Annotated in this window: 60 protein-coding genes (2 of these 60 only partly in view); 32 read left to right on the forward strand and 28 right to left on the reverse strand. The window is 63.0% G+C overall.

The window, feature by feature from the left end; translation table 11 throughout:
• The 4 genes from HU825_RS18375 to HU825_RS18390 form a co-directional block, all read left to right on the forward strand.
• Positions 1-65, forward strand: the 3' end of a protein-coding gene (locus HU825_RS18375) for a response regulator (protein WP_077683849.1). 2,722 nt of this gene lie to the left of the window's left edge; the window shows 65 of its 2,787 coding nt (coding positions 2,723-2,787); the start codon falls outside the window, past its left edge; it ends in the stop codon at positions 63-65.
• Positions 66-93: 28 nt separating this feature from the next.
• On the forward strand, positions 94-2,073 hold the full coding sequence (gene mnmC, locus HU825_RS18380; protein WP_234302633.1) for a bifunctional tRNA (5-methylaminomethyl-2-thiouridine)(34)-methyltransferase MnmC2/FAD-dependent 5-carboxymethylaminomethyl-2-thiouridine(34) oxidoreductase MnmC1: 1,980 nt from the start codon (positions 94-96) through the stop codon (positions 2,071-2,073).
• Between the two features lie 135 nt (positions 2,074-2,208).
• Positions 2,209-2,766: a Tll0287-like domain-containing protein gene (locus HU825_RS18385; protein ID WP_234302634.1), complete on the forward strand. Its 558-nt coding sequence runs from the start codon at positions 2,209-2,211 to the stop codon at positions 2,764-2,766.
• Between the two features lie 95 nt (positions 2,767-2,861).
• A complete protein-coding gene (locus HU825_RS18390) occupies positions 2,862-3,617 on the forward strand; it encodes a sulfite exporter TauE/SafE family protein (protein WP_234302635.1) in 756 nt (251 codons plus the stop codon).
• A 1-nt stretch (position 3,618) separates the two neighbouring features.
• Here HU825_RS18390 and HU825_RS18395 read toward each other — a convergent pair whose 3' ends face one another.
• On the reverse strand, positions 3,619-3,855 hold the full coding sequence (locus tag HU825_RS18395; protein ID WP_043299305.1) for a DUF1127 domain-containing protein: 237 nt from the start codon (positions 3,853-3,855) through the stop codon (positions 3,619-3,621).
• Positions 3,856-3,951: 96 nt separating this feature from the next.
• Here HU825_RS18395 and HU825_RS18400 point away from each other — a divergent pair, with 96 nt between their 5' ends.
• The 6 genes from HU825_RS18400 to HU825_RS18425 all read left to right on the forward strand — a co-directional run bounded on the left by HU825_RS18400 (position 3,952) and on the right by HU825_RS18425 (position 12,950).
• Positions 3,952-4,806 (forward strand): LysR substrate-binding domain-containing protein, encoded by an 855-nt coding sequence (locus tag HU825_RS18400; RefSeq protein ID WP_043299303.1) that lies wholly within the window; start codon positions 3,952-3,954, stop codon positions 4,804-4,806.
• Between the two features lie 85 nt (positions 4,807-4,891).
• Entirely contained in the window at positions 4,892-6,664 is a 1,773-nt protein-coding gene (locus HU825_RS18405; protein WP_234302636.1) for an N-acetylglutaminylglutamine amidotransferase, read from the forward strand.
• A 63-nt stretch (positions 6,665-6,727) separates the two neighbouring features.
• Positions 6,728-8,470 carry an N-acetylglutaminylglutamine synthetase gene (gene ngg / locus HU825_RS18410; protein WP_234302637.1) on the forward strand — a complete coding sequence of 581 codons (1,743 nt, stop codon included), beginning with the start codon at positions 6,728-6,730 and terminating at the stop codon, positions 8,468-8,470.
• A gap of 78 nt (positions 8,471-8,548) precedes the next feature.
• Positions 8,549-9,748: an osmoprotectant NAGGN system M42 family peptidase gene (locus tag HU825_RS18415; RefSeq protein ID WP_138300244.1), complete on the forward strand. Its 1,200-nt coding sequence runs from the start codon at positions 8,549-8,551 to the stop codon at positions 9,746-9,748.
• Between the two features lie 194 nt (positions 9,749-9,942).
• Positions 9,943-12,711, forward strand: coding sequence for a hybrid sensor histidine kinase/response regulator (locus HU825_RS18420; protein WP_156715102.1), 2,769 nt, complete (start codon positions 9,943-9,945; stop codon positions 12,709-12,711).
• Positions 12,712-12,722: 11 nt separating this feature from the next.
• Positions 12,723-12,950 carry a YheU family protein gene (locus HU825_RS18425; protein ID WP_043299293.1) on the forward strand — a complete coding sequence of 76 codons (228 nt, stop codon included), beginning with the start codon at positions 12,723-12,725 and terminating at the stop codon, positions 12,948-12,950.
• A gap of 5 nt (positions 12,951-12,955) precedes the next feature.
• On the opposite strand, the gene HU825_RS18430 is transcribed toward HU825_RS18425, so the two are convergent.
• The 5 genes from HU825_RS18430 to HU825_RS18450 all read right to left on the reverse strand — a co-directional run bounded on the left by HU825_RS18430 (position 12,956) and on the right by HU825_RS18450 (position 17,750).
• Entirely contained in the window at positions 12,956-13,384 is a 429-nt protein-coding gene (locus HU825_RS18430; protein ID WP_043299291.1) for a hypothetical protein, read from the reverse strand.
• A gap of 136 nt (positions 13,385-13,520) precedes the next feature.
• The gene (locus HU825_RS18435; RefSeq protein ID WP_234303426.1) at positions 13,521-14,645 is read right to left on the reverse strand and encodes an MFS transporter; all 1,125 of its coding nucleotides are present in this window, start codon (positions 14,643-14,645) and stop codon (positions 13,521-13,523) included.
• A 111-nt stretch (positions 14,646-14,756) separates the two neighbouring features.
• Positions 14,757-15,566, reverse strand: a complete 810-nt coding sequence (locus HU825_RS18440; RefSeq protein WP_043299289.1) for an SDR family oxidoreductase — start codon at positions 15,564-15,566, stop codon at positions 14,757-14,759.
• A 208-nt stretch (positions 15,567-15,774) separates the two neighbouring features.
• The gene (locus HU825_RS18445; RefSeq protein ID WP_234302638.1) at positions 15,775-17,433 is read right to left on the reverse strand and encodes a cation acetate symporter; all 1,659 of its coding nucleotides are present in this window, start codon (positions 17,431-17,433) and stop codon (positions 15,775-15,777) included.
• On the reverse strand, positions 17,433-17,750 hold the full coding sequence (locus tag HU825_RS18450) for a DUF485 domain-containing protein (RefSeq protein WP_054095117.1): 318 nt from the start codon (positions 17,748-17,750) through the stop codon (positions 17,433-17,435). Before HU825_RS18450 ends, HU825_RS18445 begins: the two co-directional genes overlap by 1 nt.
• Positions 17,751-18,218: 468 nt before the next feature.
• On the opposite strand from HU825_RS18450, the gene HU825_RS18455 reads away from it, so the two are divergent.
• Positions 18,219-19,508: an alpha/beta fold hydrolase gene (locus HU825_RS18455; protein WP_234302639.1), complete on the forward strand. Its 1,290-nt coding sequence runs from the start codon at positions 18,219-18,221 to the stop codon at positions 19,506-19,508.
• Between the two features lie 7 nt (positions 19,509-19,515).
• The gene (locus HU825_RS18460) at positions 19,516-20,271 is read left to right on the forward strand and encodes an MlaA family lipoprotein (RefSeq protein ID WP_138301124.1); all 756 of its coding nucleotides are present in this window, start codon (positions 19,516-19,518) and stop codon (positions 20,269-20,271) included.
• A gap of 9 nt (positions 20,272-20,280) precedes the next feature.
• Here HU825_RS18460 and HU825_RS18465 read toward each other — a convergent pair whose 3' ends face one another.
• Positions 20,281-21,225, reverse strand: a complete 945-nt coding sequence (locus HU825_RS18465) for a lipid A biosynthesis lauroyl acyltransferase (RefSeq protein ID WP_043299282.1) — start codon at positions 21,223-21,225, stop codon at positions 20,281-20,283.
• Positions 21,226-21,374: 149 nt separating this feature from the next.
• Between HU825_RS18465 and minC the strand changes: the two genes are divergently transcribed.
• The 5 genes from minC to HU825_RS18490 all read left to right on the forward strand — a co-directional run bounded on the left by minC (position 21,375) and on the right by HU825_RS18490 (position 25,334).
• On the forward strand, positions 21,375-22,100 hold the full coding sequence (minC, locus tag HU825_RS18470) for a septum site-determining protein MinC (RefSeq protein WP_054095120.1): 726 nt from the start codon (positions 21,375-21,377) through the stop codon (positions 22,098-22,100).
• A gap of 91 nt (positions 22,101-22,191) precedes the next feature.
• A complete protein-coding gene (gene minD / locus HU825_RS18475) occupies positions 22,192-23,007 on the forward strand; it encodes a septum site-determining protein MinD (RefSeq protein ID WP_008570733.1) in 816 nt (271 codons plus the stop codon).
• Positions 23,004-23,261 (forward strand): cell division topological specificity factor MinE, encoded by a 258-nt coding sequence (gene minE / locus HU825_RS18480; protein ID WP_003287467.1) that lies wholly within the window; start codon positions 23,004-23,006, stop codon positions 23,259-23,261. The genes minD and minE overlap by 4 nt, the downstream gene beginning before the upstream one ends.
• Before the next feature lie 61 nt (positions 23,262-23,322).
• Complete coding sequence (locus HU825_RS18485) at positions 23,323-23,958, forward strand: RluA family pseudouridine synthase (RefSeq protein ID WP_008570735.1); 636 nt, start codon at positions 23,323-23,325, stop codon at positions 23,956-23,958.
• Between the two features lie 86 nt (positions 23,959-24,044).
• Positions 24,045-25,334 (forward strand): M18 family aminopeptidase, encoded by a 1,290-nt coding sequence (locus HU825_RS18490; protein ID WP_043299275.1) that lies wholly within the window; start codon positions 24,045-24,047, stop codon positions 25,332-25,334.
• 40 nt (positions 25,335-25,374) lie between these two features.
• Here the strand turns inward: HU825_RS18490 and HU825_RS18495 are convergent, their stop codons facing one another.
• The gene (locus HU825_RS18495; protein ID WP_234302640.1) at positions 25,375-26,337 is read right to left on the reverse strand and encodes an NAD(P)H-quinone oxidoreductase; all 963 of its coding nucleotides are present in this window, start codon (positions 26,335-26,337) and stop codon (positions 25,375-25,377) included.
• Between the two features lie 165 nt (positions 26,338-26,502).
• On the opposite strand from HU825_RS18495, the gene HU825_RS18500 reads away from it, so the two are divergent.
• Positions 26,503-28,584, forward strand: coding sequence for a carboxy terminal-processing peptidase (locus tag HU825_RS18500; protein WP_043299272.1), 2,082 nt, complete (start codon positions 26,503-26,505; stop codon positions 28,582-28,584).
• Positions 28,585-28,654: 70 nt separating this feature from the next.
• Here the strand turns inward: HU825_RS18500 and HU825_RS18505 are convergent, their stop codons facing one another.
• The 18 genes from HU825_RS18505 to HU825_RS18590 form a co-directional block, all read right to left on the reverse strand.
• Complete coding sequence (locus HU825_RS18505; RefSeq protein ID WP_138300250.1) at positions 28,655-29,122, reverse strand: SEL1-like repeat protein; 468 nt, start codon at positions 29,120-29,122, stop codon at positions 28,655-28,657.
• Positions 29,122-29,502 (reverse strand): hypothetical protein, encoded by a 381-nt coding sequence (locus HU825_RS18510; protein ID WP_003287457.1) that lies wholly within the window; start codon positions 29,500-29,502, stop codon positions 29,122-29,124. Before HU825_RS18510 ends, HU825_RS18505 begins: the two co-directional genes overlap by 1 nt.
• On the reverse strand, positions 29,499-29,822 hold the full coding sequence (locus HU825_RS18515) for a helix-turn-helix domain-containing protein (protein ID WP_077683838.1): 324 nt from the start codon (positions 29,820-29,822) through the stop codon (positions 29,499-29,501). The genes HU825_RS18510 and HU825_RS18515 overlap by 4 nt, the downstream gene beginning before the upstream one ends.
• Before the next feature lie 112 nt (positions 29,823-29,934).
• Complete coding sequence (locus HU825_RS18520; protein WP_043299267.1) at positions 29,935-30,372, reverse strand: YkvA family protein; 438 nt, start codon at positions 30,370-30,372, stop codon at positions 29,935-29,937.
• Between the two features lie 358 nt (positions 30,373-30,730).
• Positions 30,731-31,051 carry a ComEA family DNA-binding protein gene (locus HU825_RS18525; protein WP_043299265.1) on the reverse strand — a complete coding sequence of 107 codons (321 nt, stop codon included), beginning with the start codon at positions 31,049-31,051 and terminating at the stop codon, positions 30,731-30,733.
• A gap of 122 nt (positions 31,052-31,173) precedes the next feature.
• Positions 31,174-32,439: a flagellar hook-associated protein FlgL gene (gene flgL, locus HU825_RS18530; protein ID WP_043299263.1), complete on the reverse strand. Its 1,266-nt coding sequence runs from the start codon at positions 32,437-32,439 to the stop codon at positions 31,174-31,176.
• Positions 32,440-32,450: 11 nt separating this feature from the next.
• A complete protein-coding gene (gene flgK / locus HU825_RS18535; protein ID WP_054095126.1) occupies positions 32,451-34,490 on the reverse strand; it encodes a flagellar hook-associated protein FlgK in 2,040 nt (679 codons plus the stop codon).
• Positions 34,491-34,493: 3 nt separating this feature from the next.
• Entirely contained in the window at positions 34,494-35,675 is a 1,182-nt protein-coding gene (flgJ, locus tag HU825_RS18540) for a flagellar assembly peptidoglycan hydrolase FlgJ (RefSeq protein ID WP_155550281.1), read from the reverse strand.
• 13 nt (positions 35,676-35,688) lie between these two features.
• Positions 35,689-36,786, reverse strand: a complete 1,098-nt coding sequence (locus HU825_RS18545; protein WP_284692211.1) for a flagellar basal body P-ring protein FlgI — start codon at positions 36,784-36,786, stop codon at positions 35,689-35,691.
• 17 nt (positions 36,787-36,803) lie between these two features.
• A complete protein-coding gene (flgH, locus tag HU825_RS18550; RefSeq protein ID WP_043299257.1) occupies positions 36,804-37,502 on the reverse strand; it encodes a flagellar basal body L-ring protein FlgH in 699 nt (232 codons plus the stop codon).
• Between the two features lie 83 nt (positions 37,503-37,585).
• Positions 37,586-38,371, reverse strand: coding sequence for a flagellar basal-body rod protein FlgG (gene flgG / locus HU825_RS18555; protein WP_008570745.1), 786 nt, complete (start codon positions 38,369-38,371; stop codon positions 37,586-37,588).
• 42 nt (positions 38,372-38,413) lie between these two features.
• Positions 38,414-39,154, reverse strand: a complete 741-nt coding sequence (gene flgF, locus HU825_RS18560) for a flagellar basal-body rod protein FlgF (RefSeq protein ID WP_008570746.1) — start codon at positions 39,152-39,154, stop codon at positions 38,414-38,416.
• A gap of 197 nt (positions 39,155-39,351) precedes the next feature.
• The gene (locus HU825_RS18565; protein WP_138300254.1) at positions 39,352-40,938 is read right to left on the reverse strand and encodes a flagellar hook protein FlgE; all 1,587 of its coding nucleotides are present in this window, start codon (positions 40,936-40,938) and stop codon (positions 39,352-39,354) included.
• A gap of 30 nt (positions 40,939-40,968) precedes the next feature.
• Positions 40,969-41,652 carry a flagellar hook assembly protein FlgD gene (flgD, locus tag HU825_RS18570; protein ID WP_054095128.1) on the reverse strand — a complete coding sequence of 228 codons (684 nt, stop codon included), beginning with the start codon at positions 41,650-41,652 and terminating at the stop codon, positions 40,969-40,971.
• Positions 41,653-41,664: 12 nt separating this feature from the next.
• Positions 41,665-42,108, reverse strand: coding sequence for a flagellar basal body rod protein FlgC (gene flgC, locus HU825_RS18575; RefSeq protein WP_008570749.1), 444 nt, complete (start codon positions 42,106-42,108; stop codon positions 41,665-41,667).
• Positions 42,109-42,119: 11 nt separating this feature from the next.
• Complete coding sequence (gene flgB, locus HU825_RS18580; protein WP_008570750.1) at positions 42,120-42,524, reverse strand: flagellar basal body rod protein FlgB; 405 nt, start codon at positions 42,522-42,524, stop codon at positions 42,120-42,122.
• A 192-nt stretch (positions 42,525-42,716) separates the two neighbouring features.
• Positions 42,717-43,541, reverse strand: coding sequence for a protein-glutamate O-methyltransferase CheR (gene cheR / locus HU825_RS18585; protein ID WP_043299247.1), 825 nt, complete (start codon positions 43,539-43,541; stop codon positions 42,717-42,719).
• Positions 43,542-43,577: 36 nt separating this feature from the next.
• Complete coding sequence (locus HU825_RS18590) at positions 43,578-44,510, reverse strand: chemotaxis protein CheV (RefSeq protein ID WP_043299245.1); 933 nt, start codon at positions 44,508-44,510, stop codon at positions 43,578-43,580.
• A gap of 81 nt (positions 44,511-44,591) precedes the next feature.
• Between HU825_RS18590 and flgA the strand changes: the two genes are divergently transcribed.
• The 5 genes from flgA (at position 44,592) to HU825_RS18615 (ending at position 48,601) form a co-directional block, all read left to right on the forward strand.
• Positions 44,592-45,356, forward strand: a complete 765-nt coding sequence (gene flgA, locus HU825_RS18595; protein ID WP_234302642.1) for a flagellar basal body P-ring formation chaperone FlgA — start codon at positions 44,592-44,594, stop codon at positions 45,354-45,356.
• A gap of 119 nt (positions 45,357-45,475) precedes the next feature.
• On the forward strand, positions 45,476-45,805 hold the full coding sequence (gene flgM, locus HU825_RS18600) for a flagellar biosynthesis anti-sigma factor FlgM (protein ID WP_077683833.1): 330 nt from the start codon (positions 45,476-45,478) through the stop codon (positions 45,803-45,805).
• A gap of 30 nt (positions 45,806-45,835) precedes the next feature.
• Positions 45,836-46,306: a flagellar protein FlgN gene (locus tag HU825_RS18605; protein WP_234302643.1), complete on the forward strand. Its 471-nt coding sequence runs from the start codon at positions 45,836-45,838 to the stop codon at positions 46,304-46,306.
• Between the two features lie 63 nt (positions 46,307-46,369).
• Positions 46,370-47,119, forward strand: coding sequence for a flagellar brake protein (locus tag HU825_RS18610; protein ID WP_043299240.1), 750 nt, complete (start codon positions 46,370-46,372; stop codon positions 47,117-47,119).
• Between the two features lie 267 nt (positions 47,120-47,386).
• Entirely contained in the window at positions 47,387-48,601 is a 1,215-nt protein-coding gene (locus tag HU825_RS18615; protein ID WP_234302644.1) for a site-specific integrase, read from the forward strand.
• On the opposite strand, the gene HU825_RS18620 is transcribed toward HU825_RS18615, so the two are convergent.
• On the reverse strand, positions 48,594-49,160 hold the full coding sequence (locus tag HU825_RS18620; protein WP_234302645.1) for a hypothetical protein: 567 nt from the start codon (positions 49,158-49,160) through the stop codon (positions 48,594-48,596). The genes HU825_RS18615 and HU825_RS18620 overlap by 8 nt on opposite strands.
• A gap of 87 nt (positions 49,161-49,247) precedes the next feature.
• Here HU825_RS18620 and HU825_RS18625 point away from each other — a divergent pair, with 87 nt between their 5' ends.
• The 7 genes from HU825_RS18625 (at position 49,248) to HU825_RS18655 (ending at position 51,902) form a co-directional block, all read left to right on the forward strand.
• Complete coding sequence (locus HU825_RS18625) at positions 49,248-49,448, forward strand: helix-turn-helix domain-containing protein (protein ID WP_234302646.1); 201 nt, start codon at positions 49,248-49,250, stop codon at positions 49,446-49,448.
• A gap of 148 nt (positions 49,449-49,596) precedes the next feature.
• On the forward strand, positions 49,597-49,836 hold the full coding sequence (locus tag HU825_RS18630) for a hypothetical protein (protein ID WP_151320109.1): 240 nt from the start codon (positions 49,597-49,599) through the stop codon (positions 49,834-49,836).
• Entirely contained in the window at positions 49,833-50,078 is a 246-nt protein-coding gene (locus HU825_RS18635; RefSeq protein WP_234302647.1) for a hypothetical protein, read from the forward strand. The genes HU825_RS18630 and HU825_RS18635 overlap by 4 nt, the downstream gene beginning before the upstream one ends.
• Before the next feature lie 86 nt (positions 50,079-50,164).
• A complete protein-coding gene (locus tag HU825_RS18640; RefSeq protein ID WP_234302648.1) occupies positions 50,165-50,404 on the forward strand; it encodes a helix-turn-helix domain-containing protein in 240 nt (79 codons plus the stop codon).
• 673 nt (positions 50,405-51,077) lie between these two features.
• Positions 51,078-51,284, forward strand: a complete 207-nt coding sequence (locus HU825_RS18645; protein ID WP_234302649.1) for a hypothetical protein — start codon at positions 51,078-51,080, stop codon at positions 51,282-51,284.
• A complete protein-coding gene (locus tag HU825_RS18650; protein ID WP_234302650.1) occupies positions 51,281-51,493 on the forward strand; it encodes a hypothetical protein in 213 nt (70 codons plus the stop codon). Before HU825_RS18645 ends, HU825_RS18650 begins: the two co-directional genes overlap by 4 nt.
• A gap of 145 nt (positions 51,494-51,638) precedes the next feature.
• Positions 51,639-51,902: a pyocin activator PrtN family protein gene (locus HU825_RS18655; RefSeq protein WP_234302651.1), complete on the forward strand. Its 264-nt coding sequence runs from the start codon at positions 51,639-51,641 to the stop codon at positions 51,900-51,902.
• 237 nt (positions 51,903-52,139) lie between these two features.
• Here the strand turns inward: HU825_RS18655 and HU825_RS18660 are convergent, their stop codons facing one another.
• Positions 52,140-53,015 carry an NYN domain-containing protein gene (locus HU825_RS18660; RefSeq protein ID WP_234302652.1) on the reverse strand — a complete coding sequence of 292 codons (876 nt, stop codon included), beginning with the start codon at positions 53,013-53,015 and terminating at the stop codon, positions 52,140-52,142.
• Between the two features lie 712 nt (positions 53,016-53,727).
• Here HU825_RS18660 and HU825_RS18665 point away from each other — a divergent pair.
• Both HU825_RS18665 and HU825_RS18670 read left to right on the forward strand, forming a co-directional pair.
• A complete protein-coding gene (locus HU825_RS18665; RefSeq protein ID WP_234302653.1) occupies positions 53,728-54,822 on the forward strand; it encodes a type I restriction endonuclease in 1,095 nt (364 codons plus the stop codon).
• Positions 54,823-54,907: 85 nt separating this feature from the next.
• Positions 54,908-55,813 carry the 5' portion of an SDH family Clp fold serine proteinase gene (locus HU825_RS18670; RefSeq protein ID WP_234302654.1) on the forward strand. Its footprint extends 27 nt past the window's final position, so 906 of the gene's 933 nt are visible here — the first part of the coding sequence; its start codon is at positions 54,908-54,910; the stop codon falls past the right edge of the window.

Consider the following 55,813-nt stretch of genomic DNA (forward strand, 5'->3'; position numbering starts at 1 on the left):
CGGCCCTCGACGAGCTGGACGCCGCCATCGAACGACTGGGGCACGCCGCCCGCGTCGCCAGCTAACCCTCCCTCATCCGAGCCGGATTTCCCCATGCCAGAGCGCTCCGCAACGCCCACCTTCCAACCCGCCGAACTCGAATGGGACGCGAGCGGCCAACCCCAATCGCGCCACTATGGCGACGTGTACTTCTCACGCGCCTCGGGGCTGGAAGAAACCCGCCATGTATTTCTCGCCCAGAACGATCTCGCCCGGCGCTTCGCCGCCCTCACCGCCGGGCAGCATCTGGTGATCGGCGAAACCGGCTTCGGCACCGGGCTCAACTTTCTCTGTGCCTGGCAGCTGTTCGACGAGGTCGCGCCAACCGGGGCGCGCCTGCACTTCGTCAGCGTCGAGAAGCATCCGCTGACTCACACCGATCTCACGAGGGCGCTGGCACTCTGGCCGCAACTGCAGACGCAGGCGCAGCCGCTGCTGGAGCAATACCTGGCGATTCATCCGGGCTTCCAGCAACTGGTGTTCGGCGGCGGCCGGGTGGTGCTGACGCTGCTGATCGGTGATGTGCTCGAAGCGCTGCCGAGTCTGGATGCGCGGGTCGATGCCTGGTTCCTCGACGGCTTCGCGCCGGCGAAGAATCCGGAAATGTGGCAGCCGGCGCTGTTCGCCGAGCTGGCGCGGCTGTCAGCGCCCGGGGCGACGCTGGGCACCTTCACCAGCGCCGGCTTCGTCCGCCGCGGTCTCGGCGAAGCCGGCTTTGACATGCAGCGCGTACCCGGTTTCGGCCACAAGCGCGAAATCCTCCGCGGACACTTCATCGGCAGCGCCACGGCGACGGCCAAGCCCTGGTACGCGCGCCCCGACTTCCAGCCGCGCCAGCGTCATGCGCTGGTGATCGGCGCGGGTCTTGCCGGCTGCGCCAGCGCCGCCAGCCTCGCCGCGCGCGGCTGGCACGTCAGCGTGCTGGAGCGCCACGCCAGCCCCGCCGAGGAGGGCTCCGGCAATCCGCAGGGCGTGCTCTATCTCAAGCTGTCGGCGCATGGCACCGCGCTGTCGCGGCTGGTGGTCGCCGGCTTCGGCTACACCCGCCGGCTGCTGCGCCAGTTGCAGCAGGGCCAGGACTGGGACGCCTGTGGCGTGTTGCAGATCGCCTATGACGACGAGGAACGCGCACGTCAGGCGGAGCTGGCGTCGGCATTCCCCGCCGATCTGGTGCATTCGCTGCCGCGGGCGGAGGCCGAACGGTTGGCCGGCGTGACCCTGCCGAACGGCGGGCTGTTCTATCCGCAGGCCGGCTGGGCGCATCCGCCGGCGGTCTGTCGCTGGCTGCTGGCGCAGCCGAACATCGAACTGCTGCGCCACCGCGAGGTGCTCGAACTGCGCCGCGACGGCGAGCAGTGGCAGGCGGTCTGCAACGGCGAGGTGCTGATCGAGGCGCCGCTGGTGGTGCTCGCCGGTGCCGCCGAGGCGGCGCGCTTCAGCCAAAGCGCCTGGCTGCCGCTCAAGCGCATCCGCGGGCAGATCACCTGCCTGCCGGCCACGGCCGACAGCGTTGCGCTGCGCACCGTGCTCTGCGCCAAGGGCTACGTCGCCCCGGCACGCGACGGCGTGCACACGCTGGGGGCGAGCTTCAACTTCCAGCAGTCCGATCCGGCGCCGAGCGAGGCCGAGCACCTGTCCAATCTGGAACAGCTAGCCGGAGTGTCCGAGGATCTCTACCGTCGTCTGCACGCTGACCCGGCGCAGGTCGGTCGCCTCGAAGGACGGGTGGCGATGCGCTGCACCAGCCCCGACTACCTGCCGCTGATCGGCCCGCTGGCCGACGCCGAAGGCTTCGCCGAAGCCTTCGCTGCGCTGAGCAAGAACGCCCGACAAACGCCAGACGCGCCCTGCCCCTGGCTCGACGGCCTGTACGTGAACACCGCGCACGGCTCGCGCGGGATGATCACCACGCTGCTCTCGGGCGAGCTGCTGGCTGCGTGGATCGAAGGCGAGCCGTTGCCGCTGCCGCGCGAAGTCGCCGAAGCCTGCCACCCCAACCGCTTCCTGCTGCGCAAGCTGATTCGCGGCAGCTGACCGATGCGCCGCCGCGGCTTCGGTCGCGGCGCATCAGTGCCGCCGCGCCGCCTGCGACAATGCCGCGCATCTTGCGCTCGTATGGCCCCCGCATGATACTCCCCCCCCTATCCAAACGATTGGTCGGAGACGCCGATGAAACGCCGCTACCTGATGCTCCTGAGCCTGCTTCCGCTCGGCCTGCACGCCGCTCCGGCGGTCGACACCACCCAGTTGCAAAGCGAGGCGCAGGCGCTGATTCCGCCGTTCCAGCAGCAGCTGCTCGCCACCGTCAAGCAGGCCGTTGCCGAAGGCGGGCCGGCCAAGGCCGTCGAAGCCTGCAACCTGCTCGCGCCGGGTATCGCCGCGCAGCACAGCAAGGCGCCCTGGCAGGTCGGCCGTACCGCGCTGAAGGTGCGCAACCCGGACAACGCGCCGGACGCCTGGGAACGCCAGGTGCTCGAGCAGTTCGCCCAGCGTGCCGCCGCCGGTGAACCGCTGGAGCAGCTGCGCCACGGCGAAGTGGTCAACGGTGAGTACCGCTACCTGCAGGCCATCGGCACCGCCGAAGCCTGCCTGGGCTGCCACGGCAGCAACATCAAGCCGCAACTGCTGACCCTGCTCGACCAGCACTATCCGCAGGATCAGGCGCGCGGTTTCAAGGAAGGCGATCTGCGCGGCGCCTTCAGCCTGCGCCGCCCGCTGGACCGCTGAGCGACGGGATCAGCTAGCATCGCCCTTTGTCTGCGACCCGAGGACTACTCGATGTGTGACCCACGCATACCGGCACGCGCAGCGGACGCTCGCTGATGGAGACGCTGCTGCTCGAAGCCCTCGGCATCGGCCTGCTGCTCGGCCTGCTGCTGGGGCTGACCGGCGCCGGCGGTTCGCTGGTCGCGCTGCCGCTGCTGCTCAGCCTGCATCTGCCGCTGCGCGATGCCATCGGTGTCAGCCTCGGCGCGGTCGCCATGTCGGCGCTGATTGGCGCGATTCCCCGCGCCTGGCAAGGCCAGGTGGCCTGGAAGCCGGTGGCGTTGCTGGCGCTGTGCGGCCTGCCAGGCAACGCCGCCGGGCAGTGGCTCGGCCAGTTCATCGCCGAGAAGGCGCTGATCATCGCCTTCTGCCTGCTGGTGATGTGGTCGGCCTGGCGCATGTGGCGCGGAGCGAGCCTGCCGGCGCGGGAAAACGGCTCGATACGTCACGCTGCGCTGATCGCCATCGGCCTGGGCGTCGGTCTGTTGTCCGGGCTGATGGGCGTTGGCGGCGGCTTCCTGGTCGTGCCGGCGCTGCTCTGGTTCACGCCACTGACACTGCTCAGCGCGATGGCCACCTCGATGGCGGTGATCGCGCTGGTCAGCGGCGGCGGTTTCCTCCTCTACCTCAGCGATGCCCAGCCACCGCTGGCCCTGCTCGGCGGGCTGGCAGCCGGCGGCGCGTGCGGCGTGCTGGCCGGCAATCGGCTGGCGAACTATCTCAACAGCAGCGTGCTGCAGCGCATCTTCGCGCTGATGCTGGTGGCCGTCAGCCTGTCGTTGGGCGTGCAGAAGCTGCTGCTCGGACACTGACTCAGCGCCGCAGCGGGTCATCCCAGAACGGCCGGCTGGCTTCCTGCTCGATATCGGCCCGGCTGTAACCGATGTCCTTGAGCATCGCGTCGCTCATCGACGCCAGCTGCCGGCGCTGGCGCGCCAGTTCCTGCCAGCGACGCAGTTGCCGCCAGCCGTCGCGTAGCAACATGCCCCAGGCGAGACGGCGCGGCGCCGGCAGGTGCCGCAGGATCGATGCGTTGTCATGGGTTTTCATGCTCTGGCCCTCCAATCGGGATGGCGCCAGTTTCTTGCCGTGACTACGATCAATCCAACGAATACTCTTGATGCGACCCATCTTGGAGATTGATGAGTGGCCAACTATCCGGGCATCGATACCGAGCTGCTGCGCAGCTTCGTCGCCATCGCCGACCATGGCGGATTCACCCGCGCGGCGGAGGCGGTGCACCGCACGCAGTCGGCGATCAGCATGCAGATGAAGCGCCTGGAGGAGGACGTGCTGCAGCGTCCGCTGTTCGAGCGCAGCGGCCGGCAGGTCAGCCTCACCGCCGAGGGCCAGGTGCTGCTCGGTTATGCGCGGCGCATCCTCAAGCTGCATGGCGAGGTAATGACCACGCTGCGCGAGCCGCACATGGTCGGCGCGGTGCGCATCGGCACGCCGGACGACTACGTGATGCGCTTTCTGCCCGGCATCCTCGCGCAGTTCGCCCAGGCCTACCCGCTGGTGCAGGTCGAGCTGCACTGCGAGCCTTCCTACCAGTTGCTGCAGCGCCAGGACATGGACCTGACCATCGTCACCCGCGAGCCGGGCACCGAGATCGGCCAGCTGCTGCGCCAGGAGCGTTTCGTCTGGGCCGAAGCCGCCGGCTACGACTTGCACGAACAACGGCCGATCCCGCTGGCGATGTTCAACAGCGGCTGCTTCTGCCGCGCCTGGGTGTGCAATGCGCTGGATGCGGCCGAGATCGACTACCGTATCGCCTACACCAGCCCGAGCCTGGCGGCGCTGATGGCACTGGTCGGCGCCGGGCTGGGGGTGACCGCGCAACTGCGCAGCCTGATCCCCCCGCAGTTGCGCATTCTTGGCGAAGCCGAAGGGCTGCCGCCCTTGCCGCAATGCAGCATCGTGCTGCTGCGCAATCCGCGCAGCCAGTCACCGGTGAGCGAGGCGCTGGCCGAGTACATCGTCGAGGGCTTCCGCCTGTAGCGAGCCAGGCGCGCGGGCAGAAAAGCTGAACTTCGACGGAAACCCGTCAGTCACACTCCCCAACGGCACCAACCGGAAAGGAACTATGTGTGGCATAGCTGGAGAACTTCGTTTCGACAATCGACCGGCCGATCTGGCCGCGGTTGAACGCATCACCCAACACCTCACCGCGCGCGGCCCCGATGCGTGCGGCTTCCATAGCCAGGGCCCGCTGGCCCTCGGCCATCGCCGGCTGAAGATCATGGATCTGTGCGAGGCCTCCGGCCAGCCGATGATCGATCCGCAGCTCGGCCTGGCGATGGTCTTCAACGGCGCCATCTACAACTACCCGGAGCTGCGTGCCGAGCTGGAAGCGCTGGGCTACCGCTTCTTTTCCGAAGGCGACACCGAGGTCCTGCTCAAGGGTTTCCACGCCTGGGGCGAAGCGCTGCTGCCGCGCCTGAACGGCATGTTCGCCTTCGCCATCTGGGAGCGTGACAGCGGACAGCTGTTCATCGCCCGCGACCGCCTCGGCGTCAAACCGCTGTACCTGTCGCGCACCGGGCAACGCCTGCGCTTCGCCTCGACGCTGCCGGCCCTGCTCAAGGGCGGCGACATCGCCGGCGACCTCAATCCGGTGGCGCTCAATCACTACATGAGCTTCCACGCGGTGGTGCCGGCGCCGGACACGCTGATCGCCGGCATCGAGAAACTGCCGCCGGCCAGCTGGATGCGCGTCGGCGTCGACGGCACGACCTCCACCCACCGCTGGTGGACGCTGGAGTACGGCGCCCGCGACGACGAGCAGCACTACAGTTTCGAGGACTGGCAGCGCCGCACCCTCGACACCCTGCGCGAAGCAGTGGCGATCCGCCAGCGCGCCGCAGTGGATGTCGGCGTGCTGCTGTCCGGCGGCGTCGATTCCAGCCTGCTGGTCGGCCTGCTGCGCGAGGCAGGCGTCGCCGACAACCTGCTGACCTTCTCCATCGGCTTCGAGGATGCCGGCGGCGAGCGCGGCGACGAGTTCAAGTACTCCAACCTGATCGCCGAGCACTACGGCACGCGTCACCATCAGCTGCGCATCCAGGAGCGGGAGATTCTCGAGCAGCTGCCGGCGGCTTTCCAGGCCATGAGCGAGCCGATGGTCAGCCATGATTGCATCGCCTTCTATCTGCTTTCGCGCGAGGTCGCCAGGCACTGCAAGGTGGTGCAGAGCGGCCAGGGCGCGGACGAGCTGTTCGCCGGCTACCACTGGTATCCGCAGGTGGACGGCGCCAGCGATCCCGTGGCGGCCTACCTGGGCGCCTTCCGCGATCGCGACTACGACGAATACCGCGCGCTGATGCAGGAGCAGTGGCATCAGGGCGACTTTTCCGGCGAGTTCGTCCGCCGCCATTTCGCCGAACCCGGCGCCGAGGCCGCGGTGGACAAGGCGCTGCGCATCGACAGCACCGTCATGCTGGTCGACGACCCGGTCAAGCGGGTGGACAACATGACCATGGCCTGGGGCCTGGAAGCGCGCACGCCGTTCCTCGACTACCGCGTGGCCGAGCTGTCGGCGCGCATTCCGGCGCGCTTCAAGCTGCCGGACGGCGGCAAGCACGTACTCAAGGAGGCCGCGCGCCAGGTGATACCGGCCGCGGTGATCGACCGCCCCAAAGGCTACTTCCCGGTGCCCGGACTCAAGCATCTGCAGGGCGAAACTCTCGACTGGGTCCGCCAGCTGCTGCTCGATCCCAGCCAGGACCGCGGGCTGTACCGCCCTGAAGCCATCGAGCGGCTGCTCGCCGATCCGCATGGCCAGCTGACGCCGCTGCGCGGCTCAAAACTCTGGCAGCTCGCGGCGGTCAACCTTTGGTTGAGTGAGCAAGGCCTCTAAGAATGCGCACGCCCGGCGGCAACGCCAGCTGCCGACGTGGGCCACGCCTCAAGGGAAAGCACCATGCAGAAGTCTCAAGCCTATGGTCAGCGCCTGTTGCGCGGGCAAGCACCTACCTACCAGCGCCTGCAGGCGCGATTTGCCGAAGACGGCCAGGCCGAGCCCTGCGGCCCGGTGACCCTGAACTGCGGCTGGGGCCGCATCCTGATCGGCCACACCTACGCCGATCCGGCGGAACTCGCCACCGATCTGCTCAACGAACAGGCCGGCGAGCGTGACATCGCGCTGTACGTCGCCGCACCGCATCAGGTGCTGGCGCACGCACCGCAACAGCTGTTCCTCGACCCCTCCGATACGCTGCGCATCTGGTTCACCGATTACCGCCCGGCACGCAAGGGCGTGCGCGGCTTCGGCGTACGTCGCGCACAGAGCGCCGCGGATTGGCAGGCGATCAATGGCCTTTACCAGTCGCGCGGCATGATGCCGGTCGACCCGGAACGCTGCACGCCGCGCGAGGAAGGCGGCCCGGTGTACTGGATCGCCGAGGACGAGAGTTCCGGGCAGGTCATCGGCAGCGTAATGGGCATCGATCATCACAAGGCGTTCAACGATCCCGAGCACGGTTCGAGCCTCTGGTGCCTGGCGGTTTCCCCCAGCTGCCCGCGACCGGGCGTCGGCGAGGTGCTGGTGCGTCACCTGATCGAACACTTCATGGGCCGTGGGCTGGCCTATCTCGACCTGTCGGTGCTGCACGACAACCAGCAGGCCAAGGCGCTGTACGCCAAGCTCGGCTTTCGCGACCTGCAGACCTTCACCGTCAAGCGCAAGAACAGCTTCAACCAGCCTCTGTTCCTCGGCCCGGGGCCGGAAGCCACGCTCAATCCGTACGCGCGCATCATCGTCGACGAAGCGCGCCGACGCGGCATCGAGATCGCCATCGACGACGCCGAGGCCGGGCTGTTCACCCTCACCCAGGGCGGCCGGCGGGTGCGCTGTCGCGAATCGCTGTCGGACCTGACCTCGGCGGTGAGCATGACGCTCTGCCAGGACAAGACGCTGACCCACCGCACGCTCGCACGTGCCGGCATCCAGCTACCCGCACAGCAGCTGGCCGGCAGCGCGGCCGACAATGCGGCGTTTCTCGCCGAGCATGGCAGCGTGGTGGTCAAGCCAGTGGACGGTGAGCAGGGCCAGGGCGTCGCCGTCGATCTGCGCAGCGTCGAGGAGATGCAGGAAGCCATCGAACTGGCGCGCCAATTCGACAGCCGCGTGCTGCTGGAAAGCTTCCACCCCGGCCAGGACCTGCGCATCGTCGTCATCGGCTACGAGGTGGTCGCGGCGGCGATTCGCCGGCCCGCCGAAGTCATTGGCGACGGGCGCAACAGCATCGGCGCACTGATCGAAGCCCAGAGCCGCCGGCGCCAGGCCGCCACCGGCGGCGAAAGCCGTATCCCGCTGGACGAGGAAACCCGCCGCTGCCTGCGCGACGCCGGGTTCGACCTGGACAGCGTGCTCGAGCAGGGTCAGCGCCTGGCCGTGCGCCGCACCGCCAACCTGCATACTGGCGGCACGCTGGAAGACGTCACCGCCCAGCTGCATCCCGAGCTGGTCGAGGCGGCCGTGCGCGCCGCGCGGGCGCTGGACATTCCGGTGGTCGGGCTCGACCTGCTGGTGCCTGCCGTGGACCAGCCCGACTATGTGTTCATCGAAGCCAACGAGCGCGTCGGCCTGGCCAACCATCAGCCGCAACCGACCGCCGAGCGTTTCATCGACCTGCTCTTCCCGCTCAGCCAGAACAACGCCTGAGTCCCGCGCCGGCCCGCACGTCTGACGCGTGCGGGCCGGCATTCATCCGGCCGCCTGCGGCCCCGACGGGAGCCTTCAATGACCGCAAGAACCCCCGAACCCGATCTCAACTATCTGCAGCGCGTGCTGCTGGAAATGCTCGCCATCCCCAGCCCCACCGGCTTCACCGACACCATCGTGCGCTATGTCGCCGAACGCCTGCAGGAGCTCGGCGTTCCCTTCGAGCTGACGCGTCGCGGCACCATCCGCGCGACGCTCAAGGGCCGCCGCGACAGCCCGGACCGCGCGGTGGCGGCGCACCTGGACACCATCGGCGCGATCGTCCGCGAGATCCAGCCCAGCGGACGCCTCGGTCTGGCCCCGGTGGGCTGCTGGTCGAGCCGCTTCGCCGAAGGCAGCCGCGTCAGCGTGTTCACCGACACCGGCGTGATCCGCGGCAGCGTGCTGCCATTGCTGGCGTCCGGGCATGCCTTCAACACGGCGGTGGATGAGGCACCGGTGAGCTGGGACCACGTCGAGCTGCGCCTGGATGCCTACACCTACAGCCGCGCCGAAACCTGCGCGCTGGGGGTCAACATCGGCGATTTCGTCGCCTTTGACCCGATGCCCGAATTCACCGAGAGCGGCTATATCAGTGCCCGTCACCTGGACGACAAGGCCGGCGTCGCCGCCCTGCTCGCCGCGCTCAAGGCCATCGTCGAAAGCGGCCAGGAGCCCCCGATCGACTGCCATCCGCTGTTCACCATCACCGAGGAAACCGGCTCCGGCGCCGCCGGCGCACTGCCCTGGGATGTCAGCGAATTCGTTGGCATCGACATCGCGCCGGCGGCCAAGGGCCAGGAGTCCAGCGAGCATGCGGTCACCGTGGCCATGCAGGATTCCGGCGGCCCCTACGACTTCCATCTGTCGCGTCACCTGCTCCGCCTGGCCGGCGAGCAGGACATTCCGGTCCGCCGTGACCTGTTCCGCTACTACCACAGCGACGCGCAGTCGGCGATCGAGGCCGGCCACGATATTCGCACCGCCCTGCTGGCATTCGGTTGCGATGCCACCCACGGCTACGAACGCACCCATATCGACAGCCTCAGCGCGCTGAGCCGACTGCTGTGCAGCTACATGCTCAGTCCACCGGTGTTCGCCAGCGACGCCCAGCACGCGCAGGATTCGCTGGAGCGTTTCAGCCACCAGCTGGAGCACGACGCACAGATGGAGAACGACACCCGCGTGCCGGCGGTGGACTCGCTGGTCGGCCGCGACGCCGACGATCACCGGCAATAAAGAACGGCGGTGCGTGACCGGCTACCGGCTTCCGTGCCGCCGGGGTTGCCGCAGCGCGGCGCCTAGGCAAAGATAGCGCCGCAATCGCGCGGCATGATGGAAGGCCCGAGCCAGGGTCTGGGGCAGTTCGGCAGTCCCCCATTTCGTTGGCCGCCTTCCAGCACTTTCCTGCTGCCCGTTCCCGGAATCCGACCATGTTGCCGCGTCTCTGCCTGGCGATCCTGCTTTACTGTCTTTCGCCGCTGGCGTGGGCTTTCGCGCCCGCCTTGCTGGATTCCGCCGACGCGCGCCAGGCACTCGGCGAGCACACCTATTTCCTTGAGGACCCGCACGGCGAGCTGAGCGTGGAGCAGGTGCTCGCCCTGCCTACGGAGAGCTTCCAGCAGCTGACCGGCCGCCACGTCAACCAGGGCAAGAACGATTCGACCTGGTGGCTGCGGGTGCAGCTGGACAATCGTCTGGCCGGCGCGCTCGGCGGCTTCATCGAGATCAATTACCCGCTGCTGGACCATATCGAGCTGTACTTGCAGTACCCGGACGGCAGCCTCAGCCGGCAGTTGTCCGGCGACCATTACCCGTTCACCCAGCGTCCGGTGAAGATCGCCGACTTCTGGTTTCCGGTCGAACTGCCCACCGGTAACACCACCCTGCTGTTGCGTCTGAAGACCAGCAGCACCCTGTACGTGCCGCTGTATTTCAGCAGCTATACCGCCAGCGCCGCGGCCCAGGAAGAGCTGCTCGGCATGAGCGGTGCGTTCTACGGCGTGCTGTTCGCCATGTTCTGCTACAACCTGTTCCTGTTCGTCTCGCTGCGCGAGCCGGCGTACTTCTGGTACCTGATCTACAACCTCAACGTCGGCCTTTTCGCCCTGGCGTTCGATGGCCTGCTGATCAAATGGCTGCCGGACAACAGCACCATCTCGACCTTCGGCATCTATCTGCTGATGTACAGCCACTGCCTGGTGGCGATCCAGTTCAGCCGGCATTTCCTGCATACCCGCGAGCACTTCCCGCACCTGGACCGCGGCTTGCGCGTGGCGCTGCTGGCAGCATTCGCCAGTCTGGCCTCCGGCGTGCTGCTGAGCCTGCATGTCTGGAGCATCCTGGCTAGCGTGGTGGTGATCGTCACCTCCATCGGCCTGCTCGCCACCGGCGCCTTCGTCTGGCGCAACGGCGTGCGCTACGGGCTGTACTACACGATCGCCTGGGGCGTGCTGCTCGCCTCGTTCATCATCGTGACCACCGGATCGCTGGGTTTCGAGGTGCTCGGGCTGTACGGCGCCTCGGTGGTCAAGGCGGCGGTGACCTTCGAGCTGATCACCCTCTCGCTGGGCCTGGCCGACCGCATCAACCGCCTCAAGGAAGAGGGATTCCGTTCGCGCCAGGCCGCCGAACAGGCCCACAGCGAGAACGAAGCCAAGAGCCGCTTCCTCGCCAAGATGAGCCACGAGATCCGCACCCCGCTCAACGGGGTGCTGGGCATGCTGCAGCTGCTGCGCGAAACCCCGCTGGACCGCAGCCAGCGCTTCTACCTGGACACCATCACCAGCTCCGGCCATTCGCTGATGACGGTGATCAACGACATCCTCGACTATGCCCGCATCGGTTCGGGCAAGCTCAGCCTGGAAGACATCGAGTTCGACCTGGAAACGCTGATTTCCGAATCCATCAGCCTGCTCACGGCGCAGGCGCTGGACAAGCAGCTGAGTCTGCACGTTGGCCTGCAGCCGCATGTACCGCGCCGGGTCCGCGGCGATCCGACCCGCCTCAAGCAGATCCTCATGAACCTGCTGAGCAACGCGCTGAAGTTCACCGAGCAGGGCTACGTGCGCCTGGAAGTATCCTGCACCCATGAGGCGGATGGCTCGCCGTACCTGCGCTTCTGCGTCAGCGACAGCGGCATCGGCATGCGCGCCGAGGTGCTCGCCACGCTGTTCGAGTCGTTTTCCCAGGGCGATTCCAGCACCAGCCGTCGCTACGGCGGCAGCGGCCTGGGCCTGGCGATCAGCAAGGAGCTGGTGGAGATGATGCGCGGGCGCATCGAGGTGCAGAGCACACCGGGCGAAGGCAGCCGCTTCAGCTTCGAGATTCCGCTGCATGTCAGCGCACAGGACGACGATCCGATGATCACCTTGCTCGCCGGTCGGCCGGCGCTGCTGGCTTCGCTCGACGGCAACGGCGTCGATGCGCTGAGCCAGCTGCTGCAACGCTGGGGCATGCGCACCGAGCGCTGCCTGGAGCCGGAACGACTGCTCGACTATCTGAGCGACTACAGCGCCCCGCCGCTGCTGGTGCTGCAGGCGCCGTGGCCAGGCACGCCGGGCCAGTGGCTGGAACAGCTCGCGGCGCATCTGGAGACGAACCAGCGGGTTCTGCTGCTCTATCCACCGATACTGGAACAGCCGCAGCCCGTAGCCGGGCTGCGCATGGCCAGCCTGTCGCTGCCGCTGCAGAGCGCGCCGTTGCGTGATGCGCTGCAGACACTCTACGAGGACAACGTGCCGACGCCGGCCACGCCGGCGCCGGACGAGGTCGCCGGCAACCCGCCGTGCATTCTGGTCGCCGAAGACAATCCGGTGAACCAGATGGTCGTCCGCGGTCTGCTGCAGAAGCGTGGCTACACAGTGCGGCTGGCCGACAACGGGCGTCAGGCCGTGGAGTTGTATCGGCGCGATCCGGGTTCGGTCCGCCTGATCCTGATGGATTGCGAGATGCCCGAGGTCGACGGCTACGAGGCCAGCCGGCAGATCCGCGCGCTGGAAGCCGAACGGCAATGGCCGACGGTGCCGATCATCGCCGTCACCGCCCATGTGCTGGCCGAGCATCGCCAGCGCGGCCTCGCCGCCGGCATGAACGACTTCATCGGCAAGCCGCTGGAAAGCCAGCAACTCTATGCCTGCCTGGACGATTACCTGCACGATGCCACGAGCCCGCCGGTAGAATCCTCGCCCCGCCCTCGCTGATCGGATCCGCGATGCTGATTCCCTACGACCTGCTCGAACCGGACACCCTCACCCGCCTGATCGAGGATTTCGTCACCCGCGACGGCACCGACAACGGTGACGAGACCCCGCTGGATACCCGTGTCGCCCGCGTACGACGCGCGCTGGACAAGGGCGAGGCGGTGATCGTGTTCGACGCCGACAGCCAGCAATGCCAGCTGGCGCTGCGCCATGAGGTCCCGCGGGAATGGCTCGAATGAGCCGCTCAGCTGAATAGCGAGCTTTCGCGCTCCCACGCACAGCGCAGGCGCAGTTCGCTCTGCTGCGGGTTGTGGCTGCCGGTCTCGGTTTCCCAGCGGAAGGTGTGCGCACCGGCGAGTTCGGTCTCCAAATGGACCACCGCGCTGCTCCAGTAGAGCTGCCGGAGCAGCGCCTCGAAGTGCTCGACCCACAGCGCCCACTCGTACTCCACGGCGCGATAGCTGGCGCCGAAGTGAATCACCTGGGTCTGATACAGGCCCTGCTCCGCCTCGCTGCAGTAGGAGAACATCTCACGACCAATGAACGGCCAGGCTTCGCCGTGCGGCAGTGCGCGCAACACCTTGCGGTTGCTGACGCGGCGGCGCAGGCATTGCTCCGGGTCGGCCGAAGGCCAGTCACGGATGCAGCCATAAACGATGGATTCGGACTCCATGCGGTTACTCCGGTGCGGCAGGCCAGGAAAAGGCGAGCTTTCTAGCACAGCGTGGAGGGACGGTCATCCGCGTCGTGTCGCGAGTTGGAACCGTGCCACAACGCCCACGCCAGACGCAGCCCGCGCGAGCCGACCGCTAGCACTGGCGCGGCTTGAGCCGCGTGGCCAGCACCGCCATGATCGCCGCCATGCCCGCCAGCACCAGGAACGGCAGACGATAGCCACCGGACAGATCGCGCCCGAGCCCGGCCAGCACCGGCGTCAGGCAGGCCAGGCTGTAGCCGGTGCAGAGCATCATCGCCGTCAGCCGGCTGACCGCCAGCGGCGTGCTCGCCTCGTACATGGGCAGCACCAGTGCCAACGAGAAGCTCGCATTGAGCACCACGCCCAGCAGCATGCAGACCAGCAGCGGCTGCCACTGCGGCACCAAGGCGATGGCACTCAGGCAAAGCGTCGCCAGCACGCCCGAGCCACACATCAGCAGGTGCCGCTGACCAAAGCGCTGCGCCAGCCACGGCGCGATGAAGGAACTCGGCAGGCCGATCATCATGAAGGCGCTGAAGAAGCCGTTGCTGTGCAGCATGCTGAAGCCCACTTCGTGATAGCGCGCGACCAGCCAGGTCGCCAGCGCGTAGAACAGCCCGGCCTGCAGCGCGAAGTACAGGCTGATCAGCCAGGCACGCGGCACGCGCCAGGGCAGCCCGGCACGCTGCTCCGGCGCCACGTCCGGCTGGTTCGGCAGACGCCACCACAGCGCCAGCGCGGCGAATGCCGGCAAGGCCCACAGCGCCAAGCCCCAGGTCCACTGGTGACCGAACAGCTCGCTCGCCGGCGCGGTGACCACCGCACCCAGCGTGCCACCCACGGCCATGCCCAGCGAATACCAGGCGGCGGCCTGGCCGATCCGCTCGAGGAAGTAGCGTTTGATGAAGCCCGACAGCAACGGCCCCGCCACCGCGATGCCGGCGCCGACCAGCGCGGCGGTCAGAATCAGCAGCGACGCCTGCTCGCCGAAAAGCCGTAGCAGCAAGGCTACCGCGATCAATCCGAGGCACAGGCCGATACTGCGCTCCAGGCCCAAGCGCAGCGCCAGCCGCGGAGCCAGCGGCGCCAGCAGGCCCATCAGCAGTACCGGCAGCGCGGTGGTCAGGCTGATGGTGCTGCGGCTGAGGCCGAGTTCGATGGCGATCTGTTCGATCAGGGGGGCGAAGGAGGTGATACCAGGGCGCAGGTTGACAGCCGCCAGCAGCAGCGCGGCCATCAGCACCCAGCGGGAGGGTCTGTTCACAGCGGTTCCAACAGTCATGGCAGGCGCCGGGGAGGCCACCCTACTCCCAGCCCCGGGCGACGACAAGCCTCTTGAACCGATCGGTCAGCTTCCGACCTTGCTGCGCTTCTTCTCGGCCAATGCGGCCATTTCATCGTAGATCGCCTGCGGATTCTGTTGCTTGATCCGCCAGGCGATACGTCCTTCCTCGTGCGGCAGAATCATGAATTCGCCTGCGGCCACTCGCTGGTGGATGTAGTCGGCGATATCCGCCGCGGTGATCGGCGAGGCCTCCAGCAACTTGCCGATCTGCGCCTTCATGTGTGGCGTCGGGCCGCGATAGGAGTCCAGCAGATTGGTCTGGAAGAACGACGGACACACCACGTGCACACCGATCTCTTGCTGGCGCAGTTCCACCAGCAGACTTTCCGACAGCGCCACCACACCGGCCTTGGCGACGTTGTAGTTACTCATGCCCGGCGCCTGCATGAGCGCAGCCATCGAGGCGATATTGATGAGCGTGCCACGACTCTTCTGCAGGAGCGGGAGGAACGCCTTGCACCCCTTGACCACGCCCATCAGGTTGATTGCGATCTGCCAGTCCCAATCCTCCAGCGACAGCTCGCTGAAGAAGCCGCCCGACGCTACGCCGGCGTTGTTCACCACGATGTCGATGCCACCGAGCTTGTCTTCGCAGGCCTGAGCGAAGGCGATCAGCTGGCTGTAGTCGCGCACATCGCACCGCTGGACGAAGCCGTCGCCGCCGACGGCGCGAACCATTTCCAGGGTCTGCGCCAGCCCCGCCTCGTTGATGTCGGACAGCGCCAGGCGCCAGCCGTCGCGCGCCCAGCGCAGGGCGATCTCGCGGCCCAGCCCGGAGCCCGCTCCGGTAACCATCATGCGGTTCTGATTCATCGTGCAGCCCTCGTTATCCGATTCAATGGCAGCGAGTCTAGCGAAAGGCATCTGGCCGCCCGGCATCCATCAGGGCGCTGAATGACCGGAACAAACCGCCAGGCGGATCGCTGGCACGGCGCGCGAAGGGCAACAGCCGGGTCGCTTTTTCGGCGGGCATGAAAAAGGCAGCCCGAAGGCTGCCTCTTTTTTACATCACGGACGATCGTCAGTGAGCAACGGCTCCCGTTGCACCCAGACCGGTCTGCGAACGCACGAACTGCGGGAAGAAGCGGGCACGCTCGTCGCTGGCCATCGTCGACTTGTCGGTGATCGAGAAGAACCAGATACCGATGAAGGCCACAGCTACCGAGAACAGCGCCGGGTAGGAGTACGGGAAGATCGCCTCGGCGTTGCCCAGCACCTGCACCCACACGGTCGGGCTGAGGATGGTCAGGATCAGCGCGGTGAACAGGCCCAGGGAACCACCGATCAGCGCACCACGAGTGGTCAGGTTCTTCCAGTACATGGAGAGGAACAGGACCGGGAAGTTGCAGCTGGCGGCGATGGAGAAGGCCAGACCCACCATGAAGGCGATGTTCTGCTTCTCGAAGGCCACACCGAGGATGATCGCAACCACACCCAGAGCCAAGGTGGTGCGCTTGGTCACCTTCATCTCGTCCTCTTCCTTGGCCTTGCCCTTCTTGATCACGCAGGCGTACAGGTCGTGAGACACGGCCGAAGCACCTGCCAGGGTCAGGCCGGCAACCACCGCCAGGATGGTGGCGAAGGCCACAGCGGAGATGAAGCCGAGGAACAGGTTACCGCCAACCGCGTTGGCCAGGTGCACGGCCACCATGTTGGTGCCGCCGATGATGGCGCCAGTGGCATCCTTGTATTCCGGATTGGTGCTGACCAGTAGGATCGCGCCGAAACCGATGATAAAGGTCAGGATGTAGAAGTAGCCGATGAAGCCGGTGGCATAGAACACGCTCTTGCGGGCTTCCTTGGCATCGGAGACGGTGAAGAAGCGCATCAGGATGTGCGGCAGGCCAGCGGTACCGAACATCAGCGCCAGACCCAGGGAGATCGCCGAAACCGGATCGGTTACCAGACCACCCGGGCTCATGATGGCTTCGCCCTTGGTGTGGATCTTCACGGCTTCGGAGAACAGGGTGCCGAAGTCGAAGCCCACATGCTTCATTACCATGATGGCCATGAAGCTGGCGCCGGACAGCAGCAGTACAGCCTTGATGATCTGTACCCAGGTGGTCGCCAGCATGCCGCCGAACAGCACGTAGCAAACCATCAGCACGCCGACCAGAACCACCGCAACGATGTAGTCCAGGCCGAACAGCAGCTGGATCAGCTTGCCGGCACCGACCATCTGGGCGATCAGGTAGAAGGCCACCACGGTCAGCGAACCCATCGCCGACAGGATGCGGATCTGGGTCTGACCGAGACGATAGGAGGCCACGTCGGAGAAGGTGAACTTACCCAGGTTGCGCAGGCGCTCGGCCATCAGGAACAGGATCAGCGGCCAGCCAACCAAGAAGCCGATGGAGTAGATCAGGCCGTCATAGCCGCTGGTGAACACCAGGGCGGAAATACCCAGGAACGACGCCGCGGACATGTAGTCGCCGGCGATCGCCAGGCCGTTCTGGAAGCCGGTGATGCTGCCGCCGGCGGTGTAGTAGTCGGACGTGGAGGTGTTGCGCTTGGCCGCCCACTTGGTGATACCCATCGTGAAGGCGATGAACACCACGAACATGACGATGGCGGTCCAGTTGGTCGCCTGCTTCTGGACTTCGCCGGTGAGGGCTTCTCCCGCCAGCAGCATCGGGGAGGCTGCCAGTAGTGCGGCAGCGGACAGCAAACGAGCGATCATTATTTTTGGGCCTCGTTGAGGATTTCCTGGTTGATACGGTCGAACTCGCCGTTGGCGCGCTGCACGTAGACTCCCGTCAGGCCGATGGCCAGGAAGATCAGGCCCAGGCCGGCAGGAATTCCCCAGGTGGTAACGGTTTGCGCACTGAGCTTGACGCCCAGCAGATGGGGTTCGAAAGCGATCACCAGAATGAAGGCAAAATAGGCTGCCAGCATGATGATCGAAAGCAGCCAGGCGAAACGGCCACGCTTGGCGACCAGCTCCTGGAAGCGGGGATTGTTGTAGATCTGCTGGTAAGCATTGTCGTTATTGTGCATTGCAACTGTCTCCACGATCATTGCCCCCCAATGAGGACAGGGTGGCTACTTTAGGGCCGGATCGGCTGAATTCCACCCGACTTTGGTCTGACTTCGAGCGGCGCAAAGCAGCGAGCTAGAGCCAGCCAAACACCTTGAAACATTCTGCAAGCCTTATCTCACGGGGCCTCCAGCGTTTCGGAACGGTATTTGCTGAACATGACGGAAATCATTCTTCGGCACGCTGTATCGCCTAAAGGCGTATACGTTCGAGGCCTCTGCGGCGCGCCGACAGAAACCCGGTGACGCCGTTCTGCCACTACCCGCGAAACGAAGTCGAGCGACGCAGATCAAACCAATCGCGGGGCGGCGTGTCTGAGCCTCGCCCGTCCCGGTGACGACGAAACGCCGGAACGACGCACAGGAAAGGCTGCACGGCTCGACCCCGCATGACTGCCGGCCGCGCAGGTCGCTTTATGGAGAATTAGCATGCCGCTGCTGCCGCTCATCGCCCTGCTGGTCGTCTGTGTACTGCCAGTGCAGGCCGCCGATCTCAGTGCTGCCGAATACGGCTTTCCGCTGGACAATCCGTTCGAGGCGACCATCGCCACAACCCCGCTCGAACTGCGCCCGGCGGTGCCGGCCGACGACGAGATCGATCAGGCCGACTACAGCCTGCGCCTGCGCCCGGAGCGCGAATTCACGCTGCCGGACAATTTCTGGCCGGTCAAACGCCTGGGCTACCGGCTCGCACGTCAGGCCGGGCCGGCGCCGCTGATCTTCATCATCTCCGGCACGGGCGCGCACTACGCCAACGGCAAGACCGAGGCGCTCAAGCGGTTGTTCTACGGCGCCGGCTTCCATGTGGTGCAGCTCTCCTCGCCCACCAGTTACGACTTCATGGCCGCTGCCTCGCGCTATGCGACACCGGGCCTGAGCCAGGACGATGCCAAGGATCTCTACCGGGTCATGCAGGCAGTGCGTGCGCAGCAGCGCAAATTGCCGGTGACCGAGTTCCACCTGCTCGGCTACAGCCTGGGCGCGCTGCACGCCGCCTTCGTCAGCCAGCTCGACGAGACGCGGCAGAGCTTCGGCTTCAAGCGCGTGCTGCTGCTCAACCCGCCGGTCAACCTCTATACCTCGATCAGCAACCTGGACAAGCTGGTGCAGACCCGGGTCGAAGGCATCGACAACAACACCACGTTCTACGAGGTCGTGCTGGACAAGCTGACCCGCTACTACCGCCACAAGGGCTACATCGACCTCGACGAAGCCATGCTCTACGACTTCCAGCAGTCGCCGCTGCGGCTCAGCGACGAGCAGATGGCGATGCTGATCGGCACGGTGTTCCGCTTCTCCGCGGCGGACATCGCCTTTACCTCGGACCTGATCAACCGTCGCGGACTGATCACGCCGCCCGACTACCCGATCGACGAAGGCACCAGCCTGGAACCGTTCTTCAAGCGTGCACTGCTATGCGACTTCGACTGCTACATCGTCGATCAGCTGATTCCCATGTGGCGTGTGCAGTACGACGGCGGCAGCCTCACCCAGATGATTCAGCAGGTCAGCCTCTATGCGCTCGAGAACTACCTGCGCAGCGCCGACAAGATTGCCGTGATGCACAACGCCGATGATCTGATCCTCGGCCCCGGCGACATCGGCTTTCTGCGGCGCACCTTCGGCGAGCGGCTGACGCTGTACCCGCGCGGAGGGCATTGCGGCAACCTCAACTATCGCGTCAATACCGCGCAGATGCTGGAGTTCTTCCGTGGCTAGGTTCTCTTTGCTGTTGTCGCTGCTGTTCGCCAGTGCCGCGGCCTGGGGCGAAACCTCGAATATCGACGAGGATGGTTTCACCCACCCGCTGCGCGATCTCGAATTCAATCCCGGCCTCGACCAGCGCGAGTTCGAGCGCGCAACCTTCAAGGCGCTGGACGTCTATGACCCCTTCGAGTCGTTCAACCGGCGCATGTATCACTTCAACTACCGCCTGGACCAGTGGGTGATGCTGCCGGTGGTGCGCGGCTACGTTTACGTCACCCCCCGCCTGGTGCGCACCGGGGTGAGCAACTTCTTCAGCAACCTCGGCGAGCTGCCGACCCTGGCCAACAGCGTGCTGCAGCTCAAGGGCGAGCGGGCGATGAACGCGACGGCACGCTTTCTGTTCAACACCATCATCGGTGTCGCCGGCCTGTGGGACCCGGCGACACGCATGGGCCTGCCTCGCCAGCCGGAGGATTTCGGCCAGACACTGGGGCATTACGGCGTCCCCAGCGGCCCGTACCTGATTCTCCCGGCACTCGGCCCGTCCAACCTGCGCGACAGCACCGGACTGGTCACCGACTTCGCCATCGAACGGCAGGTGGACTATTTCGGCTACGCCGAGGCTAGCGGCGGGCAGTTCGGCCTGACGGCGCTGCGCGTGGTGGATATCCGCTACAGCACCGACTTCCGCTACGGCCAGCTCAACTCACCGTTCGAGTATGAAAAGGTGCGCTACGTCTACAGCCGGGCGCGTGATCTGCAGATTGCGGAATGATCCACAGGATCAGCCGCGCCGCTTTCTACGCCGACCGTAGAGGCTCGGCTCGCCTTCCGGACGCGTCTTGAAGCGCCGATGCGCCCAGAGGTATTGCTCCGGCAGCGCGCCGACCGCTTCCTCGACCCATTGATTGATGCGCCGGCAGTCGGCCTCTTCATTCTCGCCTGGGAAATTCTCCAGCGGCGGATGAATCACCAGTCGATAGCCCGAGCCGTCGGCCAGACGCTCCTGAGTGAACGGCACCACCAGCGCCCGCCCCAGGCGCGCGAACTTGGTAGTGGCGGTGACGGTTGCCGCCTGGATGCCGAACAGCGGCACGAACAGGCTCTGCTTGCGCCCGTAGTCCTGATCCGGCGCGTACCAGATGGCGCGGCCGGCGCGCAGCACCTTGAGCATGGCGCGCACGTCCTCACGCTCAATGGCGGTGGCGTCGCGATTGTGCCGTTCGCGCCCGCGACGCTGGATGAAATCGAACAGCGGGTTCTTGTGCTCGCGGTACATGCCGTCGATGGTGTGGCGCTGGCCCAGCAACGCGGCACCGATCTCCAGCGTGGTGAAATGCAGCGCCATCAGGATCACGCCCTGCCCCGCCGCCTGTGCGCGCTGCAGGTGTTCCAGCCCCTCGACATGCGCCAGGCGCTGCAGGCGTGCTTGCGGCCACCACCAGCTCATGGCCATCTCGAAGAAGGCGATGCCGGTGGAAGCGAAGTTTTCCTTCAGCAGCCGCTCGCGCTGCTCCTGGCTCAGTTCAGGGAAGCACAGCTCCAGGTTGCGCCGCGCGATTTTCCGGCGCGAACCGGCGACGGCATACATCAACCGGCCAAGCAGACGCCCCAGACACAACAGCCACGGATACGGCAATTGCACCAGCAGCCAGAGCAACCCCAGCCCCAGCCAGAGCAGCCAGAAACGCGGATGCAGGAAGTACGGGCGAAAGTGAGGACGTTCCATAGCGAGCTCGAAGCGGGTGAAGCCGCGCATTCTATCGGGAAAAACGCTGCAAAACCGAGCCGCTGGCCCCGGCGGCAGTCCATGTTCGCTGTTGCAGGCCGCGCCGCACCCCGCTATAAGTCCTCGCCATTTACCGCCGCAGGCAGACCATGAGCCAAGCCGACTCCTCTCCCCAAGCCCCCGTCTTCCAGCTCAAGGGCAGCATGCTCGCCATCACCGTGCTGGAGATTGTCCGCAACGACCTCGACGCCCTCGACGAACAGCTGGCGGCCAAGGTCGAGCAGGCACCAGACTTCTTCAACAACACACCGCTGGTACTGGCCCTGGACAAGCTCCCCGCCGATGGTGCGGATGTCGACCTCGCCGCCCTGATCGCGCTATGCCGCAAGCACGGCCTGCGCACACTGGCGGTTCGTGCCGCCCAGCCGGCCTATATCAGCGCTGCCGAGGGGCTCGATATCCCGGTACTGCCGCCCTCCGGCGCACGCGAGCGCAAGGTCGACCTGGCGAGCAAGGCACCTGCCAAACCCGCCGAACCGGTCTATCGCCCGACGCGTGTGGTGACCACGCCGATCCGCGGCGGCCAGCAGGTCTATGCCCAGGGCGGCGACCTGATCGTGCTCGCCGCGGTCAGCCCCGGCGCGGAACTTCTCGCCGATGGCAACATCCATGTGTACGGTCCGCTGCGCGGGCGCGCGCTGGCGGGCATCAAGGGCGACGCCAATGCGCGCATTTTCTGCCAGCAACTGGCCGCCGAGATGATCTCGATCGCCGGTCAGTACAAGGTGGCCGAAGACCTGCGCCGCGAGCCGCTGTGGGCCGAATCGGTGCAGATCCGGCTCGCCGGCGACGTGTTGAACATCACCCGCCTTTAACGGATACTTCCGCGAATTTTTCCGCACCGAAATGGCTTCCCGCGCCGCTCAGGCCGACGAGGCCGATTTTTCACATTTAGGGTGAAGCACCTTGGCCAAGATCCTCGTAGTCACTTCCGGCAAAGGTGGCGTCGGCAAGACCACCACCAGCGCCGCCATCGGAACCGGCCTCGCTCTGCGCGGGCACAAGACCGCCGTGGTCGACTTCGACGTCGGCCTGCGTAATCTGGACCTGATCATGGGCTGCGAGCGTCGCGTGGTTTACGACTTCGTCAACGTCATCAATGGCGACGCGACCCTCGGCCAGGCCTTGATCAAGGACAAGCGCCTGGAGAACCTCTACGTCCTCGCCGCCAGCCAGACCCGCGACAAGGACGCCCTGACGCTCGAAGGCGTCGGCAAGGTGATCGATGAGCTGAGCAAGACTTTCGAGTACGTGATCTGCGACTCCCCGGCCGGTATCGAAAAGGGCGCGCACCTGGCCATGTACTACGCCGACGAAGCAATCGTGGTGACCAACCCGGAAGTATCGTCGGTACGCGACTCCGACCGCATGCTCGGCCTGCTGGCCAGCAAATCGCGCCGCGCCGAGAACGGCCAGGAGCCGATCAAGGAGCACCTGCTGCTGACTCGCTACAACCCCGAGCGCGTCAACAAGGGCGAAATGCTCGGCGTCGAAGACGTCGAGGAAATTCTTTCCATCCGCCTGCTCGGCGTGATCCCGGAATCCCAGGCGGTGCTCAAGGCGTCCAACCAGGGCATCCCGGTGATCCTCGACGACCAGAGCGACGCAGGCCAGGCCTATAGCGACGCCGTAGACCGTCTGCTCGGCAAGGAAGTGGCCCACCGCTTCCTCGACGTGAAGAAGCCCGGCTTCCTGCAGCGACTCTTTGGAGGCCGCGAATGAACCTTTTCGATTTCTTTCGCGAGCGCAAGAAGAAGGAAACGCCCGCCGCCATCGCGAAGGAGCGTCTGCAGATCATCGTTGCGCATGAACGCGGCCAGCGCACCCAGCCGGACTACCTGCCTGCACTGCAGAAGGAGCTGGTGGAGGTGATCCGCAAGTACGTCAACATCGATCAGGATCAGGTCCAGGTGGCGCTGGAGGACCAGGGCAGCTGCTCGATCCTCGAGCTGAACATCACCCTGCCGGATCGCTGAGCGACCCGGTTGTTTCAGAAACGGCGGCCTCGGGCCGCCGTCTTCGTTTGTGGAAAAGCACATGCCGCTAAGCAACATCGAGATCGTCCATCAGGACGCCGCCCTGCTGGTGATCAACAAGCCTACCCTGCTGCTCTCGGTGCCCGGCCGCGCCGAGGATAACCGCGATTGCCTGGTGACCCGTCTGCAGGAAAACGGCTACCCCGAAGCGCGCATCGTGCACCGGCTGGACTGGGAAACCTCGGGCTTGATCGTGCTCGCCCGGGATGCCGACAGTCACCGCGAGCTGTCTCGTCAGTTTCACGATCGTGAAACCGAAAAAGCCTATACGGCGCTGTGCTGGGGCCAGCCGGAGCAGGACAGCGGCAGTATCGACCTGCCGCTGCGCTACGACCCGCCGACCAAGCCACGGCACGTCGTCGATCACGAGCTGGGCAAACACGCGCTGACTTTCTGGCGCATCCTCGAACGCTGCGGTGATCACTGCCGCGTCGAACTGACACCGATCACCGGTCGTTCGCATCAGCTGCGCGTACACATGCTATCCATCGGCCATCCGCTGCTCGGCGACCGCCTCTACGCGCACGAGCAGGCCCTGCAGGCACACGAGCGCCTGTGCCTGCATGCCAGCATGCTGACGCTGACCCACCCGCAGACCGGCGAACGCCTGCGCTTCGACTGCGCGGCGCCGTTCTGAACGGGCACCCCCTAGCGCCGGCCAATCGCGCAGACCGCCCGGGGTCGATGCGGTAGACTTCGCGCCATTGCAGTCCGGAGCCCGTCATGCCGCAAACACTCAACCAGAGCCTGATCGAATTCCTTCAGGCATCGCCCACGCCGTTCCACGCCACTCGCAATCTCGCCCAGCGCCTGCAGGCATCCGGCTTCACTCCGCTCGAGGAACGCGACGCCTGGCATCTGCAGCCCGGCGGGCGCTATTACGTCACGCGCAACGATTCGTCGCTCATTGCCTTCCAGCTCGGCAGCAGAACGATGGTCGAGCACGGCATGCGCCTGGTCGGCGCGCATACCGACAGCCCCTGCCTGCGCGTCAAGCCGCATCCGGACCTGCAGCGCCAGGGCTTCTGGCAGCTCGGCGTGGAAGTCTACGGCGGTGCGCTGCTCGCACCCTGGTTCGACCGCGACCTGTCGCTCGCCGGCCGCGTCACCTACAGCCGCGACGGCCGCATCGAAAGCCAGCTGATCGACTTCCGGCTGCCCATCGCAGTGATCCCCAGCCTGGCCATTCACCTCAACCGCGAAGCGAACCAGGGCTGGGCCATCAACGCCCAGAACGAGCTGCCACCACTGATCGCCCAGGTACTCGGCGAGGAAAACCCCGATCTGCGTGCGCTGCTGGCCGAACAGCTGAGCCGCGAGCACGATCTGATCGCCGACGTGATTCTGGACTTCGAGCTCAGTCTCTACGACACCCAGCCAGCCGCAGTGGTCGGCCTCAACGGCGATTTCATCGCCGGCGCCCGCCTTGACAACCTGTTGTCCTGCTTCGCCGGCTTGCAGGCGCTGCTGAACGCTGCGCCGGAGGAGACCTGCCTACTCGTCTGTACCGATCACGAGGAGGTCGGCTCCTGTTCCATGTGCGGTGCCGACGGCCCGTTCCTCGAACAGGTGCTGCGTCGCGTGCTCCCGGAGGATGAGAGTTTCCAGCGCTGCATCAACCGTTCCCTGCTGATTTCCGCCGACAACGCGCACGCCGTGCACCCTAACTATGCCGACAAACACGATGGCAACCACGGACCGAAGCTCAACGCCGGCCCGGTGATCAAGGTCAACAGCAACCAGCGCTACGCCACCAGCAGCGAAACCGCCGGTTTCTTCCGTCATCTATGCGTGGAAAACGAGGTGCCGGTACAGAGCTTCGTCACCCGCAGCGATCTCGGCTGCGGCTCGACCATCGGCCCGATCACCGCCGGTCAGCTCGGCGTGCGCACGGTCGATATCGGCCTGCCGACCTTCGCCATGCATTCGATCCGCGAACTGGCCGGCAGTCAGGATCTGGCGCACCTGGTGAAAGTACTCACTGCCTTCTATTCGAGCAGCACGCTGCCCTGAAACGGACGCGGGTGCGCCGGCCAGCGCCCCGCATCGATGGTTACTGCAGATCGGCGTCGATGACCAGTGCCAGCTTGCCGGAGACGGTATTGCTGGCCAGGGCCGCGAAGGCCGCTTCGGCATCGCCGATCGGGAAGCACTGCTCCAGACGCGGTGACAATTTACCCTCGGCGAACATTGGCCAGACATTTTCCTCCATCTCGGCGAGCAACCCGGCCTTGTAGTCCGCATCGCGGCTGCGTAGCGTCGAGCCGATCAGCTGGATGCGCTTGGCCAACAGCGCCGCCAGGTCCAGCTCGGCCTTGCGTCCGCCCATCAGGCCGATCATCACCCAGCGCGCGTCCAGCCCCAGCAGCTGCAGGTTCAGTGCAGCGTACTTGGCACCGACCGGATCGAGGATCAGGTCGAATGGCGCGAAATCGCGCAGCGCCTCCAGCGCCTCTCCACGCAGCACGCCGCCTTGTGCGCCGAGCGCCTCGCAGTAGGCCAGACGCTCCGCCGATCCCACGCTGACCCAGCAGGGGTTGTCGAATGCCTTGCACAGCTGGATCGCCGCCGAACCGACACCGCTGGCCCCAGCATGCAGCAGCACCTTCTCGCCAGGTTGCAGCGCACCCAGCCGATACAGATTGAGCCAGGCCGTGGCGTACACCTCGGGAATCACCGCTGCCTCGCGCAGCGACAGTCCCGCCGGCACCGGCAGCGCATGCCGGGCATCGACCACAACTTCCTCCGCCATGCCGCCACCGGCCAGCAAGGTACAAACCCGATCGCCAACCTGCCAGCGGCTGCCCGCACCGACTTCCGTGACCACCCCGGCACACTCCAGACCGAGAATATCGGTCACTCCCGCTGGCGGCGGATAATGACCGGCACGCTGCAGCAGGTCGGCACGGTTCAACCCAGCGGCCGCAACGCGGATTCGCACCTCACCCTCGCCACACTCCGGGGCTGGTCGCTGCGCCCACTCCAGTTCCCCCTCGACGCCTTGCAATGCCTTCATGCTGCCTCCATAGTGAGTCCAATCCTGCGCCCAACCGTTACTCGCTGGTCTCTCCCAGCCATACCGACGGGCGCGTGCTTCATACCGCCGGACGCCTGACGAACCGGCGCCAACCCTAGATGGCCTAATATGCGTTATTCCTCAGCCTTACGTCGCCCTCAAACCATGAAACGCACGCTTGCCTGCACCGTTTTCACCCTGCTGTTCGGCCTCCAGGCCTCGCTGGCGTTGGCCAAGCCTGGCGACGCACCGAAGTGGGATTACCTGCAGCCGGACCGCGAGCAGGTCATCGCCAGCCTCAACGTCGTCGAGCTACTCAAGCGCCACCATTACAACAAGCCGCCGCTCAACGACGCACGCTCGGCAAAGATCTTCGACAGCTACATAGAGATGCTCGATCCGGCGCGCAGCTATTTCCTCGCATCGGACCTCGCCGAATTCAATCGCTGGCGCACCGAGTTTGACGACTTCCTTAAGCGCGGCAACCTGGAGCCGGGCTTCCTCATCTACAAGCGTCACCTCGAGCGCCTGGAAGATCGCCTCAACTATGCGCTGGGCCTGCTGCAACAGGGCGTCGACAAGATCGACTTCACCGTCGACGAGACGCTGCTGGTGGATCGAGAGAAAGCCGCCTGGGCGAAGGATCGCGCCGAACTCGATGACCTCTGGCGCAAGCGCGTGAAGGATGAAGTCCTGCGCCTGAAGATTGCCGGCAAGGAGCCCAAGGCCATTCAGGAACTGCTGACCAAGCGCTACAAGAACCAGCTTGCGCGACTGGAGCAGACTCGCGGCGAGGATGTGTTCCAGACCTACATCAACGCCTTCGCGCAGTCCTACGACCCGCACACGCAATACCTGTCGCCGGATAACGCGGAGAACTTCGATATCAACATGAGCCTGTCGCTGGAAGGCATCGGTGCGGTGCTGCAGAGCGACAACGAGCACGTCAAGATCGTGCGCCTGGTGCCGGCCGGCCCGGCAGAGAAAAGCAAGCAGCTGGCGCCGGCCGACAAGATCATCGGCGTCGCCCAGAGCGATGACGAGATGGTCGACGTGATTGGCTGGCGACTGGACGAAGTGGTCAAGCTGATTCGCGGTCCGAAGGGCTCGGTTGTGCGCCTGGAAGTGATTCCGGCGAGCAACGCACCCAACGACCAGACCAGCAAGATCGTCGCGATCACTCGCGAAGCGGTGAAGCTGGAAGAACAGGCGGCGAAGAAATCGGTGCTCAACCTCGAGCACCAGGGTCAGCAGTTCAAGCTCGGTGTCATCGAGATACCGGCCTTCTACCTCGACTTCAAAGCGCTGCGCGCCGGCGACCAGAACTACAAGAGCACCACCCGCGACGTGAAGAAACTGCTGACCGAGCTGCAGCAGGAGAAGGTTGATGGCGTAGTGATCGACCTACGCAACAACGGCGGCGGATCGCTGCAGGAAGCCACCGAGCTGACCGGCTTGTTCATCGACCAGGGGCCGACCGTGCTGGTGCGCAACGCCGACGGCCGCGTCGACGTGCTGGCCGACGAGAACGTCGGTGCATTCTATAAAGGTCCGCTAGCGGTGCTGGTCAATCGATTGTCCGCCTCCGCTTCGGAGATCTTCGCTGGCGCCATGCAGGACTATCACCGCGCTCTGATCCTCGGCGGACAGACGTTTGGCAAGGGCACCGTGCAGACCATCCAGCCACTCAACCACGGCGAACTGAAGCTCACTCTGGCCAAGTTCTACCGGGTTTCCGGGCAGAGCACCCAGCACCAGGGCGTGATTCCGGACATCAGCTATCCGGCCGACGTCGATACCAAGGAGATCGGCGAAAGCGCGCTGCCCGAGGCAATGCCCTGGGACAGCATCCGCGCCGCGATCAATCCTGATATGAACCCGTTCAAGCCGTTCCTCGCTGAACTCAAGGCGCGCCACGAGGCGCGTACCGAGCAGAATCCGGACTTCGTGTTTACGCGTGATCGCCTGGCTCTAACCCAAGAGCTGATGCATGAAACCACGGTAAGTCTCAACGAGAGCAAGCGCCGCGCGCAGCAGGCCGCTATCGAGAAACGTCAGCTGTCGCTGGAAAACGCGCTGCGCCAGGCCAAGGGCGAAGAACCTCTGGCCAAGCTGGAAAAGGACGACGAGACGAGTACGCCTCACGAGCCCGAAAAACTCAAGCCGGAGGACGACGCCTATCTCGCGGAGAGCGGACGGATTCTGCTCGACTACTTGGGTCTCGATTCAGCGATGGCACAGCACTGATTACTGACTGCTCTACAGAAAGGCCGCCCAACGAGGCGGCCTTTTTCATTCTCATCAGCTCCAGCAGACTTTATATGCCGCGGCGTGCGGCGAGCGCCTTGTAGCGATCGGCTACTGCCGGATCCGCAGCCAGGCCATAGCCACCGGCACGGTAAAGCTGCTCTAGCCGCATCGCCGCCAGCGGATGTCCGGCAGTTGCCGCCTGCTCCCACCAGCGCGCAGCCTCAGAGCCATCTGGACCACGCGAGGCATCTTCACTGAGACTGATCACGCCCAGCTGGTAGGCCGCTTTGGCATCGCCGGCCTGAGCAGCCAAACGCAACAGCCGTATGCCTTCCTGTTTTGCGCCCAGACCCTGGCCACGAAAATAGAGCATATGGCCGTAGAAACTCTGCGCGGCACGATCGCCCAGATTGGCCTTGCGCGAGAACTGCCCTTCCATCCAGCGCCATAGCTTCGGCTGTTGCACCGCCCAACGCGCAGCCATCAGTTTGCGGGCGAGCAGATAGCCTGCGCTCGCGCGCAGCTTCCAGAGCATCATGGAACCTCCGGATAGTCGAATTCGAAAACCCGCGCGACCTCGCCAGCGTGCCAGGATGCCGCAGCGAACCCGTCTGACGGTCCACTGAAGCGCCCGAGTTTCGTCGCACACTCGAAGAACCCCGTACGGGGTAGACGGCTGGCGCCCTGACTGATGACCAGTGCGCTGCGCAAAGGCCGTTCCGCCCGCGCATCCAACGCGGCCAGGTGCTCCAGCGCAGCGGTCAGCGTTTGCATGGCCGGAGCCGGTAATTGCAGGCGCTCGACCAATGCTCGATAGGTCACCAGATGACGCTGCCGGCGAGCCTCGCCCAACTCCAGCAGCAGCGCTTGCCAATGCTGCCGACTGATGCGTACCGCAGGACGTTGCAGGCTCAAGCGTCGTCCTCCCAGCGTGGTACCTCGAGGGCACGGGCCAAGGCGCGGCGGATCGCCGTATCGGGTACCCGCTCACCGCTTTCAATCAATGCGAGATAGGCCGGGCTGATACCTACTGAGCGGGCCAACGCTGCGATATCCAACCCCTTCGCCTCACGCAATTGTGGCAGCTGTCGCAGCGCCGGTGCGCAAACAGCTTCAGGAGCAGGCTGAGGAGCGTCGGGCCGTCGCCCTACCGCATTCAGCAGCGCTTCATATTCGCTCCACGGCAGGACAGCATATTCGGGTGCGCCATCGCGCATGATGACCTGCACATTCATCTTTCTTTCCTGAACTCTTTGGCCTAGATAGCCGAATCTTAACAGTCTGGACAGGCAATGGAGCATCGCGCTGCCACTGCATTTCACTGTATGCAACGGCAGCGCATCCGCTCTAACGTCGCTCGGTTTCCTGCGCTGCCGGCAACACCTCCAGCGCCGCTTTACGCGACGGTGGCTGAGCGTCGCGCCAGCCACGAAACGCCACAAGCTCGTCGGACCACTTGCGCATGACCCAACCCATCACCGCCAGGTCATCGATGAAGCCGAGCCCGGGAATCCAGTCCGGAAGCGCATCCAGCGGCGACAGAAAGTACAACAGCGCGGCAACTACCGATACGAGCGTCGACTTGCTGATCGCCCGGTACTCTCCGCGCCACCAAGCGACACACAACGCCTGAAACAGCGACAGATCCTCACGCAAACCTTTGAGCAACCCGCCGTGAGAGGAGCGCTTACGCGCGACCGCCAGCAGCAACGCGGGAACTCTGCCACGAGCAATGACGCGTTGGGCAACGGGTAGGTATCGCAGGAAATTCCAAGGCGCTTTCATACAGAGTTTCCTCCAGGCAGCGTCCTTGCTGGGTTAGCGAGGTTACCCACAGAAGCTGTGGATAACCTTGTGAATTGTTTATGGATGATTGCGTCAAACGCCCTACTCACGGGCCTCTGAGACAAATCGCTCCTTTTTTGCGCAGCCGCCCAAGTCATTGAAAAACAATGACTTATGTCATTTGATTAAGCAACGACAAGGAGACGGAGACGAACGGTCTACTGGCCGTTTGAAATGTGCATAACCGTCATATGTCAACGCTTTTTCGATAGCGTTTTTGACTGGGCTGCAGCGACAGGGTTCGGCCGAAGGAGGGGCTGACACGAAGCGAGCCAGTGCGACTCGCTTCGGCTGCAGGTTACAGACTGAGCTTGCTGCGGTTCTTCTCGAGCGTTGCCGCGCCGATGCCCTTGACCTCCAGCAGCTCGTCGACTGACTGGAACGGGCCGTGGTCGTCGCGATAATCGATGATCGCCTTCGCCTTGGTCGGGCCGATGCCTTTGAGTTCCCGGGTCAGGGTTTCTGCGTCGGCGCTGTTGATCTTGACGACTGCAATCTCGGCATTCGCTGCCGGTACAGCGGCAGGAGCGCTCTGCTGAGGATTACTGGCAGCATGGCCTGGCACGGCCAGCGAGGTGAGTAGCGCGAAGGCCACTGCGGAAAGAAATGCTTTGCTCATATTCACGTCCTTATGAAGTTTGAAGGCTGCGGTACTTCCTGCTCCGCAGCGTGCTTAATCTAGACAGCGTTCTAGCGAAGTCAAAACGGGATGCGTTTTTTGCGAACCCCGTCAACCTGCCGTTACCTCATCGCGTTGAACAGGTTGAGCCCACTGATCTTCACATAGCTCTGCTGCGCCGCCTCGAGGATGACGGTCTGGAACGACAGGCGCGACAACGCTTCGGCATAGTCCAGCTCTTTCAGCTCGGCCTGCACCGATTTGTTCACCAGCGTCACGTCCTCGTTATCGGTCTGCGTCGTTTCGATCACGTTCAGCCGAGCACCGATATTGCCGCGCGCGGCATCGACGCTGACCATGCCGTGGTCGAGGTTGGTCAGCGCGACGGCAACGGCATCGTGAACCCCCTGATTACCCGTGATAGGGTTTTCCAACGCGGAGCGTAGGCTGGCGATGGTGCTGAGGATGCCCTGCTTCTGCTGAGTAGCGTCCAGCGTAACCTCAACCGAATCGCCAGCCGCAGGCGTGCCGTTAAACTGCATGACCACACCACGAAAAACGAGTTTGTCGCTTGTGTCCGTTTTGTCGTCCAAAGAACCGGACGCGAGGACGAGATTGGGATCGGCAAATGGATCAGCAAAATCAGCTGGCGGAGCGCTGAGATCGTAGACGATGTAGTCAGTTTCCGAAGTGAAGTGCACGCCAATGCCCGCAGCGGGAAATGCCGGATTTGCGCTGAGCGCGACCTCATCCTGAACCAGCGGAGCCGAAACGCTCAACGTGGAACCGGCTTGAGCGGTGAAGACGCTTTGGTAACGCCCGGCATTGATCACGTTCTCAAAGACCGACTTGCCATTGTCGCTGATCGGAATATTTAACGAGCTGGCGATTTGCAGCTTGCGCTGCCCCTCATCACCTTCGTAGCTATAGCTGCCATCGGCGCCCCGCACGAACGGCTGTGTCTTGCCCTGAAAGCCCGCGAACAGATATTCGCCTCGCGCGTTACGGGTGTTCATCAACGACAGCAACTCATCCTCTCGCTCGCCCAGTTCGGCCGCAATGGACTTGCGATCCTGCGGATCGAGCGCGCCGTTGCCGGCCTGTACTGCCAGCTCGCGCACGCGCTGCAATACGGTGTTTACCGAATTGAGCGTGACCTCTTCCTGGGTCAGGCTGTTCTTCGCCGCCGTAAGGTTGGCGTTGTACTGGCTCAACACGTTCTGCTGCTGTTCCAGCTGCAGCAGGCGTACCGACGCGACCGGATCGTCGGCCGGAGTGAGGATGCGGTTGCCGGTGCTGATCTGTTCCTGAGTACGGGTCGCGTTGGCGTAGTTGCGTTGCAACCCGGCGACGCCGTTGTTGAATGCCTGCAAGGTCGAGATGCGCATGGTCGGGCCTGTTAGCGGAAGGTGCTGATCAATGTATCGAACAGCGAGCGGGCAACTTGAATGATCTGCGCCGAGGCGTTGTAGTACTGCTCGAACTTGATCAGGTTGGCGGCCTCCTCGTCGAGGTTGACCGCCGACAGCGAGTCGCGGTTGTCGGTGGCCTGCTTGAGGATCGCGCCGTTCGCCTCGCTGTCCAGTCGCGCCTGCGCGGTCAGCGTGCCAACGCGCTCGACCAGCTCGCCATAGCCGTCGGTGAAACTGAAACCGGAACCCGCCACGTTGTTATCGACACCGATGCTCTGCTTGCTTTGCAGGTCGACCAGCTTCAGGGCGTTGCGGTTGTCGGAGACTCCACTCTGGTTGAAGGCGATACTGAAATCATCACCATTCGCCGGACGGCCGCTCATGGCAAAGGCCAGCTGATACGTCTCGGTGCCAGACGTATAAGCCACCCGCACGGTATTGGCGGTGCCCGACGTAAAGCTGGGAGCGGGCGTCAACGGGTTGCCCTGATCATCAACGTACGACCAGCCGCTCGGCAGCGGATCGCCCAGCGTATAGGTCTTGCCATCTGCACTCAGCGTTACCTCGAGCGAAAGGCTGGCTGCGCTGAGCACGCTCTTGTCTATCGGCGACGGGCCATTGACCAGATCAGGCTGACCGATCAGTCCGGTTCCGCTGTTTTGCAAATTACCTTCGGCACGCATCGGCGCGGCGAACGCCAGTTGATCTGCCTGATCGAGCACCGCCGTGATATCGGTTGCACCGCGACGCGTGGGCTGCAGCGTGAATTTGTCGCCCAGCGCGGGTGCCGGCGTTCCCGGCACGATCTGGAATCCCTGATCCCGGCCGCTCTTGTCGGTGATGCTCAGGCTGCCATCCGCATTAGTGGTCACCGTCATCGGCTGGCTGTCGCTCAGGCGACGCACCGTGTAGCCGCCAGCGCCGTACTCCATGAGATAGTCGCTGGTGGTCAGCAGATTGGTTTGCGTGATGTTCAGCGCCGGTTGCGCGTTGCTGCTGTTGCCGGAAAACGCATTGACGCGCAGCTTGGCCAGCGCCGGATCGTTGTAATCGCCAAACAGCGCCGTCCCCACATTGCCCTTCAGATCCAGCCCTTGTCCGAGCTGGCTGTTGACCTGATCGCTCACCGCCAGTGCCAGACGGCCCAAGGAGTTCATGGTCGAGTCCAGCACCTCGCTGCGATAGCGAATCAGCCCGCCCAGCTCGCCACCGCTGATCTGCGAGGTGATGCCCTGGCGCGAGCCGCCGCTGATGAACTGTACCTCGTGGCGGTTAGGGTCGCCCTGCCCCGGCACCACTTCCAGGCGCGCCACGCTGCTGCCCACCACCAGCGGCTGGCCGCTGCCGATGAAGATGTTAAAGCTGCTGTCGTCCTGCGGAACCACCGTTACGCCGATGTAGGTGGACAGCTGGCGCACCGCCTCTTCGCGAGCATCAAGCAGATCGTTCGGCTGCTTGCCATTGGCGGCAGCGACGGCGATGGCTTCGTTCAGGCTGCCGATGCTGCTGGCCAGTCGGTTGACCTGATCGGTGACTGCGGACATCTGCTTGTTGGTGAACGCGTTCTGCTCGGCCAGCCGGTCATAGACGGTATTGAAACGCCGCGCCAGGCCTTCGGACTCGGCCAGCACCAGCTGCCGCGCCGGAATGTTGGCCGGGTCCTCGGCCGCGGTCTGCAATGCGGAAAAGAAGCTCTGCAATGCCGGGGTGATTCCCGTGGTAGTACCGGCAAGCAGCGAGTCGAGCTGATCAATCTGACTCTTGTAGGCCGCGACGTCGCTATTGAGCGCCGTGCTGCTGCGCAACTGACTGGTCAGGAACTCGCTGTAGCTGCGGCGCACATCGACCAGCGTGGTGCCGGAGCCGATATAACCCGCGCCGCTGAACTGTGCCAGCCGTGTCGCCTGGGTCGCATCCTGGCGCGTGTAGCCCGGCGTGTTGACGTTGCTGATGTTGTGGCCGGTGATCGACAGCTGCGTCTTGCTGGCGGAAAGCCCGGACAGGCCAATATTGAGTAGGTCAGCCATGAATTAGCCTCTGGTCCGCATGGCGGGCGCCGAACCTGCGTCGGCGACGGTCTGATAGGTCTGCATCTTGCGCGCGATCTGGCTGATCTTGCGCGCGTACTGCGGATCGGTGGCGTAGCCCGCCTTCTGCAACTCTTTGACGAAGCGCTCGGAGTCGCCGGAATTGCTGGCGACCTGAATGGCGGTCCGGTAACGATCGTTGTTCTCCAGCAAGCTGACGAAGTCGTTGAAGCTCTGCTCGAAGGAATCGTAGGCGCGGAAGCCCGCCACCTCGCGGGTGGCCTTGCCATTGACGTATTCGGTGGTGGTCGCCGAGGCGGACTCGCCCTGCCAGCCGGTAGCCTTGATACCGAACAGGTTGTGGCTGTTGCTGCCGTCGCGGTGACGGATCATGGACTTGCCCCAGCCGGTTTCCAGCGCGGCCTGCGCCACCAGATAGCGCGGCTCGACGCCCAGGCGCTCGGCGGCCTTCTCGGCCATCGGCAGCATGGTGGTGATGAATTCCTCGCGCGAGCTGAAACGCGTCTTGCTCGGCGCTGCGGCTGCATTCGCCGGCACCCCGTTGACGATCAGCGACTTGTCCTGCGGGGCGGCAAAGGCGGTGGCGGGCTTCCAGTCCAGTTCGACCAGCGGCTTGCCATCGGATACCAGCGCCTGCGGCGCGGCAGGATTGGTTGCCGAAACATTGGCGACCTGGCGCTCGCTGAGCTTGCCTGGCAACGCCAGGCGGCGCTGGTTGAGCAGACGCGAGTCGTCACGCACGGCCTCGGTCGCGGCTGCCGGCTTGTTCGGCCAGCTCGCGCCTTCGGTGGCAGCGACCTGGGCGAACGGGTTCGGCCGGCTGGCGGTTTCAGTCTGCTTGCTCAGCTGGCGCACCAACACGTCGGCCAGGCCGATGCCGCCGCCGTCTTTCGACAGACTGACCGACAGCTGCTGGTCGTACATCTCCTGATACTGCTTGGCGGCCTGGCTGTTCAGCGGGTTGTCTTCGGCCAGCACGGCATTGGCCGAGCGCATCGACTTGAGCATCTCGTTGAGAAACAGCGACTCGAATTCCTGCGCAACCTTGCGCACGTTTTCTTCGCCATCACGATCCTTGCCCACCTTCAACTGGTTGAGGCGATTGAGATCGGTGTAGCTGCCGCTGTCGAGACCGCGCCCGCCGGCGCCCAGACGAGTATCCATATCCGTTAAACCCTTAGATCACGATCAGATCGGCCTGCAACGCACCGGCCTGCTTGAGCGCCTCGAGAATCGCCATGAGGTCGCTGGGCGCCGCGCCGACCTGGTTCACCGCACGCACGATCTCGTCCAGCGTGGTACCAGGACCGAACTTGAACATCGGCTTGGCTTCCTCTTCGGCCTGCACCCGGGAGTTGGGCACCACCGCGGTCTGCCCAGCGGAGAACGCCTCCGGCTGGCTAACCTGCGGATCCTCGGTAATGGTCACCGTCAGGCTGCCGTGGGTGACGGCGGCTGGCTGCACGCGCACGTTCTGACCGATGACGATGGTGCCGGTGCGCGAATTGATGATGACCTTGGCCACCGCCTGGCCGACGTCGACCTCGAGATTCTCCAGGATCGACAGGTAATCCACGCGCTGGCTCGGGTCCAGCGGCGCGCTGACGCTGATGGAGCCGCCATCCAGCGCCTGCGCCACGCCTGGGCCGAGTAGGTCATTGATCTGGTCGACAATATTCTTCGCCGTGGTGAAGTCCGGTCGATTGAGGTTGAGCGTCAGCGTGTTGCCCTGGTTGAAGGCACTCGGCACCTGCCGTTCGACGGTCGCCCCTCCCGGAATTCGCCCGGCCGACGGTACGTTGACGGTGACCCGTGAGCCGTCGGCGCCGCTGGCATCGAAACCGCCGACCACCAGGTTGCCCTGGGCGATGGCGTAGACGTTGCCGTCGATGCCCTTGAGCGGCGCCATCAGCAGGCTGCCGCCGCGCAGGCTCTTGGCGTTACCGATCGAGGACACGGTGATGTCGATGGTCTGCCCGGGCTTGGCGAATGGCGGCAACTCGGCGTGAATGGACACCGCCGCGACGTTTTTCAGCTGCACGTTGCCGCCGGCCGGCACCTTGATGCCGAACTGCGCCAGCATGTTGTTGAACGTCTGCACGGTGAACGGCGTCTGCGTGGTCTGGTCGCCGCTGCCATTCAGGCCGACCACCAGGCCGTAGCCGACCAGCTGGTTGGCGCGCACGCCATTGATGGTGGCGACGTCCTTGAGGCGCTCGGCCTGGGCGGTCATGGCCAGGCCGAGCAGGCCGAGCAGCACGAAAAATTTGCGCATCATGGAACAGCCTCCGGTCAGAACGGCCACAGCGGGCTGATGAAGAAGCGATCCAGCCACCCCGGCTGGCTCGCGTCGGCGAAGGCACCCGTCCCCGAATAGGTGATGCGCGCGTCGGCAATCCGTGTCGAAGGCACGGTGTTGTCCGTGGTGATGTCGTCGGCACGCACCAGGCCGGCGATGCGCACCAGCTCGTCGCCGGTGTTGAGCGTCATCCACTTCTCGCCGCGCACCGCGAGAATACCGTTGGGCAGCACCTCGGAGACGGTCACCGTGATCGAGCCGGAGAGGCTGTTGCTCTGCCCCGCCTGACCGGAGCCGGAGGTGTCACGCTCAGCCTCGTATTCGGCGCCGAGCGTCATTTTGTTGCCGGTCAGCGGATTGCCCATCGAAACGCCACCGCCGAACAGCGAGCCCAGGCCGATGTTGGCGCTGCTGTCCTTGGAAATCTGCGACGAGGCGTTCTTGCTCGCCTGGGTCCGCTCGTTGAGGGTGATGGTGATGATGTCGCCCACCCGGAAGGCCTTGCGGTCGTCGTAGAGGTTGGTCTCGAAACCGGCCTGATAGATAGCACCGTTGTTCTGTGCCGCCGGCAGCGGCGTACGCGGCAGCACCGGCGCGTAGTACGGATCGTTCGGCTTGGGCGCCGGCGCCACGCAGCCGGCCAGGGCCAGCGCGGACGATATCGAGACAACAACGGTCAACAAGCGGCTCATACACACCTCAGCCCGGACAGGGCCACTGAAACGACTTCGGACACAGCGAGCTATCCATGCCCTGCAACAACGGTTAACGCGACTTACAACTGCTGGGTAACGAACGACAGCATCTGGTCGGCGGTGGAGATGACCTTGGAGTTCATCTCGTAGGCGCGCTGGGTGGTGATCATGTTGACCAGCTCCTCCACCACGCTGACGTTGGAGTTTTCCAGCGTGTTTTGCAGCACCGTACCCAGGCCGTTGAGGCCCGGCGTACTGATCTGCGGCGCGCCGCTGGCCGCGGTCTCCAGGAACAGGTTGCTGCCCATCGCCTGCAGGCCGGCCGGGTTGATGAAGTCAGCCGTCTGGATATTGCCGATGATCTGCGGCTGCGCATTGCCCAGCATAGTCACCGAGACGGTGCCGTCTTCGCCGACGGTGAAAGTCTGGGTTTCCGGCGGCACGACAATGGCAGGTTCCAGCGAATAGCCGTTGGAGGTGACGATCTGGCCGTCGGAGCTCAGGTGGAAGCTACCGTCGCGGGTGTAGGACACGGTGCCGTCAGGCAGCAGCACCTGAAAGAAGCCGCGCCCGTTGATCGCCATGTCGAGCGGCTGTTCGGTGGTCTGCAGGCTGCCGGTGGTAAAGATCTTCTGCGTGCCGGTGATGCGTACCCCGGTACCTAGTTGCAGGCCGGACGGCAGCTCGCTGTCCTGGCTGGACTGCCCGCCGGGCTGGCGACGGATCTGATAGAGCAGGTCCTGGAACTCGGCACGATCACGCTTGAAGCCGGTGGTCGAGACGTTGGCCAGGTTGTTCGAGATGGTCGTCAGGTTCATGTCCTGGGCGGACAAACCGGTCTTGCTGACCCAAAGTGCTGGAAGCATGTGCTTTCTCCTCGTGCGTCGAGCGGACGCGACGCGCTGGTGTTAGCTGATTTGCAGGACGCGAGCCATCGCAGCCGCATCATCCTCGGCGGTGCGCATCATCTTCACGTGCAGTTCGAACTGGCGTGACAGCGCCAGCATGGATGTCATTTCGGCCACCGCATTCACGTTGCTCGCCTCGAGGAAGCCCGAGGTCACGCGCACGCCTGCGTCCGCCTCCACTGGCTGGCCGCCCTTCATGCGGATCAGGCCATCGGTGCCCTTCTCCAGCTGCTGCGGATCGGGATTGACAAGTTTCAGGCGATCGACAGTGACGACCACGTTCGGGTCTTCGCCCAGAGCGCGGATGCTGATGGTGCCGTCCTGACCGATGTCGACCTTTTCCTCGGGCGGAATGGCGATCGGCCCGCCGTTGCCCATCACCGGCATGCCATCGGCGGTACGCAGCACGCCGAGCACATCGATATTCAAGCTGCCGGTGCGCACGTAGGCTTCGCCACCATCGGGCGCCTGAACCGCGATCCAGCCTTCGCCTTCGATGGCGACGTCCAGATCGCGCCCGGTTTCCTGTAGCGCGCCGGCGGTAAAGTCCGTACCCGGGCGCTCGGTCATCGCGTAGACACGCGCCGGGAAACTGTCGCCGAACACCTGCATCGAACGCGCCTGCTCGAAGTCCCGCCGAAATCCGGTGGTGGAGATGTTCGCCAGGTTGTTCGCATGGGCCTGCTGTGCCCGCGCGTTCTGGCTGGCGCCGGTCATGGCCACGTAGAGCATCTTGTCCATCAGCAAACTCCAAGACGCGAGATTGACACTCGCCATTCTGTCGACATCGAGATAGCAAGGCGCGTGCCACCGCGACCATAACCGCCCAAGCCATTGAATCGGAAGCGCTTTTCAGAAACGACGAAGGCCCTTGCGGGCCTTCGATCGAGGAAGCGGCGGAATCCTGCCGGTGGCGGCAAGCCGCTTGCCTCTCAACCTCAGCGCAGGTTGATGATGGTCTGAGTGATCGCGCTTTCCGTTTCGATGGTCTTGGCGTTCGCCTGATAGTTGCGCTGGGCGACGATCAGGTTGACCAGCTGGTCGGACAGTTCGACGTTGGAGTCTTCCAGCGCACCGGCCTGCAGCGCCCCGAGGGTGCCGGACATCGGCGTGCCCACCACCGGCTCACCGGATTCGAACGACTGCACCCACTGCGTCTTGCCCACCGGAGTCAGGCCCTGCACGTTGGCAAAGTTGGCCAGCACAATCTGCCCCTGCACCTTGGACTGGCCGTTGGTGTAACGCGCAAAGATCACGCCGGTGTCGTCGATTTCCAGGCCGGCCAGCTCGCCGGTGGTGTAACCGTCCTGAGCCACGCTGTTTACCGCAAAGGTACTGGCGTACTGCGAGGACTTGGAGAAGTCGAGGACGATGCCGCCCGGATTGGCCAGGGCGCCGTTGGCCGACCAGGTGGCTGGGCTACCACCGTCGGATATCGCCGGAATCCAGCCACCCGCCGGGGGGTTGCCCGTGGCGGAATTCAGCGTCACCTTCAGGTCCGGCGAGACGCTGAACAGCCCTGAGCCACCATTATCGATGCCCGTCAGAGCACCGGAGGAATTGAACGACAGCCCCATGACGTAAGGCTGCGGCGGCTGCTGCGCCGGGTTGGCAGGATTGCGCCCATCGATCAGCACCTTCATGTCCCAGGTGTTCGCACTCGTCTTGACGAAATACTGCGTCATGACATGCGCATTACCCTGCGAATCGTAGATGTTCAGCGAGGTCGAGCTGTTGTAGGTGGTGGGGTCGGTTGGATCGAACGTCGCATTCGCCGCGGTCAACGCCGCTGTCACATTCGCCGGCAGTGCTTTCGCGGCATCTCCCGCGGCTTGGGCATTAGCAATATTCGTCGCGTCGACCAGTGCTGCAGCGCGAGCGGCATCGGCTGCCGTTGTGTCGCCCGATGCGGCGAGCTCGGCATCGTAGGCAGCCTGTCCGGCCGCTGTCAGCGAGTTGTTATAGGCCGCGTCATAGAACGGCTGCACCTCGGCATCATAGGCAGCCTGCCAGGTCGTCGGCGATTTCTGCGTCGAGTTCAGGTTGAACGCCGTGGTGATCTGGCTGGTCGCCTTCGGCGCCTGATTGGTGGTCTGCACCTGCAGGTCGCCAACCACGCCGCTCTGCAGATTGCCGTTCGCATCGACCGGATAGCCCTGCAGCTTGTAGCCGAAGTTATCGACCAGGAAACCGGTGCGGTCGGTGCCGAAGTAGCCCGCGCGGGTATAGCTCATGGCGCCGTTGTTACTGACCTGGAAGAAGCCGTTGCCGTTGATCGCCAGATCCAGAGCGTTCTGCGTGTAGTTGATGTTGCCCTGGTTGAACTGCTGGGAAATGTTCGACATCAGCACGCCGCTGCCTTGCGGGTTCTTGCCGGTCCCCATGACGGAAGCGGCATACACATCGGAAAACTCCGCGCGCGACTGCTTGAAGCCGACCGTGCCGGCGTTGGCGATGTTGTTGCCGGTGACGTTGAGATCCTTGCTCGCGGCACGCAGGCCGCTGAGACCGATATTGAAGGACATTGAATCGCTCCTTTCGCCGGGTGCCGGCGGTTATTGTCCGATGACCTGGACCTGGGAAAGCCCGATGCTGCCGATACCGGCCAGGTTGAGCATCAGCTCCCCGCCGTTCTGCCCGAGCGTGACGCTGTCCACATTGGCCGGAAGCAGGGTGTACAGCCCCTTCGTTTCGCCGTCGTAGGTAGCCTGCGCCTCGAACTTGTAGGTGCCGGGCGGCAAGGTTTTGCCGCTCGCATCCTTGCCGTCCCACATGAAGGAGACGTTGCCGGCCTGCTGCTGCCCGAGATTGACGCGGCCGACCGAAGCGCCGGTGCTGTCGTAGATGTTGACGAACACGTTGCTGCTCGACGTTGGCAGCACCAGGCTGGCTTTGAAGGTTTCGCTGGTGTCGACCACCGCCTTGTCGGTCGGCACGATGACCTTGCGTCCGACCAGCGACGAAGCCTGCAACGCCTGTGACGACTGGTAGCCGGACAGGATGGTCTCCATGCTGGAGTTCAGCTTCTCGACACCCTCGACGGTGCTGAACTGCGCAAGCTGACCGATGAACTCGCCGTTCTCCTGTGGCTCCAGCGGATTCTGGTTGTTCATCTGCGCGACCAGCAGTTCGAGAAACTCGTTCTTGCCGAGTTCTTCGCCCTTGACCTCACGGTCCTTGCCGAACTGGTACTGGTCCAGTATCGAGCCGGTACCGCCAACGCCGCTTGTTGTGCTCATCAAAAGGCTCCCTTACTGACCCAGCGTCAGCACTTTCTGCAGCATGGTCTTGGCCGTGTTCATCAGCTCGGCGTTGGTCTGGAACGCGCGGCTGGCGGAAATCATGTCGGCCATCTCCTCCACCACGTTGACGTTCGGATAGTAGACGTAGCCCTTGTCGTCGGCCGCCGGGTGATTAGGCTCGTAGCGAGCCTGCAGCTCGCTCTGGTCCTCGACCACACCGAGCACCTGCACACCGACGCCGGCCTGGTCCTGATCGGCGAACAGTGACTCGTTCGGCGCGCCGCTGGCCTGCTGCAGCATGGTGGCGAACACTGGGTGACGAGCCCGGTAGGTTTCATCGACGCTGGAGGACACCGTCTCGGCGTTGGCGATATTGCTGGAGATGGTGTTGAGGCGCGTGCTTTGCGCACTCATGCCGCTACCAGCGATGTTGAAGACATTACTCAGGGACATGGCTGGACTCCTTATTCGCCACGCAGGGCGCTCATCAGCCCGCGGAACTTACTGTTGAGCAGTGTGAAGCTCGCCTGAAAATCGACGGCGTTCTGCGCGTAGTTGGATTGCTCGATCTGCAGATCGACGGTGTTCTGATCGAGCGAGGCATGCGCCGGCGTGCGAAAGCGCAACGAGGGATCGGCGATCTCCAGCCCTTCGGCGGCGATGTGCCGGGCGTCGGTGGTACGCGTGGCGAAGCTGCCCTCACCGCGTGCGGCCTGCGCTGCCAGCACGGCGCCGAAGTCCAGATCACGCGCCTTGTAGTTGGGCGTATCGGCGTTGGCGATGTTGTTGGCCAGCACTTCGGCACGCTGGGCGCGAAAACCAAGCGCCTTCTCGTGAATGCCGAGCGCCTTGTCGAAACTGATGCTCATGGATCTGGACCTCTGCCGGATACAAGTCTGCTGGCGCAAACTTGAGCAAAGCCCATGCCATCTATTCAAGCAATTGATTTTAAAGGATTTATTCTGAGCATCATTCGCTTAGGCGTCAAAAGCGGCAAGGCTTTACCGCTGCGTTGCCGCGTATCGTCATGATGTACGACGGTTTTCTGCCGCCGATAAGGGCTACCGCGCCTGATAAATGATGCCCGGGCTGCACTGGACCATCTGATACAGCTCGGGCAAGCCGTTGAGCGCCTCGGAAGCGCCGAGGAACAGATAGCCGCCTGGCTTGAGCGTCGCATGGATACGGCGAAGGATGTCCTTCTTCACGTCGGCGGAGAAGTAGATCAGTACGTTACGGCAGAACACGATGTCGAACTTGCCCAGCGCGGCATAGCTGTCGAGTAGATTCTGAGTGCGGAACTCGACGCGTGCGCGAATAGGCGGCTTGACCACCCAACGCCCCGGCGCGGCTACATCGAAGTAGCGCTGCAGTCGCTCGCTGGACAAGCCGCGGGCGATGGCCAGGCCGTCATACTCGGCCGCTTTGCTGGCCGCCAGCATGGTCCCGGACAATTCGGTGGCGACGATCTGCACACCCAGTCGCGGCTGGCTCGGATTCGCCCGCTCGAACTCATCGATACTCATCGACAGCGAATAAGGTTCCTGCCCCGATGAACAGGCAGCCGACCAGATTCTCAGCCGCTGGCCCGCGCCGCTCTTGAGCAGCTCGGGCAGCACCCGGTTCTTGAGAACCTCGAAAGGATAAGTGTCGCGAAACCACAGGGTTTCGTTGGTCGTCATGGCATCGACGACCTGCTCGCGCAGGCCCGAGCGCGGCATGCTCTGAATCTTCCTGACCAATTCACCAAGCGAAGTGATGCGCTGCTGCTCCATCAGCTTGTTCAGTCGACTGGAGACCAGATACTGCTTGTTACTGCCCAGCAGGATGCCGCACGTCTTTTCAAGAAATATCCGGAACTGCTCGAAATCCTGATCGCCTGACACTAATTGCTCCCGCCCTGATAATGAGAGGTCATGGCCTCAGTTTCGGTCCGCACGCTTTATCCGCTCCGCCACCCGAGTGGCCAGATCGTCCGGTTGGAATTTGGCAAGAAAATCGTCCGCGCCGACCCGCTTGACCATGTTCTGGTTGAACACCCCGGAAAGCGAGGTATGCAAAAGGATATGCATGTCCTGCATACGCGGGTCGTGACGCACCTCAGTAGTCAGGGTATAGCCATCCATTTCCGGCATTTCAATATCGGAAATCATCATCATGAATTCATCGGCCGGACGTCGCCCCTCATCGGCCATTGCCTTCAGATAGTTCAGCGCCTGGCGCCCGTCATTGAGAGCCACAACCTCTACGCCAAGATTCTGCAGACAGCGGATGATCTGCCTCCGCGCAACCGACGAGTCGTCGACGATCAGCACGCGGCACGAGCCGGCACGGGCCTGCACATCGGCATCGATGACAGCGGCCGAAACCGTCTCCGAAACCGGCGCGGCTTCGGCCAGAACTTTTTCCACGTCGATGATCTCGACCATCTGCCCGTCGAAATGCGTCACTGCCGTGAGGTAATGGTCGCGCCCGGCGCCCTTGGGCGGAGGGAGAATTTCCTCCCAGTTCATGTTCACGATGCGCTCGACTGATCGCACCAAGAAGCCAAGGGTCCGGTTGTTGTACTCGGTGATGATGGTAAAGCAGCTCTGCAGATCGTCGAGCGCGGGCTTGCCGATGGCCAATGCCAGATCGAGGATCGGCAACGTATTGCCGCGGATATTGGCGACACCGCGGACGACAGCAGTCGAGCGCGGCATGACGGTCAGGCGCGGGCACTGCAGCACTTCTTTCACCTTGAACACGTTAATGCCGTATAGCTGCGCTCCGTCGAGGCGAAACAACAGCAGCTCCAGACGGTTCTGCCCCACCAGCTGGGTTCTCTGGTTAACCGAATCCAATACTCCGGCCATGCCGTCATCCTCTTGCGTTAGCAGCAGCGCTGCCTAAAGCCAAACGGGTCAATGGGCACGCCCCTTGCTTCGGATCGAGCCATGAATGCTCAACCGACATTATTTCGACACGCCGCAAACACGACGCACAGCAGCCTCATCGTCTTCGCGTGTCTGGCCTTGCTTAGCGCCCCTGCTCTGGCGCAGCAGACGCCGACTCTGTCACATCCCGACCAGCTTATCGACGAGACTCGAAAGTTTCTTGAGCAGGCGACGACAGACTATCTGCGACGTAGCGACATCGCAGGCCGTCACGAAATCGAAGTGAACCGCCTCGACCCTCGCCTGCGCCTGGCCAGTTGCGACAAGCCACTCACCGTCAAGCTCGAGAGTCCCGCGCAACCGATCGGCCGCGTCACGGTTCGTGTCAGCTGCGAAGGCAGCTCGCCGTGGTCGCTGTTCGTTCCTGGCCAGGTTCGTCTGTATCGGGATGTCATCATCGCCACCCGCCCGCTCAAGCGGGACAGCACCCTCAGTGCGGCCGATGTCTCCCTGGCCGAACGAGATGTGTCGTTGCTCACCCAGGGCTATCTGACGTCGCTCGACCAGATATTGGGCAACAAGCTGACGCGCCCGGTTCAACTCGATCAGGTGCTCGCGCCCCCACTTCTGCAGCTCGCCGAGGTGGTACGCAAGGGCGATCAGGTAGTCATCATCGCGCGCAGCGGAGGAATCAATGTCCGCATGCCAGGCGAAGCGATGTCCGACGGTGCGCCCGGCACGCAGATCCGCGTAAAGAACCTGCGCTCGGGACGAGTCGTGAAAGCTCGCGTCGCCGGCCCCGGACAGGTTGAGGTCGCGATGTAGCGCAGCCTCCCGCGACGTGTGCGAGACGCGACCATGACGATGATGGATAAAAAAGCTAAAGTTCTTCCGGACGCAGCCGAAAACCAGGCAAGCGTCCTGATTCCTTCGAGGTTTGTATCATGGTCATCGACTTCAACCGGCCCAACAGCGCTCTCGGGTCGACCGCTACGCGTAGCGGCAGCGTTCAAGGCAACGAGCGCCCCACGGCGCAGCCGGCGAGCGGCGATACCGTACCAGTCAGCAGCAGTACTACGGCTCCGGCTGGCGAATCCGTACAACTGAGCCCCGAAGCCCAGCGCCTGCAGCAGGCCATGGACAAGCTCAATGAACAGCCGTCCGTAGATCAGGAGCGCGTGGCCAAACTGCGGCAAGCCATCGCCGACGGCAGCTATCAGGTCGACAGCCAGCGCGTCGCCTCCAAGCTGCTGGCGTTTGAAACCCAGCGCTAAGGCGACTCAGCGCCCCTTCCCGAGCCAGACATGCAAGACGAAGCCCTGCTCCAGCAACTCAGTGGCGATATCGACATCGCCCATCAATTACTTGAGCTCGCCGAGCAGGAATTCCAGGCGCTGAGTGATCGCGATCTGGCGAAACTGGAAGGCATCCTCTCGCAGACGCAACCTCTGCTTGCACTGCTCGGACAGCATGGCGGCCTGCGCAGCCAGTGGCTGAGCGAACAAGGGCTGAGTTCGGATCGCGCCGGCCTGCAACAACTCGCCGCGAAGAGCGCGCTGGGCACCCGCATTCTTGAGCAGGCCGATTCACTCGAGACCGCATTGAATGCCTGCCGCGCAGCCAACGAGCGTAACGGCCGACTGATTCGCGCCAATCGCGCAGCGGTTGGCAGCATGCTGGAGATTCTGCAAGGCAGTAACGCGACGCCGGATCTGTACGACAACCGGGGCGGCACGGCCAAGACCACTCAACAAAGGCCTCTCAGCCAGGCCTGATCCCCCCACACGGACGCGCGGGCATTACCGTTCGCGATGCAGCTGCGCTGAGAGACCTGGAACGTGGCAAATCCTTTCCTTGAAGAAGCTGGCCCACAACCACCCAAGCTGCTGACCTCGCCTCTGGAAATTCATGCGAGCCTCAAACCGCTGCTCGATAACCGCAGCCCGGTGATGATTCGCTTCGACGAGCGCAACCAACGCTACCAAAGCTTTTTGATCGAACTGGACCGTGGGAAAGGCTGGCTTGCGCTGGATGAACTAATCCCCAATGACGGCGAGCGCCTACTGCTTCAGGGCGAAACCTTTCATCTGGAAGCGTTCGACGAAGGCGTGAGAATAGCCTGGAGCAATTCCCAGCCCGTCCACCCGAGCGAGATGGACGGCGCACGCTGTTATTGGGTACCGATTCCCACAGAACTGTCCTATCACCAGCGCCGCAACGCATATCGCGCACCACTGCAAGGTGCCCCCATCGCCACCACTCTGGGCGGTAATAGGCTACGCAACAGCCTGGAAGGCAAGCTTCTCGACATCTCCGCCACCGGCTGCAAGGTGAGTTTCAAAGGCGATATGCAAAGTCGACTGCAGACTGGTCAGGTATACGAACAGTTCTCCGTACGCCTCCCGAGCGGCACCGTGCAGTCTGCTGCGGAACTTCGGCACGTCGCATACGACGAAAAACTTGACCTGACATTCTGCGGATTGAGCTTCTATCGCATCAACGGTCTTACCCAGCGAAATGTCGAGCGTTTTGTCTATCAATTGCAGCGCGAAGCACGCCGTAATCAGGCGGAAGACGCGCTCGACTGAGCAGATACTCCGCCAGCAGGACGCTAGAAGCACTACGGTGGTGGAAGCGAGTCTCGCTCAAAGACAGGAAAGTAGCGAAGCAGCGCTACTGCAGGACTGGCGTCCCAGGCGAGGTTCGAACTCACAACCTTCCCCTTAGGAGGGGCAAACAAGCCCCTTACAAATCAAGCGCTTACCCTGCAAATCAAGCACTTAGCGTCCAGTTGCGTCCGGTAAATCAGCCCCGTATAGTCAATTTTGCACCCACACTGCACCCATGGGGACACCGTGCGAGAGAAGCTGACGGCGCGTCGACTGAACAGCCTAGAAGTCACCGGCAAGGAATACGAAGTCCACGATACCATCGTGCCCGGCCTGTTCGTGCGCGTGACGGCCGCCGGGGCGAAGTCGTACGTCGTGACTTGGGCGCGTGGCCGCAAGAAGGCACTCGGCCGTGTCGGCATCTTGACGCTTGAGCAGGCCCGCGAAGAGGCGCTGCAGTACCTCAACGAGGCCCGCAAGCACGGCGAGCCGCTGGCAGTCACCCAAGGCCGCCGCGGTACCGGCACCCCTACCCTGCGCCACTTCATCGATGACCACTATATGCCGTGGTTCAAGGCCCACCACAAAGGCCACGAGAAGACACTGCACACGCTCGACACCAGCTTCGAGCCGATCATGCACAGCCGCCTCGATGAAATCACCGGCCGCGATCTGGAGCAGATCCGCACCGCTTGGCTCAACGGCGGCAACAAGCCGTCCACCGCGAACCGCAAGATGGGCAGCATCAGCGGAGTATTTAGCCGAGCAGTGGAATGGGCCTACCTGCCCGCCTCGCCCCTGGAGAAGGTCAAGCAACTGAAGGTCGATTCGATCGGCCGCATCCGCTACCTGTCGAAGGCCGAGGCTAAAGCCCTCAGGGACGCGCTAGACGCACGCGAGGAACGCATCAGGACAGAGCGTGACAGCGCGAACGAATGGCGTGCAAAACGCGGTAGAGAGGCCTTGCCAGACCTTCGCGCCCTAGCCTTCGCCGACCACCTGAAGCCGATGGTTCTGCTATCGCTCAATACCGGGATGAGGCGCGGCGAGCTGTTCAACCTGCGCTGGCATCACGCCAACCTACAAGCCAAAACCCTAACGGTAGCCGGTGAAGGCGCGAAGACCAGCGAGACACGGCATATCCCGCTTAACGCCGAGGCGCTGGCCACACTTCAGGGATGGAAAGACCAGGCGAGCGGTACCGGCTACATCTTCCCGGGTGAAGACGATAAGCCCATGACAGACGTGAAAACCGCCTGGCTTGAGCTTCTGAAGAATGCCGGCATCGTCGGCTTCCGTTGGCACGATATGCGCCACGACTTCGCATCGCGGCTGGTGATGGCTGGCGTACCGCTGAACACGGTGCGCGATCTGCTAGGGCACACGGATATCAAGATGACGCTCCGCTATGCCCACCTCGCTCCGGATAGCAAAGCCGCAGCAGTCGAGCAGCTTACTTGACTGACTTAGCCATGATCGTCTTGTACTCCTCGTACGAAGGCTGGAATGGCTTGTTCTGAGCGAGAAACTGGACGTACGCCTTTATCGTTTCCCACTCCTGCCTTACTAGTTCCAAATTGACCTTGAGCGGCGCCGGCGGCTGCAATCCCATTCTCGCAGTGAGCCCGTTCAAGTCGCCAAAAACGTCAAAATCCCCCTCGAAGTAAGCCGTTTCGTGGCTTAGAACGATGAACGCCGCATTGAATATGTCATCTCCAGCGATACGACCTCCTAAAGCGCCTGCTCGCAACTGAAAAAGAACTTCATCCTCGGTCCATATAGCTTCGAGCACGACTAGAAAACTGATCCTCGGCAGGTTTTTACGGCTTCCGAACGGGTTGTCCACCTTTGAACTCTCCAGCCCCCATTCCAAGAAATCCTCGATCAGCTTCACGAGCTTGACCCGTTGCGAAGCGGCAAGCAGCTCTATCCCGGCTTTTAGATAGGGATCAACCCTAGCCGACAAAACCACCTTCTTTGATCTATTCGCCATACAGCCCCCACGTATACAAATATTCATGCTTGCATTCAGTGTTACTTACACTTAGATTGTCTACGCACTATCCAGTATCGTCCGGATAGCGCCACAACGCAACGGAGAAAAATCATGAGTCACATCGCAAGCCTGCAACCCATCGCGGTGGGCACCGAAGAAGCTGCCCGCGCATCCGGCATAACCCGTTCCGCTGTTTACGAAGCCATCGCCCGCGGCGATCTCGTGTCGTTCAAGGCTGGCAAGCGCCGCTTGATCCTCGTCGAGGAACTGCGCGCCTGGCTGAATCGGATGGCGAAGGAGAACGGCCGGTGAGCACCCATTTTGAGGCCCTGGAACGGGCCTTCCATCTAATCGACCGGAGCGGCAAAGTCATTGGGTGGCTGGCACTGCCTACCAATACCCGACTGATTGATCTCGAACACCTGCGCCACCTTGGCGCCTCTCGACTGGAGCTAGCGAAATGAATACCGCAACGACTGAGAAAGTGACTGCGCTCGACGCCTATGACCTAGCCACCTATGCGCACGAACACGGCAAGTGGCTGGGCGCCCTCATGCGCTCAATCACGCTCGACGCGAAGCACAACGAAGGACGTAACGTCGCCGTGCTTGCTGGCTTGGGTCAGCACTTGGGAGATGATCTGAGCGGCTACATGGACTGCGAAGCCGAGCGCATCAAGCGCGTGGAGGGGCTGCAATGAGCGGCATCACTGACCGACAAGCGTTCGACATGATCCAGGGCATCACCGAGGCGCTGACTCAGGCAGGCAAAGGGCTGGAAGGCATTGGCCGACTGCTGGGCGCTGACGCAGCGGAGCACAACCTTAGCGATGACGATCGGGACGACTTGGCACATGCCGTGGCTGCGCTGGGCTCGATGATCTACGCCACCGCAAATCAGGCGTGGGGCTACGCCGCGCCTGACAGGGACGAGTGGACATGAGAAAGGAAGCAGAGAGGAAACCCGAAGCGGTGCTGCAACACCGCCAGGGCAAACACATTGGTAAGCCACCAAGTGAGGACTGAACTATGCCAGCACACTCCGCAATTGAGCAAGACCGCCGACTGTTGGAAGCACTGAGAATTCGACCAGTGACCACCATCGAGGCAGCCAACGACCTGGATATCGTCCACCCGCCGTCAACGGTCCGCCGTCTGCGTCGTCGTGGCTTCGATATCCGCACGCAATGGGCCTACCAAGCCACAGAGCCAGGCAGACCACCGCACCGCGTGGGGCAATATGTCCTGATGCAAGAAGCAGCGGCCTAGCGGCCATAACGCTGGCGGGGCGCCCTGCCCTGCCGGCTCATGCACGGATTTGTTATGGCTAAGAGAAAACCAAAAGTTAGCTGGGGGCCGATGGGCGCGCTATCGCTGCCTAAAGCGCTAATGACCCAGCCCGACTTTCGCGACCTCTCACCGTCTGCTCTGAAGGTACTCATGATGCTCGGCTATCAGTACAACGGACGCAACAATGGTGATCTGTCCGCTACTCACAATATGATGAAGGACTGGGGCGGAATGGCTAAAGCTACGCTTGCCAGCGCCCTGAAGGAGCTCCTAGAGCGCAACCTTATAATGCGCACCCGCTCCTACGATCGGAGCAGAGACGGAGGGCGCCCTGCCCTCTTCGCTCTTACGTGGGCGGGGGTAGATGAGTGTCCCGGCAAGCAGCTGGAGGTCCCTGCATCTGTGGTGCCGAAGCGGAGATTGTCAGCCTGATTCGATTTTTTCTAGTTCAGTTTTTAGCCCTGACTAGTTCAAAAAATGAACCTGTGTTTTCCCGTTCCGTCCGGTTGTTTTTTTCGCCTACATCCACAGTTCAAAAAATGAACCGTAACAGCCAGTTTTGCGGCCTTCGTGGGTTCAAAAATTGAACACCTTTATAATTTACCACCCTATACCCGGCTATCTGCGTGTAACGGGTAGCGAGGAATACGAGATGGCGAACATCTTCCCCATCACCTTTGACAGCGGGATCATCACCGACCAAGGCGCACGCATCGATGAATTCGGCCAGGCGATGCTGCTCAGCATCTTCTCCGACCTGTGCCAGCTCCGTGACCGCGAGATGGACCAAAACTGCGCCATCGCCCTGGATGGGATCGCGAAGCGCCTGGGCAAGCTGCTGGAGCGCTACGAACCATGAAGCCGGGAGAACGCGCACTGTTCGCCAAGATCGCGCCGATGGTCGCCCATTGTGAAGGAGCGGTCGCCGCGCTGGAGCTGTACCAGGCCGACGCCGACCGCGGCGAACTCGATACCAAGATGCTGTCGGGATTCCTGCAGGGCCTGTTCGCTGCCGGCGTGCTCAGTGACGAGGATCTAGCCACGCTCGACACTAGGCGCATTCACTGACCGCACCCACTAGACCCCGCTACAGCGCGGGGTTCTTTGAGTATGAAGCAGGGTCGTTGCCGAAGAAAAAGCCTGGCAGACCGCGTAGGGAGCCGCCGACGCTGCGACCGATCGATCAAAGAAAAAATTCTGACGGCTGGGCGCGATGAAAACCTTTTTTATCCTGATGGCTCAGTACGGCGGCTTGGCGGTGATCCCGCTAGAGCGCGTATGCGCCGATTACTTCCCTCATCTATCGCCTGAGAAATTGCTGCGCAAGGTGCTCGCCGGGCAGCTTCGGCTTCCAGTCACACGTATCGAATCGAGTCAAAAAGCCGCCCGCGGGGTGCACATTCAGGATTTGGCTGACTACATCGATGCGCGTCGCGCCGAGGCCGTGCAGGATCTTGCGAAGCTGCACCGGAGCTGACAGGCACCATCCGTAAGCGGTTCACGCCACGACACTGTGACGAAACCTAGCCCTAACCGACCGGGTTACCGCTGGGTTTCCAAAGTGGCGAAAGCGCCACACTGGGGCCGCCTCGCCACCGTGTAGGAATCAACACACTGTGTCGTTTTCGACACTAAGTGCCATTTCCGGCACGCTAAGGCAGATCAGAAACAGAAAGCCCCTCGCGGTGAGGGGCTTGCGCGGTACGGCCTGGTATCACTTGCGCTTAACGCAGGCCTTGAAGGTCTTGCGGGCTAGGCGCTTTTCTTCTTGGGTAAGGTCGCGGCCAAGCGCGTCTCGCGTCATTCCGAGTAGCTTGCCATCGAACTCCCTGGGGAGTGTGGCGCTGCTCACGGAAAGCGCGGCCTTGAGCGCTTGCAAGTCATTCGCTACAAGCCCATCAACCTGCGCGGTGGCCATTTTGACTATGATCTCTTCCGGGTCTCCTCTCTCCACAATGGCTGCAGCGGTGGCTCCAGCATCTTCGGCTTCAGTTGAGAGATCGCCAAGAAATTCCATCGCTTTAACTGGCCGACGCGTCTGTGGCTGCCTGAGCGCCAGGAACGAATTCACGATATCGGGACCCCATTCGATATGGGTGTCGGCCTCTTGCACCAACGTCGGAGACTGATTGTGCTTATCAGTCTCGCTGGCAATGCCTAGCAGGTGAACTCTGACGCCATAGCTTTGCGCGAACTGAACCCCGACTCTGACATCCTCATCTCCAGAGACAAGGACGGCGTCCGCAATCGCGTGATTCCGGGCCAGCTCGATCATATCAATGACAATCATTGAATCGACGCCCTTCTGCTGCCCGCTGCCGTTCAGCGTTCCCATCCGCATCTTTACGTTATTGCTTTGCGCCAAGCGCTTCTGATCCAGAGACGGGCCGGAGTGGCCAATGGCGTCGTACCAATAAATGCGTAATAGCGGCGTACCGCCAGATAATTCGTCAGCTGTCTGGATAAGCTGAGTGATTACCGCCTGCTCGTTGAGAGAAAGGTTGACCCTCTTCTCGGTGGCTCCGCTGATGACCGCCGATCCTTGCGCAAACAGATAGCCCGCATCGACAAAAATACCCAGTCGATTCATTTTTCGTCCCTAGAAAGTATTAAGGGCCCCCGCAGGGACCCTTTGTATGTCTCGCAACGACCTTATAAGGTAGTGGCCGCTGCTTTGACGGGACGAACTATAAGGCTCCGAGCGACGCAGGGTCAATACGCAAAAGAGGTTCTTGGGCACTCATCTGCTAGCGGACTGACATAGCAGGCGCTCAGTCCCCACGGCGCGCATCGAAGCAGACCAACCTGTCCGACTCGGACCAGATCGGCAGTTTCCCAGGATCAAGACCTGGGGTTTCCCGCTATCAAGGCAGAGGGATATCCCCAGCTCTGGGGATATCTCACCGAGACCGAACCGTCTCAGCGAGACCAAAATGTCTCACTCGCCATGATCGGATGATGGTCCCGATGTGGACCACTCCCTTTCCACCATTGGTGGCAAAGCCGGTTTCCGCCCCGGATTGGCGGCGATCAAATCCCCCTGATTCGGGGTATTTACCGCGGCCAGGCCGCCACTGGCCTATTCCGGTAGATTCCCGGATTGACGGGTATGTACGGCAGGCCCACCAGCACCGGCTAAACCCCCGGAATTCCGGTAATTTCTGCAGGCCGCCTGCCATCGAAACCCCTCGAATCTGAGGTATTTAAACGGTCCCACCGCGACTTCTTGCCTATCGCAACTGCGGCCTCCTGATGGCAGAATCGAATCAAAGGATTGCCAACAGCGGTATCAAGGAGGGGTTATGGAGTTTCAAGAGAAACTGGCCAGTCTGGCTGCGAAGATCCGTCAGCAAAAGCCGGTCATTCAGACCGAGGAAGCCACCAAGAACGCCTTTGTCATGCCCTTCATTCAGAGCGTGCTCGGCTACGACGTCTTCGATCCTACAGAAGTGGTTCCCGAATTCGTTTGTGACGTCGGAACCAAGAAAGGCGAGAAGATCGACTATGCCATCCTCAAGGATGGGCAAATCCAGATCCTGATCGAAAGCAAGAAGATCGGCGAGCCACTGAACATCAACCACGCCAGCCAGCTCTTCCGCTACTTCCACGTTACGACAGCCAGAATCTCGATCCTCACCAATGGCCAGGTCTATCGCTTCTTTACCGACCTGGACGCCCCTAACAAGATGGACGAAAAGCCGTTCCTCGAATTCGACCTTCTCGACATCGATGACCACGTCGTGCCGGAGCTGCAGAAGCTGACCAAGAGCGCATTTGATGTCGACTCGATCATCAGTGCCGCGGGCGAGCTGAAGTACGTAGGGCAGATTAAGCGCGTCCTCGCCGCCCAGTTCAGCGAACCCGACGACGACTTCGTCCGGCTCGTGGCTTCCCGCGTGTATGACGGCGTCATCACTCAGAAGGTGCGCGAGCAGTTCGCACAGCTCACTCGAAAGGCTACAGCGCAGTTTCTCGGGGATCAGATCAATGAGCGCCTGAAGTCAGCGATGACCGGAGCCGTAAGACCAGTTATCCCTGCCCAGGTATCACCTGAGACACAAGAGCCGGCCGACAGCTCGACCGATAGTGATGCTGAGAAAACCAAGATCGAAACCACGGTTGAAGAAATCGAGGGCTTCAACATCATCAAGGCGATCGTGCGGTCGGAAGTCGACGTTAAGCGCATAGCTGCCCGCGACACGCAAAGCTATTTCGGCGTACTGCTCGATGACAACAATCGCAAGCCCCTGGCCCGACTGCACTTCAACCGTCAGCAGAAGTACCTCGGCACCTTCGACGCTGACAAGAATGAGACCCGCCATCCGATCGAGGCGCTCGACGACATCTTCGAGTTTGCTGACGTCTTGAAGGAAACGGCCAAAGGATATGCCTTTTAATCAGCTCCAAGGATGATTGGCTTGGCTTATGGTGAGATAACCGACCATAGCTCATAAGAACGCGTAAGCAACGGGAGGAGGCGTGATGGCGCTGGTTAAGCGGTGGGACGACTTTGACGAAGACGTGATTCTATATGTCGGTGACATTTCTAGAGAAGGCTACGAGCGTGTAACAAGCGTTTGCCAAAGGCAACGTTTAAGCTCAACGGCCTACTTGGTGCTGGTAACGTCAGGTGGGGATCCTCACGCCGGATACCGTATCGCTCGTTGCTTGAGGCACCACTATGGTGACTTCAAACTCCTTGTCCCTGACATCTGCAAATCTGCAGGTACGCTCATTGCTATGGGTGCGGGGGAGATCATCATCGCAGACAGGGGCGAGCTGGGCCCTCTCGACATACAAATGTCAAAGCAGGATGAGTTGATGGAGCGTTCCTCTGGCCTGGATATCCAGCAAGGCTTAGAGCTCCTTCGAAAGCAAACCTATGCCGCCTTCGAAGAGTTCATGTTTAGTACGCAGACGAGAACGCGTGTGTCGACGAAAATGGCTGCCGAAATTGCCGCCAAGCTCGCAGGAACCGCGTTTCAATCCATATATGCTCAGGTCGATCCTGTTCGGCTAGGCGAAATCAGTCGTGCTAATGCCATAGGGTTCGAATACGGACGACGGCTTGACGAAGACTCACGAAATCTAAAACATGGCGCCCTGGTAGGCCTGATTACGCGATACCCATCACACAGCTTCGTGATCGACCGTAAGGAAGCGTGCAACCTTTTTGAGCGAGTTCGCGCACCTGACGAAAGGGAGTCAGGGCTAGTAGCGATGCTCTATAATCTTGTAAGAGATCTTCCAGACTTGTTGGTTTTCAACTGGAACAGTCAAGACATCGAGGTAACCGAAAATGATGCCACAGAAGCCGCTCAGCCCTCCGATGCAGAGCTACAAGCTCCCCATGGAGCTTGCAGAAGGGATGCGCCAGGCGACCAAGAA

It is taken from the genome of Pseudomonas phenolilytica (assembly GCF_021432765.1).
Classification (GTDB): Bacteria; Pseudomonadota; Gammaproteobacteria; order Pseudomonadales; family Pseudomonadaceae; genus Stutzerimonas; species Stutzerimonas phenolilytica.

Bases quoted from the DNA above. Each gene is read 5' to 3' on its own strand.
- HU825_RS18435 (WP_234303426.1), bottom strand. From the start codon at position 14,645: ATGGCCGCGCTGCTGCTGGCGGCTGTCAACCTGCGCCCTGGTATCACC.
- flgD (WP_054095128.1), bottom strand. From the start codon at position 41,652: ATGAGCACAACAAGCGGCGTTGGCGGTACCGGCTCGATACTGGACCAG.
- flgC (WP_008570749.1), bottom strand. From the start codon at position 42,108: ATGTCCCTGAGTAATGTCTTCAACATCGCTGGTAGCGGCATGAGTGCG.
- flgH (WP_043299257.1), bottom strand. From the start codon at position 37,502: ATGAGCCGCTTGTTGACCGTTGTTGTCTCGATATCGTCCGCGCTGGCC.
- HU825_RS18455 (WP_234302639.1), top strand. From the start codon at position 18,219: ATGCCGCTGCTGCCGCTCATCGCCCTGCTGGTCGTCTGTGTACTGCCA.
- HU825_RS18630 (WP_151320109.1), top strand. From the start codon at position 49,597: ATGAATACCGCAACGACTGAGAAAGTGACTGCGCTCGACGCCTATGAC.
- HU825_RS18505 (WP_138300250.1), bottom strand. From the start codon at position 29,122: ATGCTCTGGAAGCTGCGCGCGAGCGCAGGCTATCTGCTCGCCCGCAAA.
- flgF (WP_008570746.1), bottom strand. From the start codon at position 39,154: ATGGACAAGATGCTCTACGTGGCCATGACCGGCGCCAGCCAGAACGCG.
- ngg (WP_234302637.1), top strand. From the start codon at position 6,728: ATGCAGAAGTCTCAAGCCTATGGTCAGCGCCTGTTGCGCGGGCAAGCA.
- HU825_RS18390 (WP_234302635.1), top strand. From the start codon at position 2,862: ATGGAGACGCTGCTGCTCGAAGCCCTCGGCATCGGCCTGCTGCTCGGC.
- HU825_RS18430 (WP_043299291.1), bottom strand. From the start codon at position 13,384: ATGGAGTCCGAATCCATCGTTTATGGCTGCATCCGTGACTGGCCTTCG.
- flgL (WP_043299263.1), bottom strand. From the start codon at position 32,439: ATGCGCATCTCGACCTTGCAGGCATTCAACAACGGCGTCGCCGGGTTG.
- HU825_RS18420 (WP_156715102.1), top strand. From the start codon at position 9,943: ATGTTGCCGCGTCTCTGCCTGGCGATCCTGCTTTACTGTCTTTCGCCG.
- HU825_RS18635 (WP_234302647.1), top strand. From the start codon at position 49,833: ATGAGCGGCATCACTGACCGACAAGCGTTCGACATGATCCAGGGCATC.
- HU825_RS18590 (WP_043299245.1), bottom strand. From the start codon at position 44,510: ATGGCCGGAGTATTGGATTCGGTTAACCAGAGAACCCAGCTGGTGGGG.
- HU825_RS18640 (WP_234302648.1), top strand. From the start codon at position 50,165: ATGCCAGCACACTCCGCAATTGAGCAAGACCGCCGACTGTTGGAAGCA.
- flgG (WP_008570745.1), bottom strand. From the start codon at position 38,371: ATGCTTCCAGCACTTTGGGTCAGCAAGACCGGTTTGTCCGCCCAGGAC.
- HU825_RS18440 (WP_043299289.1), bottom strand. From the start codon at position 15,566: ATGAATCAGAACCGCATGATGGTTACCGGAGCGGGCTCCGGGCTGGGC.
- HU825_RS18565 (WP_138300254.1), bottom strand. From the start codon at position 40,938: ATGTCCTTCAATATCGGTCTCAGCGGCCTGCGTGCCGCGAGCAAGGAT.
- flgB (WP_008570750.1), bottom strand. From the start codon at position 42,524: ATGAGCATCAGTTTCGACAAGGCGCTCGGCATTCACGAGAAGGCGCTT.
- HU825_RS18620 (WP_234302645.1), bottom strand. From the start codon at position 49,160: ATGAATATTTGTATACGTGGGGGCTGTATGGCGAATAGATCAAAGAAG.
- minC (WP_054095120.1), top strand. From the start codon at position 21,375: ATGAGCCAAGCCGACTCCTCTCCCCAAGCCCCCGTCTTCCAGCTCAAG.
- HU825_RS18425 (WP_043299293.1), top strand. From the start codon at position 12,723: ATGCTGATTCCCTACGACCTGCTCGAACCGGACACCCTCACCCGCCTG.
- HU825_RS18645 (WP_234302649.1), top strand. From the start codon at position 51,078: ATGGCGAACATCTTCCCCATCACCTTTGACAGCGGGATCATCACCGAC.
- HU825_RS18525 (WP_043299265.1), bottom strand. From the start codon at position 31,051: ATGAGCAAAGCATTTCTTTCCGCAGTGGCCTTCGCGCTACTCACCTCG.
- flgA (WP_234302642.1), top strand. From the start codon at position 44,592: ATGAATGCTCAACCGACATTATTTCGACACGCCGCAAACACGACGCAC.
- HU825_RS18485 (WP_008570735.1), top strand. From the start codon at position 23,323: ATGCCGCTAAGCAACATCGAGATCGTCCATCAGGACGCCGCCCTGCTG.
- HU825_RS18385 (WP_234302634.1), top strand. From the start codon at position 2,209: ATGAAACGCCGCTACCTGATGCTCCTGAGCCTGCTTCCGCTCGGCCTG.
- HU825_RS18415 (WP_138300244.1), top strand. From the start codon at position 8,549: ATGACCGCAAGAACCCCCGAACCCGATCTCAACTATCTGCAGCGCGTG.
- HU825_RS18605 (WP_234302643.1), top strand. From the start codon at position 45,836: ATGCAAGACGAAGCCCTGCTCCAGCAACTCAGTGGCGATATCGACATC.
- HU825_RS18515 (WP_077683838.1), bottom strand. From the start codon at position 29,822: ATGAATGTGCAGGTCATCATGCGCGATGGCGCACCCGAATATGCTGTC.
- HU825_RS18520 (WP_043299267.1), bottom strand. From the start codon at position 30,372: ATGAAAGCGCCTTGGAATTTCCTGCGATACCTACCCGTTGCCCAACGC.
- HU825_RS18625 (WP_234302646.1), top strand. From the start codon at position 49,248: ATGAGTCACATCGCAAGCCTGCAACCCATCGCGGTGGGCACCGAAGAA.
- HU825_RS18490 (WP_043299275.1), top strand. From the start codon at position 24,045: ATGCCGCAAACACTCAACCAGAGCCTGATCGAATTCCTTCAGGCATCG.
- HU825_RS18445 (WP_234302638.1), bottom strand. From the start codon at position 17,433: ATGATCGCTCGTTTGCTGTCCGCTGCCGCACTACTGGCAGCCTCCCCG.
- flgK (WP_054095126.1), bottom strand. From the start codon at position 34,490: ATGGCTGACCTACTCAATATTGGCCTGTCCGGGCTTTCCGCCAGCAAG.
- HU825_RS18655 (WP_234302651.1), top strand. From the start codon at position 51,639: ATGAAAACCTTTTTTATCCTGATGGCTCAGTACGGCGGCTTGGCGGTG.
- HU825_RS18665 (WP_234302653.1), top strand. From the start codon at position 53,728: ATGGAGTTTCAAGAGAAACTGGCCAGTCTGGCTGCGAAGATCCGTCAG.
- HU825_RS18660 (WP_234302652.1), bottom strand. From the start codon at position 53,015: ATGAATCGACTGGGTATTTTTGTCGATGCGGGCTATCTGTTTGCGCAA.
- HU825_RS18545 (WP_284692211.1), bottom strand. From the start codon at position 36,786: ATGCGCAAATTTTTCGTGCTGCTCGGCCTGCTCGGCCTGGCCATGACC.
- minE (WP_003287467.1), top strand. From the start codon at position 23,004: ATGAACCTTTTCGATTTCTTTCGCGAGCGCAAGAAGAAGGAAACGCCC.
- flgJ (WP_155550281.1), bottom strand. From the start codon at position 35,675: ATGGATACTCGTCTGGGCGCCGGCGGGCGCGGTCTCGACAGCGGCAGC.
- mnmC (WP_234302633.1), top strand. From the start codon at position 94: ATGCCAGAGCGCTCCGCAACGCCCACCTTCCAACCCGCCGAACTCGAA.
- HU825_RS18395 (WP_043299305.1), bottom strand. From the start codon at position 3,855: ATGAAAACCCATGACAACGCATCGATCCTGCGGCACCTGCCGGCGCCG.
- HU825_RS18405 (WP_234302636.1), top strand. From the start codon at position 4,892: ATGTGTGGCATAGCTGGAGAACTTCGTTTCGACAATCGACCGGCCGAT.
- HU825_RS18495 (WP_234302640.1), bottom strand. From the start codon at position 26,337: ATGAAGGCATTGCAAGGCGTCGAGGGGGAACTGGAGTGGGCGCAGCGA.
- HU825_RS18500 (WP_043299272.1), top strand. From the start codon at position 26,503: ATGAAACGCACGCTTGCCTGCACCGTTTTCACCCTGCTGTTCGGCCTC.
- flgM (WP_077683833.1), top strand. From the start codon at position 45,476: ATGGTCATCGACTTCAACCGGCCCAACAGCGCTCTCGGGTCGACCGCT.
- HU825_RS18465 (WP_043299282.1), bottom strand. From the start codon at position 21,225: ATGGAACGTCCTCACTTTCGCCCGTACTTCCTGCATCCGCGTTTCTGG.
- HU825_RS18450 (WP_054095117.1), bottom strand. From the start codon at position 17,750: ATGCACAATAACGACAATGCTTACCAGCAGATCTACAACAATCCCCGC.
- HU825_RS18650 (WP_234302650.1), top strand. From the start codon at position 51,281: ATGAAGCCGGGAGAACGCGCACTGTTCGCCAAGATCGCGCCGATGGTC.